At 68.4% G+C, this 42,332-nt stretch carries 45 protein-coding genes and 1 tRNA gene (1 of these 46 running past the window's edge); 29 read left to right on the top strand and 17 right to left on the bottom strand.

From position 1 onward, the window contains the following. The first annotated feature begins 331 nt into the window (after nt 1-331). The 10 genes from ACF8ME_RS08780 (at nt 332) to ACF8ME_RS08735 (ending at nt 8,878) form a co-directional block, all read left to right on the top strand. Nucleotides 332-1,063, top strand: a complete 732-nt coding sequence (locus ACF8ME_RS08780) for a TorF family putative porin (RefSeq protein WP_016448601.1) — start codon at nt 332-334, stop codon at nt 1,061-1,063. A 23-nt stretch (nt 1,064-1,086) separates the two neighbouring features. Further along, on the top strand, nt 1,087-1,425 hold the full coding sequence (locus ACF8ME_RS08775) for a P-II family nitrogen regulator (protein ID WP_012202241.1): 339 nt from the start codon (nt 1,087-1,089) through the stop codon (nt 1,423-1,425). 31 nt (nt 1,426-1,456) lie between these two features. Further along, nucleotides 1,457-2,830: an ammonium transporter gene (gene amt / locus ACF8ME_RS08770; protein ID WP_026062912.1), complete on the top strand. Its 1,374-nt coding sequence runs from the start codon at nt 1,457-1,459 to the stop codon at nt 2,828-2,830. Between the two features lie 197 nt (nt 2,831-3,027). Further along, nucleotides 3,028-3,399: a type II toxin-antitoxin system RelE/ParE family toxin gene (locus ACF8ME_RS08765; protein WP_043792857.1), complete on the top strand. Its 372-nt coding sequence runs from the start codon at nt 3,028-3,030 to the stop codon at nt 3,397-3,399. Next, nucleotides 3,392-3,703, top strand: a complete 312-nt coding sequence (locus ACF8ME_RS08760) for an XRE family transcriptional regulator (protein ID WP_016448598.1) — start codon at nt 3,392-3,394, stop codon at nt 3,701-3,703. Before ACF8ME_RS08765 ends, ACF8ME_RS08760 begins: the two co-directional genes overlap by 8 nt. A gap of 136 nt (nt 3,704-3,839) precedes the next feature. Beyond that, nucleotides 3,840-4,979, top strand: a complete 1,140-nt coding sequence (glcE, locus tag ACF8ME_RS08755) for a glycolate oxidase subunit GlcE (protein ID WP_392416079.1) — start codon at nt 3,840-3,842, stop codon at nt 4,977-4,979. A gap of 25 nt (nt 4,980-5,004) precedes the next feature. After that, on the top strand, nt 5,005-5,787 hold the full coding sequence (locus ACF8ME_RS08750; protein WP_012202244.1) for a YoaK family protein: 783 nt from the start codon (nt 5,005-5,007) through the stop codon (nt 5,785-5,787). Nucleotides 5,788-5,848: 61 nt separating this feature from the next. Continuing rightward, entirely contained in the window at nt 5,849-7,099 is a 1,251-nt protein-coding gene (gene glcF / locus ACF8ME_RS08745; protein ID WP_209672766.1) for a glycolate oxidase subunit GlcF, read from the top strand. 84 nt (nt 7,100-7,183) lie between these two features. Continuing rightward, nucleotides 7,184-8,050, top strand: a complete 867-nt coding sequence (locus ACF8ME_RS08740) for a ProQ/FinO family protein (protein ID WP_392416076.1) — start codon at nt 7,184-7,186, stop codon at nt 8,048-8,050. A gap of 309 nt (nt 8,051-8,359) precedes the next feature. Further along, nucleotides 8,360-8,878, top strand: a complete 519-nt coding sequence (locus ACF8ME_RS08735) for an AmiS/UreI family transporter (RefSeq protein ID WP_016448593.1) — start codon at nt 8,360-8,362, stop codon at nt 8,876-8,878. Nucleotides 8,879-8,905: 27 nt separating this feature from the next. Here ACF8ME_RS08735 and ACF8ME_RS08730 read toward each other — a convergent pair whose 3' ends face one another. Next, nucleotides 8,906-9,805 (bottom strand): DMT family transporter, encoded by a 900-nt coding sequence (locus ACF8ME_RS08730; RefSeq protein ID WP_016448592.1) that lies wholly within the window; start codon nt 9,803-9,805, stop codon nt 8,906-8,908. Between the two features lie 198 nt (nt 9,806-10,003). Continuing rightward, on the bottom strand, nt 10,004-11,305 hold the full coding sequence (lplT, locus tag ACF8ME_RS08725) for a lysophospholipid transporter LplT (protein WP_016448591.1): 1,302 nt from the start codon (nt 11,303-11,305) through the stop codon (nt 10,004-10,006). Nucleotides 11,306-11,439: 134 nt separating this feature from the next. Between lplT and alr the strand changes: the two genes are divergently transcribed. Next, entirely contained in the window at nt 11,440-12,543 is a 1,104-nt protein-coding gene (gene alr / locus ACF8ME_RS08720) for an alanine racemase (protein WP_047218852.1), read from the top strand. Here alr and ACF8ME_RS08715 read toward each other — a convergent pair whose 3' ends face one another. Then, nucleotides 12,544-12,984: a MarR family winged helix-turn-helix transcriptional regulator gene (locus ACF8ME_RS08715; RefSeq protein ID WP_016448589.1), complete on the bottom strand. Its 441-nt coding sequence runs from the start codon at nt 12,982-12,984 to the stop codon at nt 12,544-12,546. Nucleotides 12,985-13,080: 96 nt separating this feature from the next. Between ACF8ME_RS08715 and ACF8ME_RS08710 the strand changes: the two genes are divergently transcribed. Beyond that, complete coding sequence (locus tag ACF8ME_RS08710) at nt 13,081-13,896, top strand: siderophore-interacting protein (RefSeq protein ID WP_392416074.1); 816 nt, start codon at nt 13,081-13,083, stop codon at nt 13,894-13,896. Nucleotides 13,897-13,964: 68 nt separating this feature from the next. Here ACF8ME_RS08710 and ACF8ME_RS08705 read toward each other — a convergent pair. Next, nucleotides 13,965-14,041, bottom strand: a tRNA-Met gene (locus tag ACF8ME_RS08705). A 142-nt stretch (nt 14,042-14,183) separates the two neighbouring features. Here ACF8ME_RS08705 and radA point away from each other — a divergent pair. The 4 genes from radA to ACF8ME_RS08685 all read left to right on the top strand — a co-directional run bounded on the left by radA (nt 14,184) and on the right by ACF8ME_RS08685 (nt 17,413). Further along, a complete protein-coding gene (gene radA / locus ACF8ME_RS08700) occupies nt 14,184-15,569 on the top strand; it encodes a DNA repair protein RadA (protein ID WP_016448587.1) in 1,386 nt (461 codons plus the stop codon). An 83-nt stretch (nt 15,570-15,652) separates the two neighbouring features. Continuing rightward, nucleotides 15,653-16,099, top strand: a complete 447-nt coding sequence (locus ACF8ME_RS08695) for a hypothetical protein (RefSeq protein ID WP_046239701.1) — start codon at nt 15,653-15,655, stop codon at nt 16,097-16,099. A gap of 44 nt (nt 16,100-16,143) precedes the next feature. Continuing rightward, nucleotides 16,144-17,082 (top strand): branched-chain amino acid transaminase, encoded by a 939-nt coding sequence (locus tag ACF8ME_RS08690; RefSeq protein WP_016453623.1) that lies wholly within the window; start codon nt 16,144-16,146, stop codon nt 17,080-17,082. Nucleotides 17,083-17,203: 121 nt separating this feature from the next. After that, nucleotides 17,204-17,413, top strand: coding sequence for a zinc-finger domain-containing protein (locus tag ACF8ME_RS08685; protein WP_012202256.1), 210 nt, complete (start codon nt 17,204-17,206; stop codon nt 17,411-17,413). Nucleotides 17,414-17,444: 31 nt separating this feature from the next. Here the strand turns inward: ACF8ME_RS08685 and ACF8ME_RS08680 are convergent, their stop codons facing one another. After that, a complete protein-coding gene (locus ACF8ME_RS08680) occupies nt 17,445-18,305 on the bottom strand; it encodes a glycosyltransferase family 32 protein (protein ID WP_392416072.1) in 861 nt (286 codons plus the stop codon). A gap of 130 nt (nt 18,306-18,435) precedes the next feature. Here ACF8ME_RS08680 and ACF8ME_RS08675 point away from each other — a divergent pair, with 130 nt between their 5' ends. The 4 genes from ACF8ME_RS08675 to ACF8ME_RS08660 are packed head-to-tail and all read left to right on the top strand — an operon-like array spanning nt 18,436 to nt 22,806. Next, entirely contained in the window at nt 18,436-19,704 is a 1,269-nt protein-coding gene (locus ACF8ME_RS08675) for an O-antigen ligase family protein (protein WP_392416071.1), read from the top strand. Beyond that, nucleotides 19,701-20,822 (top strand): glycosyltransferase, encoded by a 1,122-nt coding sequence (locus tag ACF8ME_RS08670; RefSeq protein WP_047326934.1) that lies wholly within the window; start codon nt 19,701-19,703, stop codon nt 20,820-20,822. The genes ACF8ME_RS08675 and ACF8ME_RS08670 overlap by 4 nt, the downstream gene beginning before the upstream one ends. Further along, nucleotides 20,819-21,856 (top strand): glycosyltransferase family 2 protein, encoded by a 1,038-nt coding sequence (locus tag ACF8ME_RS08665; protein ID WP_047326935.1) that lies wholly within the window; start codon nt 20,819-20,821, stop codon nt 21,854-21,856. Before ACF8ME_RS08670 ends, ACF8ME_RS08665 begins: the two co-directional genes overlap by 4 nt. After that, entirely contained in the window at nt 21,853-22,806 is a 954-nt protein-coding gene (locus tag ACF8ME_RS08660; RefSeq protein WP_198820257.1) for a glycosyltransferase family 32 protein, read from the top strand. Before ACF8ME_RS08665 ends, ACF8ME_RS08660 begins: the two co-directional genes overlap by 4 nt. 22 nt (nt 22,807-22,828) lie before the next feature. Here the strand turns inward: ACF8ME_RS08660 and ACF8ME_RS08655 are convergent, their stop codons facing one another. Together ACF8ME_RS08655 and ACF8ME_RS08650 are read right to left on the bottom strand one after the other, a co-directional pair. Next, complete coding sequence (locus tag ACF8ME_RS08655) at nt 22,829-23,248, bottom strand: DUF4440 domain-containing protein (protein ID WP_392416068.1); 420 nt, start codon at nt 23,246-23,248, stop codon at nt 22,829-22,831. Beyond that, nucleotides 23,220-24,608: an MFS transporter gene (locus ACF8ME_RS08650; protein WP_392416066.1), complete on the bottom strand. Its 1,389-nt coding sequence runs from the start codon at nt 24,606-24,608 to the stop codon at nt 23,220-23,222. The genes ACF8ME_RS08655 and ACF8ME_RS08650 overlap by 29 nt, the downstream gene beginning before the upstream one ends. Before the next feature lie 110 nt (nt 24,609-24,718). Here ACF8ME_RS08650 and ACF8ME_RS08645 point away from each other — a divergent pair, with 110 nt between their 5' ends. Both ACF8ME_RS08645 and ACF8ME_RS08640 read left to right on the top strand, forming a co-directional pair. Further along, entirely contained in the window at nt 24,719-25,609 is an 891-nt protein-coding gene (locus ACF8ME_RS08645) for a LysR family transcriptional regulator (protein ID WP_312840907.1), read from the top strand. 374 nt (nt 25,610-25,983) lie between these two features. Beyond that, on the top strand, nt 25,984-26,421 hold the full coding sequence (locus tag ACF8ME_RS08640; protein ID WP_392416064.1) for a hypothetical protein: 438 nt from the start codon (nt 25,984-25,986) through the stop codon (nt 26,419-26,421). Between the two features lie 15 nt (nt 26,422-26,436). Here the strand turns inward: ACF8ME_RS08640 and ACF8ME_RS08635 are convergent, their stop codons facing one another. The 3 genes from ACF8ME_RS08635 to ACF8ME_RS08625 all read right to left on the bottom strand — a co-directional run bounded on the left by ACF8ME_RS08635 (nt 26,437) and on the right by ACF8ME_RS08625 (nt 29,908). Further along, nucleotides 26,437-27,663 carry an ATP-binding protein gene (locus tag ACF8ME_RS08635; RefSeq protein ID WP_016453614.1) on the bottom strand — a complete coding sequence of 409 codons (1,227 nt, stop codon included), beginning with the start codon at nt 27,661-27,663 and terminating at the stop codon, nt 26,437-26,439. Nucleotides 27,664-27,671: 8 nt separating this feature from the next. After that, a complete protein-coding gene (locus ACF8ME_RS08630; protein ID WP_016453613.1) occupies nt 27,672-28,433 on the bottom strand; it encodes a response regulator transcription factor in 762 nt (253 codons plus the stop codon). Nucleotides 28,434-28,537: 104 nt separating this feature from the next. Further along, a complete protein-coding gene (locus ACF8ME_RS08625) occupies nt 28,538-29,908 on the bottom strand; it encodes an AmpG family muropeptide MFS transporter (RefSeq protein ID WP_392416062.1) in 1,371 nt (456 codons plus the stop codon). Between the two features lie 86 nt (nt 29,909-29,994). On the opposite strand from ACF8ME_RS08625, the gene ACF8ME_RS08620 reads away from it, so the two are divergent. From ACF8ME_RS08620 to ACF8ME_RS08610, 3 genes are all read left to right on the top strand, one after another. After that, nucleotides 29,995-30,723 (top strand): helix-turn-helix domain-containing protein, encoded by a 729-nt coding sequence (locus tag ACF8ME_RS08620; RefSeq protein WP_047326943.1) that lies wholly within the window; start codon nt 29,995-29,997, stop codon nt 30,721-30,723. A gap of 72 nt (nt 30,724-30,795) precedes the next feature. Further along, nucleotides 30,796-31,767 (top strand): DMT family transporter, encoded by a 972-nt coding sequence (locus ACF8ME_RS08615; protein ID WP_288897674.1) that lies wholly within the window; start codon nt 30,796-30,798, stop codon nt 31,765-31,767. 60 nt (nt 31,768-31,827) lie between these two features. Next, on the top strand, nt 31,828-32,730 hold the full coding sequence (locus ACF8ME_RS08610) for a M48 family metallopeptidase (RefSeq protein WP_252652806.1): 903 nt from the start codon (nt 31,828-31,830) through the stop codon (nt 32,728-32,730). A gap of 10 nt (nt 32,731-32,740) precedes the next feature. Here ACF8ME_RS08610 and ACF8ME_RS08605 read toward each other — a convergent pair whose 3' ends face one another. The 5 genes from ACF8ME_RS08605 to ACF8ME_RS08585 form a co-directional block, all read right to left on the bottom strand. Next, nucleotides 32,741-34,198, bottom strand: a complete 1,458-nt coding sequence (locus tag ACF8ME_RS08605; protein WP_046988067.1) for an aldehyde dehydrogenase family protein — start codon at nt 34,196-34,198, stop codon at nt 32,741-32,743. Nucleotides 34,199-34,221: 23 nt separating this feature from the next. After that, complete coding sequence (locus ACF8ME_RS08600; protein ID WP_016448570.1) at nt 34,222-35,097, bottom strand: TauD/TfdA family dioxygenase; 876 nt, start codon at nt 35,095-35,097, stop codon at nt 34,222-34,224. Between the two features lie 69 nt (nt 35,098-35,166). Then, entirely contained in the window at nt 35,167-35,922 is a 756-nt protein-coding gene (locus ACF8ME_RS08595) for an ABC transporter permease (protein ID WP_392416059.1), read from the bottom strand. Beyond that, on the bottom strand, nt 35,912-36,709 hold the full coding sequence (locus tag ACF8ME_RS08590) for an ABC transporter ATP-binding protein (RefSeq protein ID WP_016448569.1): 798 nt from the start codon (nt 36,707-36,709) through the stop codon (nt 35,912-35,914). Before ACF8ME_RS08590 ends, ACF8ME_RS08595 begins: the two co-directional genes overlap by 11 nt. Nucleotides 36,710-36,723: 14 nt before the next feature. Beyond that, nucleotides 36,724-37,719 (bottom strand): ABC transporter substrate-binding protein, encoded by a 996-nt coding sequence (locus ACF8ME_RS08585; protein WP_046241079.1) that lies wholly within the window; start codon nt 37,717-37,719, stop codon nt 36,724-36,726. Nucleotides 37,720-37,803: 84 nt separating this feature from the next. Between ACF8ME_RS08585 and ACF8ME_RS08580 the strand changes: the two genes are divergently transcribed. Then, nucleotides 37,804-38,490 carry a Crp/Fnr family transcriptional regulator gene (locus tag ACF8ME_RS08580; protein ID WP_013800207.1) on the top strand — a complete coding sequence of 229 codons (687 nt, stop codon included), beginning with the start codon at nt 37,804-37,806 and terminating at the stop codon, nt 38,488-38,490. Between the two features lie 13 nt (nt 38,491-38,503). Here ACF8ME_RS08580 and ACF8ME_RS08575 read toward each other — a convergent pair whose 3' ends face one another. Continuing rightward, entirely contained in the window at nt 38,504-39,142 is a 639-nt protein-coding gene (locus ACF8ME_RS08575) for an MBL fold metallo-hydrolase (RefSeq protein ID WP_392416057.1), read from the bottom strand. A gap of 86 nt (nt 39,143-39,228) precedes the next feature. Next, nucleotides 39,229-39,516, bottom strand: a complete 288-nt coding sequence (locus ACF8ME_RS08570) for a zinc ribbon domain-containing protein (protein ID WP_126311653.1) — start codon at nt 39,514-39,516, stop codon at nt 39,229-39,231. 325 nt (nt 39,517-39,841) lie between these two features. On the opposite strand from ACF8ME_RS08570, the gene ACF8ME_RS08565 reads away from it, so the two are divergent. The 3 genes in view from ACF8ME_RS08565 to ACF8ME_RS08555 are tightly spaced (at most 1 nt apart) and all read left to right on the top strand, a layout consistent with a single transcriptional unit that may run on beyond the window. After that, nucleotides 39,842-40,966, top strand: coding sequence for a Re/Si-specific NAD(P)(+) transhydrogenase subunit alpha (locus tag ACF8ME_RS08565; RefSeq protein WP_074922590.1), 1,125 nt, complete (start codon nt 39,842-39,844; stop codon nt 40,964-40,966). A gap of 1 nt (nt 40,967) precedes the next feature. Continuing rightward, nucleotides 40,968-41,312 (top strand): NAD(P) transhydrogenase subunit alpha, encoded by a 345-nt coding sequence (locus ACF8ME_RS08560; RefSeq protein WP_016453601.1) that lies wholly within the window; start codon nt 40,968-40,970, stop codon nt 41,310-41,312. Then, a protein-coding gene (locus ACF8ME_RS08555) for an NAD(P)(+) transhydrogenase (Re/Si-specific) subunit beta (protein ID WP_012202277.1) crosses the window boundary here: on the top strand, nt 41,309-42,332 show its 5' portion. Its footprint extends 401 nt past the window's final position; 1,024 of the gene's 1,425 nt are visible here — the first part of the coding sequence; the start codon lies at nt 41,309-41,311; the stop codon falls past the right edge of the window. The genes ACF8ME_RS08560 and ACF8ME_RS08555 overlap by 4 nt, the downstream gene beginning before the upstream one ends.

Below are 42,332 nucleotides of genomic sequence, written 5' to 3'. Positions count from 1 at the left end.
CAGGCATGTATTTGAATGGCATGCTATCCAATCAGGCATGTTCCAAAATCAGGTAATCCAGACTTGGCTGATCATGTGCTGTGGCAGGCGACCTGGGAATGTGCTGTACTGGGCATGAAAGCATTTGCACTTTTTTGGTGCATTTTTGGTGAGATGCCATGTGAGCGACCGCTATCACCGTAACGGTGCAGAACTTCTGCACAAAGCCGGTGCATGGGAGGATGCTGCGGTGCTGCATTGGTGGGCCGGAAGGCGCCCCTCCCGGCAGAAAAGACTGGCACGGTCCGTGCTTAACCCGGTTGTCACGAAATTTTTCAAACCGGAGGATCCCATGTCCCGTGCCAGCCTCAAGTCGCTCGCCATCGCCTGTGTCGCCATCGCTCCGCTCTGGGCCCACGCTCAGCTCACGGCCAATGTGTCCCTGACGACGAACTACAAGTTCCGCGGACAGGACCAGGACACGGGACGCAACAAGGCCGTCAAGCCTGCCCTGCAAGGCGGCTTCGACTACACCTTCGGCGACAGCGGCTGGTACATCGGCAACTGGAACTCCAGCGTGGACTGGCTGCCGGGCAACTCCCTGGAAACCGACTTCTACGGTGGCTACAAGTTCAAGGCCGGCGAGGTGGACCTGGACTTCGGGGCCCTGCAATACCTGTACTCGGGCAACTCCAGCGGCAACACCACCGAGCTGTATGGCGCGGCCACGTACGGCCCGTTCACGGCCAAGTATTCGCACACCGTATCCAAGGACTACTTCGGCTGGGCGGGCGAGAAAGCCGGCTCGGGCCTGTCGGGCCGCAATACCGGCTACCTGTGGCTGGGCTTCAGCAAGGAAGTCATGCCCAAGGTGACCGTGAAGGCCTCGCTGGGCTTCACGCGCTTTGCCAGCGACATCAAGGGCCTGGGCGTGCCCAACTATATGGACTACAGCGTGGGCGGTGCCTACGATTTCGGCGACGGCGTGTCGCTGGGCGCGGCCGTCACGGGTGCGAACAAGAAGTCTTACTTTGGTGACGTCAACAAGGCCCGCCTGATCGTGACGCTGACCAAGACCCTGTAACCGGACCTGAGGAGCTAAGCATCATGAAACTGGTGACCGCCATCATCAAGCCCTTCAAGCTGGACGAGGTGCGCGAGGCGCTCTCCGACATCGGCGTGCAGGGCATCACCGTGACCGAAGTCAAGGGCTTCGGCCGCCAAAAGGGCCATACCGAGCTGTACCGCGGCGCGGAATACGTGGTCGATTTCCTGCCCAAGCTGCGCCTGGAGGCCGCCGTGCCCGACGCACTGGTGGACCAGGTGATCGATGCCATCGAGGCCGCTGCGCGCACCGGCAAGATCGGTGACGGCAAGATCTTCGTGCTGCCCATCGAGCAGGCCGTCCGCATCCGTACCGGCGAGACCGGCGACAGCGCACTGTGAGTTTCAACCCCACGTTTCCCGAAAGACTGCCATGACCAAACGACTTCTTTCCATGGGCCTGGGGCTGGGCCTGCTGGCCGCAGGCGCCGCTGCCCTGGCACAGGAGCCCGCCGCCGCTGCAGCCGTTGCCGATGCGGCCGCTGCGGCAGCCCCCGCCGCCGCGGCCGCAGCCGAGGCGCCGGCCCCCGCACTCAGCGCCGGTGACACGGCCTGGATGCTGACCTCGACCATGCTGGTGATCCTGATGGTGATCCCGGGCCTGGCACTGTTCTACGGCGGCCTGGTGCGCACCAAGAACATGCTGTCCGTGCTGTGCCAGGTGTTCGTGATCTTCTCGCTGATCACGCTGCTGTGGGCCGTCTACGGCTACTCGCTGACCTTTGCGGGCGAAGGCAACTTCTTCGGCGGCTTCGGCAAGATCTTCCTCAAGGGCATTGCGCCCGACACGCTGGCCGGCGCACTGCCGACCATTCCCGAGTACGTGTTCGTGGCCTTCCAGTCCACGTTCGCCGCCATCACCGTGGCCCTGATCGTCGGCGCCTTCGCCGAGCGCATCAAGTTCTCTGCCGTGATCCTGTTCTCGGTGCTGTGGTTCACCTTCAGCTACATCCCCATGGCCCACATGGTCTGGGGTGGCGGCCTGCTGGGCAAGGACGGCGCGCTGGACTTCGCAGGCGGCACCGTGGTGCACATCAACGCCGGTATCGCCGGACTGGTGGGTTCCTACATGCTGGGCAAGCGCATCGGCTTCGGCCGTGAGGCCCTGCCTCCGCACAGCCTGACGCTGACCATGGTCGGTGCCTCGCTGCTGTGGGTGGGCTGGTTCGGCTTCAACGCCGGCTCGGCAGGTGCTGCCAACGGCATCGCCGGCCTGGCCTTCATCAACACCATCGTCGCCACGGGCGCCGCCACCATCTCCTGGCTGGCCGCCGAAGCCCTGCACAAGGGCAAGGCCTCCATGCTGGGCGCCGCCTCGGGCGCCGTGGGCGGCCTGGTGGTCATCACCCCGGCGGCCGGCCTCGTGGGCCCCATGGGCGCCATCGTCATGGGCCTGATCGCCGGTCCCGTCTGCCTGTGGGGTGTGTCCGGCCTCAAGAAGCTGCTCAAGGTCGATGACGTCTGCGACGTGTTCGGCGTGCACGGCGTGGGCGGCATCCTGGGTGCCATCCTGACCGGCGTGTTCTGCGCCTCCAGCCTGGGCGGCATCGAGCCGGCAAACTTCAACATGGGCCATCAAGTGTGGGTGCAGGTCAAGAGCGTGCTGCTGACCATCGTCTGGTCCGGCGTGGTGGCTGGCATCTCCTACAAGATCTGCGACCTGGTCGTCGGCCTGCGCGTCAGCGAAGAGTCCGAGCGCCAGGGCCTGGACATCACCACGCACGGCGAGGTGGCGTACTACCGCTGATCGGTTTCCAGGGAGTTCATTGCGGATTGGCCTCGGTGCTTGCACCGGGGCCTTTTTTCATTGCCGCGCCGCAAACGCCCTTCAGCGGCTGAGGAAATCAGGAGGCCTACTGCACGCCAACCGCCTTATGGTGAGTTCCGTTATAAGACGGATCTTTGGCCTATATGCCATTGACGGAATATATTCTGGAGGGAATAATGACCCAGCCCTGGGAGGTGGAGTACACCGACGAGCTTGGCGACTGGTGGGCCGATCTGACGCAGGCCGAGCAGGAGTCCATCGATGCATCGGTTCGATTGCTGGAGGCAAGAGGGCCGAATCTCGGATATCCCCATACGTCCGGCATCGAGCGTTCAAGGCACCCGCACATGCGCGAGCTTCGCGTGCAGCACGAAGGCCGGCCCTATCGGCTGCTGTACGCATTTGATCCGCGCCGCTGTGCCATCTTGCTGATCGGCGGCGACAAGACGGGCGATGGCCGCTGGTATGAGGTGCATGTACCCATCGCCGACCGCTTGTACGACACGCACATCGAGACCCTGAAAAGAGAAGGACGGATCCATGGCTAGGAAATTCAACGAACTGCGCGCCGGCATGTCGCCCGAGGCACAGTCCCGTGCTGCGGCACGGGCCGAGGCCATGCTTGTGGAAATGCAGTTGCAGGAGCTGCGCAAGGCCCGCAACGTGACCCAGGTCGAAGTGGCCAGGGCCATGAGCGTGGAGCAGGCTGCCGTCTCCAAGCTGGAGCGCCGCGAGGACATGTACGTGAGCACGCTGCGCGAGTACGTCAAGGCCCTGGGCGGCGAGCTGAAGCTGGTGGCCTCCTTTCCCGACGCCGACATCCAGGTCCATCCTTTCGAGCCGGCACGATGAAGGCCGCAGGCGGCTGATTCGACTTGCGCCTTTGCCTTTTCGTCCCTGCTGTTTTGCGCCGCCCGCAGAACTTCAAGCGCGCCGTTCAAAAAATTCACGGGTCCGCACCGAGGCGCAAAAGGGCCCAGCCGCTACCATGCAGGCCATGGATTCAGCCCAAAGCCAACTCATCCAGATCGCCGAGCGCGTGCGCGCCGCGGCGGCCGACGCCACGCCGCTGCGCATACGCGGCGGCGGCACCAAGGATTTCCACGGACTGGCCCTGCAGGGCGAACTGCTGGACACGCGGACGCTGGCCGGCGTGGTCAGCTATGAGCCCAGCGAGCTGGTCGTGACCGTACGCGCCGGCACGCCGCTGGCCGAGGTCGAGGCCCTGCTGGCCGCACAGGGCCAGTGCCTGGCCTTCGAGCCTCCGCATTTCGAGGGAGCGGATGGCCGCGCCACCGTGGGCGGCATGGTGGCCTCCGGCCTGTCGGGCCCCTCGCGCGCCAGCGTGGGTGCCGTGCGCGACTTCATGCTGGGGCTGGAGATGATCAACGGCCAGGGCGAGCTGCTGCGCTATGGCGGCCAAGTCATGAAGAACGTGGCGGGCTACGACGTCTCGCGGCTGATGGCTGGCTCCTGGGGCACGCTGGGCCTGATCACCGAGGTCAGCCTCAAGGTGCTGCCCGTGGCGCCGGCCGAGGCCACGCTGCGCTTCGAATGCACGCAGCAGCAGGCGTTGGACTGGCTCAATGCCTGGGGCGGACAGCCGCTGCCGCTCAATGCCAGTTGCTGGCTGCAGGAAGACAGCGCGGCCCAGGGCGTGCTGTACCTGCGCCTGCGCGGTGCGCGTGCCGCCGTGCAGGCGGCCTGCGGGCGCCTGGGGGGCGAGCGCATGCACAGCGCTGCGGCCGACTGGCAGGCCTGCCGGGAGCACCAGCTGCCCTGGTTCACCGCACGCGCACCGGGCCATGCGCTGTGGCGCCTGTCCGTGCCGCAGACGGCGCCGGTGCTTGCGCTGCCTGACGGCTGCACGGGGCCCCTGATCGAATGGCACGGCGCATTGCGCTGGGTACAGGCGCCGCGTGCGCTGGGCCATGCGCTGCGCACGCTGGCAAAAGCAGCGGGCGGATCGGCCACCTTGTTCCGCGCCGAGGCCGCAGACCAGCCCGGCGCCGAACCCGATTTCGACGCCCAGGCGGCCGATGCCACGGCCGCGCTGCATGCACGGCTCAAGCAGGCCTTCGATCCTGCGGGCATCTTCAACCGCGGCCGGCTGGCCGCCGCCTGGTAGGCCGGGCCAACGCCTGGCTCCGCCCATGCGCATGCGCCACCACCTGCACCTGCTCACGGACCGGCACCGCACGGTGGCCAGCAACCGCACGCTGGGCCTGCTGCTGGCCTTCAATGCGGGTGCGGTGAATGCGGGCGGCTTTTTGCTGGTGCACTCCTATACCTCGCACATGACGGGCTTTGTCTCGCTGCTGGCCGACAACCTCGTGCTGGGCAATACGGCGCTGGTGCTCAGTGCCTGCGGCGCGCTGCTGGCCTTTCTGTGCGGCGCGGCCGCGACGTCGCTGCTGGTCAACTGGGCGCGCCACCACCGGCTGCGCAGCAGCTATGCGCTGCCGCTGCTGCTGGAAGCCGCGCTGATGCTGCTCTTCGGCGTGCTGGGCGCGGCCATGCTGGCCTGGCCCACGCCGTTCGCCGTGCCGCTGGCCGTGCTGCTGCTGTCCTTCATCATGGGATTGCAGAACGCCACGGTGACCAAGATGTCGTCCTCGCAGATCCGCACCACGCACATGACGGGCGTGATCACCGACCTGGGCATGGAGCTGGGTCGAGCCCTCTACTGGAACCGCCATGGCAGCCCGCCCGAGCACCGGGTCCACGCCAACCATGTGCGGCTGCGGCTGTTCGCAGGGCTGCTGTCCATGTTCCTGCTGGGCGGCATTGCGGGCGCGCTGGGTTTCAGGCACCTGGGCTTCGTCTTCGTCGTGCCGCTGGCCGTGGTGCTGTGCCTGCTGTCCCTGCCGCCGCTGTGGGCCGACCGTGCGCGGTTGCCCCTGCTGCTGGGCCGGCGGGCCGCGCCTCGCGCATGACCGCCGTGTCCGGCTGCCGTGCCTGACCGTTCCCCGATACCCGTACAACAAGAGCCCCACCATGCAGACCCAACTCGCACCCCAGTACCGCGCCACGCCCGAGGGCCAGGAGGCCGAAGCCATTTTGCGCAAGTGCGTGCACTGCGGCTTTTGCACGGCCACCTGCCCGACCTACCAATTGCTGGGCGACGAGCTGGACGGGCCGCGTGGCCGCATCTACCTGATCAAGCAGGTGCTGGAGGGCGAGACCCCCACGCGCGCCACCCAGCAGCATCTGGACCGCTGCCTGACCTGCCGCAACTGCGAAAGTACCTGCCCCAGCGGCGTGCAGTACGGCCACCTGGTGGACATAGGCCGCAAGATCGTCGAGGAACAGGTGCCGCGCCCCTTCGGCGAGCGCGCCAGGCGCTGGGCGCTCAAGGAGGGACTGAACTCGCCGCTGTTCGCCCCGGCCCTGAAGCTGGGACAGGCCGTGCGCGGCCTGCTGCCCGAAGTCCTGGCCGAGAAAGTGCCCCAGCCGCAGGACGCGGGCCGCTGGCCCGTGCGCGAGCATGCGCGCAAGGTGCTGCTGCTGGCCGGCTGCGTGCAGCCTGCGATGATGCCGCGCATCAACTACGCCACGGCGCGCGTGCTGGATGCGGCCGGCATACAGACCGTGATCGCTCCCAACGCCGGCTGCTGCGGTGCCGTGAAATTCCACCTCAACGACCAGGAAGGCGGCAAGGCGCAGATGCGCGCCAACATCGACGCCTGGTGGCCCCAGGTGGACAGCGGCGCGGTGGAGGCCATCGTCATGAACGCCTCGGGCTGCGGAGTCACCGTCAAGGAATACGGCCACCTGCTCAAGGACGATGCGCAGTACGCGGACAAGGCCGCGCGCATCAGCGCCCTCACGCGCGACCTGAGCGAGCTGCTGCCTGAGCTCCTGCCCGAGCTGGCCGAGCGCCTGCACGGCAGGGTGCGCGCGCCGGCCGCGCCCATGGCCTACCACCCGCCCTGCACGCTGCAGCACGGGCAAAAGCTGCGCGGCGGCGTGGAAACCCATCTGGCCAGGCTGGGCTTCGAGCTGCGCGTGGCGCGCACCGAGTCGCACCTGTGCTGCGGCTCGGCGGGAACCTACTCGGTGCTGCAGCCCGAACTCTCGCACCAGCTGCGCGACCGCAAGATCGGCGCACTGACCGAAGGCTTCGATGCCCGGCGGCCTGCAGCCATCCTCTCGGCCAACATGGGCTGCATCGTCCATCTGCAAAACGGAACGGACGTGCCGGTGCGCCACTGGATCGAGGTGCTGGACGAGGCCCTGCCGGCCTGATGCCACCCGGGCAACACCCGCGCATCTGTGCCGCATGCGCGACGCCGTGGGGACTATGCCCGCGCAAGCCTTTGCAATGCTGGCATGATGCGGGGTTTCGTTTTCTCCAAGCCCATGTGCTCCGCCATGACTGAATCCGTGTCTGAACCGCAAGAACAGAACGCCGCGCTGCCGGCGGACGCCGCTGCCGGCACCGTGCCGCAGGCTGCCGCCAGCGCCGATGGCCAGGGCCGCAAGCGCTCGCGCCGCGGCGGACGTGGCCGCAACAAGGGCAAGGCCTCCGAGCCCGCCGCCGACGCCACAACCGGCGCGGCCGGCAGTGCCGAGGCTCCCGCATCCAGGCCTGTGCGCACCCAGCACCCGCTGCTGGCGCAACTGGCCCAATGGCATCCGAACCTGTTCGGCGAGCAGCCCCTGCCGCTCAAGCGCGGCATCTTCGAGGACCTGCTGGCCGCCCATCCCGAAGCCATCGACCGCGACCAGCTCAAGCTGGCCCTGTCCCAGCACACACGTTCCAGCCGCTACCTCACCGTGGTGGCCAGCGGCCAGGCGCGCCATGACCTGCAGGGCCAATCGGTCGAGCCCATGGCGCCCGAGCATGTGCACCATGCGCTGATCGAGGTCTTTCGCCGCCGCCAGCACCGCTCGCCCGAGGACCTGGCGCCCAAGCTGCGCAACCGCATCATCGCCGCCTACGAGGCCTCGGGCCTGTCCCGCGACGACTATGCGGCGCGCGTGCAGGGCCGTGACGAGGCCACCAACGCCCTGGTGGCCGAGGCCCTGGCCGAAGCCGATGCGCGTTCTGCACGAGACGAAGCTCTGCTGCGCGCCTTCGAGGCCAGCGGCCAGACCACCGAAGCCGGCTTTGCCGACATGTACGGCATGAACCCGCGCCAGGTGGCGCAGCAGCTGGAACGCGCCCGCCGCCGCCTGCAGACGCAGGCGGCCTGAGGTACCAAGGACCGGCACCAAGGACCGACGCCAAAGACCGGTAGCACCGCCTGCCGGCACACTCCACCGCCGCATGCCTGGCAAGGGCCGCGCCGGTGCACCTGCCCTGGATCACAGGCGGCATCTCTGCAGCGGACCCTTTCGCCAGCACGCAGATGCCCACCAGGGGCGGGCCCGGGGATGAACTGTTTCACGGACGCCGCTGCACCCGGCCACGGGGCGGCGGCGCCTTGCCGTGCGCGCTCGTTCCCGTGGTCTGGCAAGGGCGCGCAAGGCACTTCAAAGCAAAAAAGCAAAAGGAGACTTGCGATGTGGCTGGGTTTGTCGTTGTTCTACGTGGGCGCCGTGCTGTGCCTGAATGGCCTGTGGATGCTGGGGCGCATTGCCGACCGGGAGATCTGGGTCATCAACGTGTTCGCGGGCCTGGTCTCGCTGATCATCGGCCTGGCCTCGGCCTTCGGGCCCGAGCCTGATGCGGCCTCTGTCAAGACCGGCGCGCTCACCCTGCTGTTCGCCTTCACCTACCTGTGGGTGGCCATCAACCGCTTCACGGGGGCCGATGGCCGGGGCCTGGGCTGGTTCAGCCTCTTCGTGGCGATCACGGCCGTGCCGGTGGCCATCGATTCGCTGATCGGCGCCCGCACTGCCATCGACTGGTGGATGGCCGCCAACTGGGCGGCCTGGGCCGTGCTGTGGGCCATGTTCTTCATGCTGCTGGCCCTGGGCCGCAACATCGGCCGCATGACGGGCACGCTGTGCATTGCGCAGGGCGTGCTCACGGGCTGGCTGCCGGGCTACCTGCTGCTGGCCGGGCAGCTCACGGGCTGATTGCGCAGCGTTGGTGCGGGCAGGGCGTCAAGCCCCACGCCGTCGTGCATGCGCCAGCGCAGACAGCAGCGCGGCCGCGATGATGCAGGCGCCGCCCAGCAGCGTGCGAGGCGTCAGCACCTCGCCTGCAATCAGCACCGAGGAGACGCTGGCGAACACCACTTCGGCCAGCATGACCACGGCCGTCACGCCGGCCGGCAGGCGCGCGGCGCCGAACTGCAGCGCCCAGTTGCCCAGCATCAGCAGCACGGCCAGGCCGGCGGCGATCAGCATCCAGCCGGCCTGCGGAGCCGGCAGCGGCGGCACCAGGCCCACGCTGCTGCCTGCAAAGGCGCTGAACAGGCCCATGGCCATGCAGCCGCTGAACATGGCCAGCATGCGCGCCTGCGCCGGCACGGCCTGCAGGCGGCGCAGCAGCACGTTGGTCAGCGCGAAGGTGAAGCCGCCGAACAGTGCCAGGCCGTCGGCCAGCGACAGGCCGCGCAGCAGCCCGGGCGAGCCGCCGCTGAATGTGCCCTCGGGCACCAGCACCAGCGCCACCCCGCCAAAGGCCAGCAGCAGCCGCGTCAGCGCAGCAGGCGTGGGCCGCTCGCCCAGGAGCCTCCAGGCCAGCAGCACCGACCATGCGGGCATCAGATAGAACAGCAGCACCACGCGCACCACGTCGCCAATGGTCACGGCCCAGTTGAAGGCGATGTTGTTGCTGCCCGCGCATGCGCCCAGCAGGATCAGGGCCGGGTACTGCAGCGCCTGGCGCAGGCTGGCCGGGCGCAGCGCCACCAGCCCCGCCAGCACCAGGGCATACATCAGCGCCGTGGCCCACAGCGGATGCAGGCCAGCCTCGTGCATGGCGCGGAACGGCCACCAGGCCAGGCCCCAGACCAGGGTGTTGAACAGCAGGGCGAGAACGGGCAGCGGGCTATGCATAAAACCACGAAAAAGTGCCCGGTCAGGCAAAGCCCGCACCGAACACAATACGAGAAGACCATTTAGACCAGGCCTATCAATCGATAGCGCCCTATGGAACTGGCGAGGCCCAAAGCGAGAGACACCGAGCCAGGGCCGCCCCGCCGCGAGGGTGTCGTCCCCCCTGGGGGAAGGCGCGAAGCGCCTCAGGGGGTAGTCTCAATGACAATCCTTGCGGGCAATCGCCAGCAGGCGCTCGACTTCCTCGGGATGCTGGCGCAGGTTGTTCCTGTGCCAGCGTCCGATCAGCCACATGATGCCGGCCACCACCAGGCCGAACACCGTGATGGCACCAAAGGCCGACAGCCCGAACTTGGTGGACAGCGCATAGAAGGCGCCCAGCGCCAGGATGCAGGCCTGCTCGTTGAAGTTCTGCACGGCAATCGAGCGGCCCGCGCCCATGAGGTTGTGGCCGCGGTGCTGCAGCAGCGCATTCATGGGCACGACCAGGAAGCCGCCCAGGCCGCCCAGCAGGATCAGGAAGGGAATGGCCACCCACACGCTGTGGATGAAGATCATGGCGATCACCAGCAGGCCCATGGTGATGCCCAGCGGAATGACGCGCGTGGCGTTGTCCAGCCGCATGCGCATGGATGCGAGGATGGCGCCTGCCGCCGTGCCGATGGCCACCACGCCCACCAGGGCCGATGCCTGGGAGGTGCCGTAGCCCAGGGCCGCCGCGCCCCAGGCCAGCACGATGTAGCGCAGATTGCCCGACACGCCCCAGAACAGCGTGGTCGTGGACAGCGAGATCTGGCCCAGCTTGTCCCCCCACAGCCGCTGGCTGCAGGTCCAGAAGTCGGGCAGCAGGGCCAGGGTGTTGGCCAGCAGGCTCTTGCTGGGGTCCTGGCGCAGCGGGCGCAGGATGGTGTCGGTCAGCGGAATGCGCAGGTTGAACCAGGCGGCCAGCGCATAGACGCCGACAAGCACGGCAATCGCCGCCTCGGCCGCAGTGTCCACGCCCGTGTCCAGCAGCGGCAGGTCGAAGTCCAGCAGATGGGTCGAGATGCCCGGGCTCAGCAACTGCCCGCCCACGAGCACGCCCAGGATGATGGAGGTGATGGTCAGCCCCTCGATCCAGCCATTGGCCTTGACCAGCTGGGAGGCGGGCAGCAGCTCGGTGAGGATGCCGTACTTGGCGGGCGAGTAGGCCGCGGCGCCCAGGCCGACCACGGCGTAGGCGATCAGCGGATGGTTGCCGAACAGCATCATCAGGCAGCCCACGATCTTGATCGCATTGCTGATGAACATCACCCGCCCCTTGGGCAGGGCGTCGGCAAAGGCGCCGACGAAGGGGGCCAGGATCACGTAGAACAGCGCGAACATGGGCACCAGGGCGGCGCGCTGCCACTCGGGGGCGCCATTGGTGCGCAGCAGTTCCACGGCGGTCACGAACAGGGCGTTGTCTGCCAGCGAGCTGAAGAACTGCGCTGACATGATGGTGTAGAAACCGCGCTTCATGGATAGGCAGATGGGGTCAGCCGCAGGGCTGCTGACCGGTTAAATAAGGGCCCCGTGGCAAGTGACTGGCGGTTATATCACGCGGCCTTTGGCCGGCAGTGCCAGAATCCCAAGCTTCTGACTGAGTGAAAACCATGCCGCGTCCCATTCTTGCCACCATCCATTCCGCCGCGCTTCGCCACAATCTGGAGCGGGTGCGGCAAGCGGTCCCCGATGCCAAATTGTGGGCCGTGGTCAAAGCCAACGCCTATGGCCACGGTATCGAAAACGTGTTCGAGGCCCTGCGCGGCGCCGACGGCTTCGCCATGCTGGACCTGGCCGAGGCCGAGCGCGTGCGCCAGCTGGGCTGGCGCGGCCCCATCCTGCTGCTGGAGGGCGTGTTCGAGCCGCGCGACCTGGAGCTTTGCTCGCGCCTGTCCATCTGGCATGCCGTGCATTGCGACGCCCAGATCGACTGGCTGGCCGCGCACAAGACGCAGAACGGCCACCGCGTCTTCCTCAAGATGAACTCCGGCATGAACCGCCTGGGCTTCACGCCCGAGCGCTTTCGCGCGGCCTGGGCCCGGCTCAATGCCTTGCCCCAGGTGGAGGAAATCTCGTTCATGACCCACTTCAGCGATGCCGACGCAGGCGCTGGCCAGTCGGGCATCTCCGCGCAGCTGCAGCGCTTTCACGACGCCACGTGCGACCTGCCCGGCGAGCGCAGCGTGGGCAACAGTGCCGCCACGCTGCGCCATGGCGACGATGCCCAGGTGCGCTGCGACTGGGTGCGGCCCGGCATCGTGCTGTACGGCAGCTCGCCCGACTATCCGCAGCACACGGCGGCCCATTGGGGCCTGCAGCCCACGCAGACCCTGAGCTCGCGCATCATCGGCGTGCAGCAGCTGGCTGCGGGGCAGAGCGTGGGCTATGGATCACGCTTCACGGCCGAAGCTCCCGTGCGCCTGGGCACCGTGGCCTGCGGCTATGCCGACGGCTATCCGCGCCACTGCGGCACCGGCACGCCCGTGCTGGTCGACGGCGTGCGCACCCGCACCCTGGGCCGCGTGAGCATGGACATGCTGGCCGTGGACCTGACGCCCGTGCCCGATGCCGGCATGGGCAGCGAAGTCACGCTGTGGGGCCGCGCCGGCAACGGCGCCGTGCTGCCCATCGACGAGGTGGCCGAGGCGGCCGGCACGCTGGGCTATGAACTCATGTGCGCCGTCGCGCCGCGCGTGAACAAGGCCGTCGATTGATCAGGGCGCGGCCTGGACGCTGTCCCTGGCCCGCTCCAGCAGCGCCATCATCTGCTGTTGCGCGGCAGGCTCCCAATCCTTGAGCAGCCGCGCCGCCAGCGCCTGGCGCGACTGGCGCAGCCGGTCGAACAGGGCCTGGCCCTGGGGGCTGAGGCTCAGGCAGCGCACGCGGCGGTCGCGGGCGTCCGGTTCGCGGTCCAGCCATCCCTGCTCCTGCAGCTGCGCCAGCATGCGCGCGAGCTGGGCCTTGTCCATGTGGCTGTGGTCGACCAGATCCCTTTGCGTGCGGCCCGGGTGCCGGCCCACGTACATCAGCACGCGCACCTCGTTGGGCGTCAGCCCGGGCTCCATGGACTCCATGTCCTCGCGCATGCGCGAGCGGAACAGGTGCAGCAGCTCGTGCATGGCCTCGAAGATATCGGCGGGCAGGGAGGCATTCATGGCAGGGTCTTGTGGAAATATGTTGACAAAGTCAACGGATGACAGAGAATTGGTGGACTAAATCAACATTCTAGGCCGTCACAGGCCGTTTCGCCAATGAACTTGCCCAATCCAGCCAACTCTGCCGTGGCGCCTGCCCCCGTCGTCCACCGTGTCCGCCATCCCTTCCGCGCCCGCCATGTGCAATTGCTCTCGCGCGAGCAGCCCAGCCCCGGCTTTGTGCGCCTGACCCTGGGCGGACCCGAACTGGAGGACTTCGTCAGCTCGGGCTTTGACGACCACATCAAGCTCATCCTGCCCCAGGCCGGGCGCGAACTGCCCGCGCTTCCCGTGCTGCTCGATGGCCGCCCCACCTTCGTGGAGGACGAGCGCCCCACCTTGCGCGACTACACGCCGCTGCGCTACGACGCTGCGCGCCAGAACCTCATCATGGATTTCGCACTGCACGATGCAGGCCCCGCCACTGAATGGGCGCTGACCGCGCCCCTGGGACAGTGGGTGGGCCTGGCCGGGCCGCGCGGCAGCCTGGTGATCTCGGCCAACCTGCCATGGCATTGGCTGTTCGGCGACGAGACCGCCATGCCCGCCATCGAGCGGCGCCTGGCCGAGCTGCCCGCCGGCAGCCGCGCCGTGGTGCGCGTGCAGCTGCGCAACCCTGCCGACCGCCGCCAGTGGAAGAGCACGGCCCAGCTGGACTGTGCCTGGGTCGAATCGCTGGCCGACGCCGTGCAGGCGCTGGAGTTTCCCCAGGACGACGACGGATATATCTGGGCGGCGGGCGAGCACAGCGCCATGGCCGAGCTGCGGCGCCTGCTGCTGGCCAAGGGCGCCGCGCCCAAGCGCATGCGCGTGGCCTCGTACTGGAAGCAGGGCCAGGCAGACCACCATGAAGACCTGAACGATCCCAGCTGACCTGCGTGGAGAAAAGCAAGAAAGGCACAGACGAAAAAAAGCCCACCGAAGTGGGCTTTTTTTCGTGGTGGTTGCGCGAGAAGGATTTGAACCTCCGACCTTTGGGTTATGAGCCCAACGAGCTACCAGACTGCTCCATCGCGCGGTAATTCCGCAGTAATTTCGTTTCACCGCATTTTGTGCAGCGAAGAAAGCAACTATAACCGATATCTCTTTGTCACGCAACTGCGTTAGACAACAGGCAGGCGGGCGGGGCGGCAGCCACCGCTCGGTATAGTGCCCAACCCATGGCCAAAGACAAAACCACGTTCATCTGCAATGCCTGCGGCGGCTCCAGCCCGCGCTGGCTGGGCAAGTGCCCGGCCTGCGGGGCCTGGAATTCGCTGATCGAGGCCGTTGCCGAGCCTGCGGGCGCGGGCAAGAACCGGCTCAGCCAGCCGCAGGGCTATGCGGGCCTGGCCAACGCCCAGGCCGTGATGCCGCTGTCGGCCATCGAGGCCCAGGACGTGGCGCGCACGCCCAGCGGCATCGAGGAGCTGGACCGCGTGCTGGGCGGCGGCATTGTCGAAGGCGGCGTGGTGCTGATTGGTGGCGACCCCGGCATCGGCAAGTCCACCCTGCTGCTGCAGGCCATGGATGCGCTGCACCGCGTCGGCCTGCCCACGCTGTATGTCACGGGCGAGGAAAGCGGTGCCCAGGTCGCGCTGCGCTCGCGCCGCCTGGGGCTGGAGGCCAGCCAGGTCAATGTGCTGGCCGAGATCCAGCTGGAGAAGATCCTCGCCACCATGGAGGCCACGCAGCCGGCCGTGGTCGTCATCGACTCCATTCAGACCGTGTACTCGGACCAGCTGTCCTCGGCGCCGGGCTCGGTGGCCCAGGTGCGCGAATGCGCGGCCCACCTCACGCGCGCGGCCAAGACCACGGGCATCACCGTGATCCTGGTCGGCCATGTGACCAAGGAAGGCGCCCTGGCCGGCCCGCGCGTGCTGGAGCACATGGTGGACACCGTGCTCTACTTCGAGGGCGACACGCACAGCAACTTCCGCCTGGTGCGCGCCATCAAGAACCGCTTTGGCGCCGTCAACGAGATCGGCGTCTTCGCCATGACGGAGAAGGGCCTCAAGGGCGTCACCAACCCCAGCGCCATCTTCCTGTCCCAGCACAGCGAGCCCGTGCCGGGCTCCTGCGTGCTGGTCACGCTGGAGGGCACGCGGCCCATGCTGGTGGAAATACAGGCCCTGGTCGACCAGGGCGGCCCCGCGCCCCGGCGCCTGTCCGTGGGCCTGGACCGGGACCGGCTGGCCATGCTGCTGGCCGTGCTCAGCCGCCATGCGGGCGTGGCCTGCGCGGACCAGGATGTGTTCGTCAACGCCGTGGGCGGCGTGCGCATCAGCGAGCCTGCGGCCGACCTGGCCGTGATGCTGTCCATCACCTCCAGCCTGCGCGGCCGCGCCCTGCCCAAGGGATTCCTGGCCTTTGGCGAAGTGGGCCTGGCCGGCGAAGTGCGCCCCGCGCCGCGCGGCCAGGAGCGCCTGAAGGAAGCCGCCAAGCTCGGCTTCACCATGGCCGTGGTGCCCAAGGCCAATGCGCCCAAGAAAGCCATCCCCGGCCTGACCGTGCATGCCGTGGAGCGCGTGGACGAAGCCATGAACATCGTCCGAGGGATGGGCTGAGGCACTGCCTTGCCGAGCGCATTGCGGGGGCATACGCACTGTCCGCAGCGGTCCTGCGGCGCCTCCATAAGACAATCGGCGCCATGAATTTGCGCAATATCCTGATTCCCCTGGGTCTGCTCGTACTGCTGGTGGCTGCGCACCAGTCCTATGGCTGGATGGGCGTGGTTGCCGTGGGCGGCGGCATCATGATGTGGCTGCTGCTGCATTTCACGCGGCTGATGTCCATCATGAAGAAGGCCTCGGACCGTCCCATGGGCTATGTGGGCAGCGCCGTGATGCTCAACGTCAAGCTCAAGCCCAAGGTCTCGCTGATGCACGTGGTGGCCATGACGCGCTCCCTGGGCGAGCGCCTGTCCGAAGACGGCCAGCATCCCGAGATCTACCGCTGGACCGACGGCACGCAATCCCATGTGACCTGCGAGTTCATGCATGGCCGGCTCGTGAAGTGGACCCTGGTGCGCCCCACGCCCGAACCCGAACCGCAACCCGAGACGGCGGCGGCCCCCGAGGCAGCCCCCGCGCCCTAAAATAGCGGGTTGGTGTTCTGTTCAATACCCCCAAGGATGTTCCTATGAGCCCCGTTGTTCCCTCGATGGCCGATCGTGACGGCAAGATCTGGATGGATGGACAGCTGGTGGACTGGCGCGATGCCAAGATCCACGTGCTGACCCACACGCTGCACTACGGCTGCGGCGCATTCGAGGGCGTTCGGGCCTACAAGACCGAACAGGGGCCGGCCATCTTCCGCCTGGAAGACCACACCAAGCGACTGTTCAACAGCGCCAAGATCCTGCGCATGCAGATCCCGTTCACCCAGGAAGCGGTGAACCAGGCCCAGGTGGAGGTCGTGCGTGCCAACAAGCTGGAATCGTGCTACCTGCGCCCGCTGACCTGGATCGGCGACCGCAAGCTGGGCGTCTCGCCCAAGGGCAACACCATCCACCTGATGGTGGCTGCCTGGGCCTGGGGCGCCTACCTGGGCGAGGAAGGCATGCAGCGCGGCATCCGCGTGAAGATCTCCAGCTTCACGCGCCACCACGTGAACATCACCATGAGCCAGGCCAAGGCGGTGAGCAACTACACCAACTCCATCCTGGCCAACACCGAGGCGCTGGACGACGGCTACGACGAGGCCATCCTGCTGGACGCCTCGGGCTTCGTCTCCGAGGGCTCGGGCGAGAACATCTTCGTCATCAAGGACGGCGTGGTCTACACGCCCGACCTGTCGGCCGGCGCGCTCAACGGCATCACGCGCAATACCGTGATGCACATCTGCAAGGACCTCGGCCTGGAGGTGGTGCAAAAGCGCATCACGCGCGACGAGCTGTACATCGCCGATGAAGTCTTCTTCACCGGCACGGCCGCCGAAGTCACGCCCATCCGCGAGGTGGACCGCATCGAGATCGGCGCGGGCAGCCGCGGCCCCCTGACCGAAAAGATCCAGCAGGCCTTCTTTGACATCGTCAACGGCCGCAACCCCAAGTACGCCCATTGGCTGACTCGGGTCTGAGAAAAATGACCCCCACGCTACCCTTGCTTTGCAAGGTCCACTGCCCCCCGAGGGGGTGCTTTTCATCTTGGGGCGGCCCGACGATGAAAATGACAGATACCCACGAAAGAGATAAGCAAGCATGACAACGAATGCCACCGTCGAACTGGCGGCCAAGGACCTCAACGCCCAGGGCGGCGTGTTCTGCCCCAGCCCCAAGGCCGACATGAAGCTGTGGAACAGCCATCCCAAGGTCTACCTGGACGTGGCCCACACCGGCGAGGCCAAGTGCCCCTACTGCGGCACGCTGTACCGCCTGAAGGCCGGCGAAGTCTTCGCAGGCGGGCATTGAGCAAAGCGGGCCTCGGCCCGCTTTGCGTGTCTCAGCGCGCCGAAAGCGCGCGGCTCCAGATGCTGCCGGGCGCAGCATCTCCGTGCAAGGCCAGCATGTCCGTGAAATGGCGCCGTTCCCCGCCGCGCAACTTGACGATGGGCGCCGCCACCTGCGGCGCCTTCGCCAGGCACAGCTGGGGGTAGAGCAGGTACCACTTCCAGCGCAGGGCGCGGTGGTAGAAGAAGGCGGTGTCCTCGGCCTTGAACAGCGTGAGCCGGGCATCGGGCAGCCGGCGCATCACCTGCTGGGCCGTCACATGGATCAGAAGGTAATTTGGATCGGGGATGCCCTGCAGCACCTCGGCGGCGTCGGGCCGCGACTGCAGGCGCTGCAGGTAGGCCGCAGGGCCCTCCACGATCAGCGCCTGGTGAAACTCCTTTTGCCATTCCGATACAAAGCGCGAGCCGGCCGGAGCGCAGAATGACCAGCTTTCGATCACGGGGTAGCGCCTGTCCCTGGTGAAGCCCTCAAGGTAGAAGCCGGCCAGCTCGGCAGCGCCTGCGCCGGCGCCCATCCAGTCCAGCGGCGCGGTCAGCAGCGTGGTGGCATCGAACCAGTAGCCGCCATGGTGCGCCACCAGATACAGGCGCAGCCAGTCCGATTGCTTGGTGGGGTGGAGTTCGGCAAACGCCGCAGGAAGGTCGCCGCAGGCCACGTACTGGCCCAGGCTCTCTGGTGTCACGACGATGACCTGGTGATCCGGGCATTGCCGCCGCCAGCTGTCCACGCACTGCTGGACGAAAGGGTCCAGGCCGGACTGGTTCCAGTACGTCCAGATCGTCTTCGGGATGTCCGCTGCAAGACCATCGGCTGCCGGGGGCGATGGGGGCAGCTGCAAGGGCGCGGGCATGGTGTAATCTGCGCCGATTTTGGAAGGGGCTGCCCAGCGATGGAGCAGCCTGAATAAGACCGCAGGAATTTTTTTCATAGCGGATGGAAAGCGGAATGCCCGCATTTTGGGGCAGAAAGTCGCGGTCTTGATGAGATTTGACAAGTCGAAGCTGCCAGGGCTCCTCACGACCCTGGCCGCTGTTCTGGTGCCCGGACTGGCCTTGTGGCTGCGTTCGGGCTATTCCTATGGCGCGGGCCTCATGGCCCTGGGCGCCCTGTGTTTTCTGCCCCGCTGGGTCCGGTACAGGCAGTCGCCTGGCACCTGGCTGCTGGTGGCACTGTTCATGGGCATGGCGGTGATGTGGTACCACCTGTCCGTGCTGGACGGGGGCACCGGTCAGTTCGACCGCCCCGTGAAATTCATCCTGGGCGCGGTCAGCCTGCTGTTCGCCATGTGCTACCCGCCCACGGCGCGGATCTTCCTGTGGGGCATACCGCTGGGCAGCGCAGGCGCGGGCTTCATGGCCCTGTGGCAGGTCTGCGTGCTGGGCATGGAGCGGGCCACGGGCTACACCAATGCCATCCAGTGGGGCAACATGGCCTTGCTGCTGGGCTGCTTCTCCTGCATCTATGCCATGTCCTTCTGGCACCAGCGCTCCCTGCTGTGGCGCCTGCTGGTGCTGGCGGCCGCTGCAATGGGTGCGCTGGCTTCGCTGCTGTCGGGCTCGCGGGGGGGCTGGCTGGCGCTGCTGCCGATGTTCCTCATGCTGATGGTGCTGGTGCGCATGTACCGCCCGCAGTACTTCGGGCGCCTGTTGCTGGGCTGCGCTGCAATCGTGGTGGCGCTGGCCACCGTGATGGCCTTCATACCCCGCGTCAGCGAGCGCGTCGACGAGGTCTACCTGGATGTGAGCAACTACCTGCATTCCGGCAACTCCGACACCTCGCTGGGCACCCGGCTGGAGCAGTACCGGCTGGCCGTGCAGATGATCGGCGAGAAGCCCCTGCTGGGCTGGGGCATGCAGGGCTATGTGGACGAGATGCACCGGCGCGTGGACGCCGGCAGCTATGGCCAGTCCATCCGCGAATACAACTTCATCCACAACGACTTCCTGGACATCTGGGTCAAGCTCGGCGTGCCGGGCGTGCTGCTGCAGGCAGCGCTGTTCATCTCGCTGCTGTGGCTGTTCTGGCCCTCGCGGCGGCGCATGGCGCTGTGGCCTGCGGACAGCACCCCCTGGCGCGAGGCCCTGCTGCTGCGTATCCTGGGCAGCCTGATGCCAGCCATGTACCTGGCGTTCGGCATGTCACAGCAATTTTTCGTGCACAACAGCGGCATCGTCTTCTTCGTCTTCCTCGTGGTGGCCCTGTGGTCATCGCTGCATGGCCTGGAAAGGGCCAGCGGAGCCGTGCGGTGAGGGAGCGCGCCGCCACCACCCGGCCCCGGGTGCTGCACTTCGTGACGGGCGGCTTCTCGGGTGCCACCCAGGTGGCGGTGGATCTGGTGTCGGCGCACCGCGCGTCGGGCCGCTTCGACGCCCGGCTGGTGCTGCGGCGCAAGCGCAATACCTCCGATGAACGCGTGCAGAAGCTGCGCGACGGCGGCATCGATGTCGACGTGGTGGCCGGCTGGTCCCATGCCGCCACCGTCTGGCAGCTGCGCCGCATCTGCCTGGACTTCCGGCCGGACATCGTGGTCGCCCATGGGTTCAGCGACCACCTCTGGGGCCGCTTTGCCGCGCTGTGGGCCGGCGTGCCCTGCCTGGTGCATGTGGAACACAACTCGCGCGAGCGCTACACGCGCTGGCGGCTGGCGCAGGCCCTGTGGCTGACCGAGCGCACGGCCGCCATCGTCGGCTGCTCCGAAGGCGTGCGCCAGAGCCTGCAGGACCGCGGCTTTCCTGCAGACAAGCTCTTGGCCATCAGCAACGGCATCCGGCCCGAGCCCTATCTGCAGGAGCCGCCCCCCTTGCTGCAGCGCCGCCCGGACATCGTCATGGCCGCGCGCTTTGCGCGGCAAAAGGACCATGCCACCTTGCTGCGCGCGCTGGCCGTGCTGCGCCAGCGCGGCCTCAAGCCCACGCTGACCCTGGCCGGCGGCGGCAAGGCGCGCGCCCAGCAGGCGGCGCAGCGGCTCAGCGCCGAACTGGGCCTGCAGGACCAGGTGCAATTCATCGGCATGTGCAACGACGTGCCCGGCCTGCTGCGCGCGCACCGCGTCTGCGTGCTGTCCACGCACTACGAAGGCATGCCCCTGTCCCTGCTGGAAGGCATGGCGGCGGGCTGCGTGGTGGTGGGCAGCCGCGTGGTGGGCGTGCAGGAAGTGGTGCGGCCCGGCGACAACGGCCTGCTGGCCGCGCACGCCGACCCTGAATCGCTGGCCGACGCCCTGCAGCAGGCGCTGCAGGATGACGAGGCCGCCGTGCGCATGGCCGCCACCGCGCGGCAGGAAGCCCTGTCGCACTACAGCCTGCAGCGCATGACCGGCCAGTACGAAGACCTGTTCGCCCGCCTGCTGCAGGGGGAGCGTCCGTGACCTGGCTCAGCATCCTGGTGCCCGTCTATAACGTGGTGCCCTACCTGGAGGAATGCCTGCAGTCCGTCATGGACCAGGCCGATGCCGGCGTGCAGGTGCTGGTGCTGGATGACTGCTCCACCGATGGCTCCTGGGCCCTGATGCAGCAGCTGGACCAGCGCTGGCCCGGCCGCCTGCAGCTCATGCAGCACGAGCGCAACGCCGGCCTGAGCGCGGCGCGCAACACCATGATCGATGCGGCCACGGGCGACTACCTGTGGTTTTTGGACTCCGACGACAAGCTGCTGCCCGGCGCGATTGCCGGGCTGTCGGCCATCGTGAAACAACATGCGCCCGATGCCGTGCTCTGCGACTTCTCCGTCTGGCGCGAGGCCCCGCGCCTCAAGCACCGCCTGCGCGGCGAGGCGCACCGGCACAGCTTCCAGGGCCCCACGCTGCAGCGCTCGCAGGACCGGGGCGCCCTGCTGGCCGGCCTGCTGCGCACGGGCCAGCTGCATGCCTGGTCCAAGATCTCGCGCCGCAGCCTGTGGGATGCCGGCCTGCGCTTTCCTGCAGGCCGCTATTTCGAAGACATGATGACCATGCCGCAGATGGCGCTGCGCTGCGCCAGCTTCTACTACCAGCCCCAGCCCTGGGTGGCCTACCGGCAGCGTGCCAACTCCATCCTTGCGTCCATGACGCCTGCCAAGGCAGCAGACCAGTCCGCCGCCCTGTGGCCGCTGGCGCAGGCCGTGCAAGCCCTGCAGGACGATGCGCTGCGCAATGACGGGCGCCTGCACTTCGCCTGGGCGCACCAGGCCGCGCGCAACCTCATCGGCGCCCTGCGCTTTCTCGACCGGCAACGGGACATGCCGCCCGCGCAGCGGCAGGCGCTGGCGCAGCAGTTCCTGGCGGACTTCGGCCGCATCTCCCCGCTGTCCCTGCCCGCCCTGCGCCAGGCCTATCTGCGGCGCGGCTGGTGGCTGCGCGCATGGAAGCTGCGCAGGTGGGAGCGCCGCGCGCAGCAGCTGGGAACACCGGGAGCCCCTGCATGAGCGGCCTGAAACTGAAAACCCGGGGCGAGCTGTGGCTGGCGGCGGGCATGCGCCGCTTCTACGCCACCTTCGCACGCCGCCTGGAGCAGGGCCCCGCGCCCGACTTCCGCAGCCATGACATCGGGCCTGCGGCGCCCGTGCCCGTCTCCACGCCCATTCCCCGCATCATCTGGGCCTACTGGAATGGCGACTCGGTGCCGCTGCTGATACAGCGCTGCTTTGACAATTGGGCCCGCCTGAACCCCGGCTACAGCCTGCGCATCCTCAACGACGCGCAACTGCCGCAATACGTGCCGCAGCTGCCCGGCAACCTGCAGCAGCTGCCCGTGGCCAAGCGCTCGGACTGGCTGCGCCTGGAATTGCTGCACCGCCACGGCGGCATCTGGCTGGACGCCAGCACCATCCTCACCGAGCCGCTGGACTGGCTGCTGGAGCAGCAGCAGCGCAGCGGCGCCGACCTCGTCGCCTACTACCTGGAGCGCTACACCCGCGACCCGCAGGTGCCAGTGGTCGAGAACTGGCTCATGGCCGCGCCCCCGGGCAGCGCCTTCATCGCGGCCCTGCACAAGGAATACGTGGAGCAGGTCCTGCCGCAGACGGGCGAGGCCTATATCGCCCAGCTCCAGCAGGCCGGCGAATACGAGCAACTGCGCCAGGGCATCGACATGCCCGCCTACCTGAGCATGCACCTGGCCATGCAGCGCGTGCTGCGCGCCGGTGGCAGCTACCGCCTGCGGCTGGCCAAGGCCGAGGACGGCCCCTTCTTCCTGCACGTGCAGGGTAACTGGGGCCGCACCCCGCTCAAGATCCGCCTGATGTTCTCGCGCACCGAACAGGCGCCCGTGCCGCTGATCAAGCTGCGCGCGCCCGACCGCAAGAAGCTGGACTTCTACCTGGAGCGCGGCCTCTACGTGCCCGGCAGCATCGCCGACCGCTACCTGCGGGGCTGAGCGGCGAGCGCGCGCTGGGCCATCAGCCCAGGGCCGTCTCATGCAGGTAATGCCACAGCACCCCTTGGCCCGCACGTTTGAGGATCACGACCGATCGGCGCGAGGTCTCCACGCCGTCCAGGCGATGGGTTTCCAGATAGCGCATGGCCAGGCCGGCCGTGTCCCGCCATACGGGCTGCATGTCGCAGACGCATATCTCCAGCCCTGGCCGCTGGCCGGCCGCGCGCCGGAACATCTGTTCCACATCGTCCAGGCCGACAAGTCTGCCTGCGGTGGTCACCATGCTGAACTCCGGGCTGAACTGCGGCATCAGCGCCTGCAGCGCGGCCTGTGTGCCCGCTGTTTGGGTGAAGACGGTGTGGATCAGCTCGTGCACCCGGTGGATGCTGCGTTCGGCGATGCCGATGTCAATGTCACGGTCGATGGGCTTGTTGTCTTGCATGGTGGTCCTCGGGGGTGCGCAGCGATCGCAGGTGCAGCAGGGGCACAAGCCCTGCCAGCGATGCGATCAGAAACGTCATGTGATAGGCCCGGCCTGCGTCCAGGCGGGTGGCGAGCATGTTGAAAACCATCAGGAAAAACGCAGCGCCCACGCTGAAGGCCATCTGCCGGTTGAGGTTCCAGATCACGCTGGCCTGCTGCGTCTGCCGGCCATCGAAGTCCAGCAGGGCCGTCGTCTGCGCGGTATTGGCACCCAGGCCGCCGCCCAGGCCCATCAGGCCGTAGGCGGCCGCCAGCAGCCAGGTGTCGGCAGGGGCCGCCACGGCGGCCAGCGCCGCAATGCCCAGGCTGTGCAGCACCATGCTGGCGATGAACAAGGGCCGTGCGCCCGCGCGGTTGTACAGCCGGCCGCCCACCAGCATGGACACCAGGGCGCCGCCTGCGTAGACCATCATGAATCGGCCTGTGGCCTGCGCGCTCAGGTGCAGCATGTCCTGCAGGTAGAAGATGTTGAGCAGGTTCACGCCCGTGAACACGCCGGGAATGGCGTGGTAGACGGCCACCGACATGCGCAGGCGCGGGCTTTTGAGCAGTTGCAGTTCCACAATGGGGTGGGCCGTCTTGCGGGCATGGATGGCATACAGCACCGTGAAGGCCAGGCCCGCCGCCATGCCCAGCCAGGCCAGCGCCAGGCCCTGGCCCGAACCTTGGCCTGCGCCATAGAGCGACATGCCCAGCAGCCAGGCGGCCAGCGCGGCGCTGACCAGCACCAGGCCTTTGAGGTCCGGCCGCTGCCGGGCCGTGGCCGGTGCATCGCGCACCCACAGCCAGGCCAGGCCTGCGGCGGCCAGGGCCAGCGCAATATTGGAATGGAACACCCAGCGCCAGGAGCCGTGGTCCACGATCAGCCCGCCCAGCCAGGGCGAGAGGGCCGGTGCAATCAGCGCCACGGCCATGACCAGCGTGGAGACACGCGCGCGCTCCGGTCCCTGGAACCGATTGAAGGCCAGGGCCTGGCCCACTGGGATCACCAGCCCGCCCGCCATACCCTGGATGAAGCGCCAGCCCACCAGCTGGCCGAAGCTGCCCGCCTCGCCGCAGGCCCAGGCGGCCAGGGCGAAGGCCAGCATGGAGCCCGCCATCAGCCCGCGCGCGCCCCAGCGGTCGGCCAGCCAGGGGGCGAGGGGAATGGCCAGCGTCAATCCCAGCATGTAGGCATTGGCCACCCAGGCCCCGGCCGAGATGCCCACATGGAACTCGGCCGCAATCGTGGGCAGCGCGACGGCGGGCATGAAGATGTTGATGCAGTCGACGAAGAAACCCATCAGGAAAACGGTGGCCAGGCGGTATCGGTATGTCATCTTGCGCTTTCAGGAGGGGCAAGACTAAAGAGCGCGGGCGGCCACGTCGATGGGGCTATGCTGGACTCTTTGTTTGACTGGATTGAACAATGACCCCCGCAAGCCCGGCCATGCACACACTGCTCCACCGCGCGCAGACGTTTCTGGCCGTGGTGGATTTCGGCTCCTACACCAGGGCGGCGGACTTCCTGGGCATCAGCAAGGCCATGGCCAGCCTGCACGTGAAATCGCTGGAAGAGGCGCTGTCGGTGGCCCTGCTGGTGCGCAACACCCGCAGCATCGCCCTGACGGAAACCGGGCGGGAGTTCTACGACGAGTTCAAGGGCATCGTCCGCGACGTGGGCAGCGCCTTCGACAACGCCATGCACAGCGGCAACCGCATCGCGGGCCGGCTGCGCATCAGCACCACCAGCGAATACGGGGAGAAGTACATTCTTCCGCTGATCCCGGCCTTCCTGGAGCGCTACCCGGGCATCTCGGTGGCCTATGACGTCAACTCTTCACTGAGCGACCTGGTGGCCGAAAAGCTGGACCTGGTCGTGCGCCTGGGCCACTTGGCGGACTCCAGCTTCAAAAGCCGCAGGCTGGCCGGCTACGACATCGTGCTGGTGGCCTCGGCCGCCTTCCTGCGCAGCCATCCCGTGCGCAGGCCCGAAGACCTGGCAGACCTGCCCTGGATTGCCAACAGCAACCTCACCCACCCCACGGCCTGGACGCTGCGCACTGCCGGCGGCCAGGGTGTGGACGTGGTGGGCCGGGCGGCCCACCAATCCAACTCCTCCACCGCCATCCGCGCCCTGGCCCGGTCCTCGCTGGGTGTGGCGGTGCTGCCTGCGTGGTTTGTGGAGGACGACCTGGCCGGCGGCGTGCTGCAGCGCGTGCTGCCGGACCACGCCCTGCCGCCCCAGCCCATCAGCGTGGTCTTTCCCGACAGCAGCCACCTGCCGCGCAAGACCCGCGTGTTCATCGACTTCCTGTGCGAGCACCTGGGCCGGGATTGAGGGCTCGGCTGGCCGGCCCGCCCTGGCCCCGTTAAACTGCCCGCAAGCCGAAAGGCCCGGTGCGTAGAAACACCTTCCGTGAGGTTGCAGCCCCCACCTTAAAGCGGGGCTTTGTCATGCCTTATCTCGTCGGATTGGCGCATTTGCTTGCGCCTGTCCGCATGGTTTCGGGCGTGGTGGGGGCTATCCGCAAGGACGCCCGCACGGCTACGGACGTGTTTCTAACCACCACGCCCACCTGTTGTGCGTAGAAACTCAACCGGTGGTTTTCTGTGATCTCGTAGGAAAACAGACCATGACCCTCCCCATCCTTGCCAGCCCCAGCGCTGCGCTTGCCCCTTCCAGCCCTCTTCTCTATCAGGAGGGCTGACCCCATGACATCCCGCAAAAACACTGCCGGCGCGGCAGTGCAGGCGCAGCCTTTGCCCAAGCGGTCGCAAGCCGCAAGGCCTTCCGACTGGCCCAGCGCCTGGCAGGCCATGCATGTCTGTCTGGTCGTCATCGAGGGGCGGCTGGTCACCCTGGCCGAGGTCTGTGGCAAAAAGCCCGACCGCAAGGCCCGCCAGTTCGACGTGGAATGCGCGGTGGAGCTGGCGCTGGCGCACATACGCCGCATGCGCGCCGACCCGCCGGACAGCCACCAGGCGTTCGAGCAGCAGTGGCACCTGGCGTCCTGCGCCATCGAACTGGCCGATGGAGCCTACCGCTTCCCCCACTCTCGCTACGGCCGCCTGCTCAAGCGCACCCGCTGGCATTTCGAACTGCTCAGGGATCTGGTGGAACGTGTGGAGTGGCAGCACCGGCGCGGCTGAGCCGCAGGCGGCAGCTCAGGCCAGCGGCAGCCGCAGCACGAAGCAGGCGCCCGGCTGGCCGTCGGCGCGGCCTTCGCAGTGCACGCTGCCGCCGTGGCGCTGGGCGATGGAGCGCACCAGGGCCAGGCCCAGGCCCACGCCGCCCGAGCGCTCGCTGGCGCCGGGCAGGCGGAAGAACTTCTCGAAGATGCGCTCGCGGTGGGCCGGCGCCACGCCGGGGCCGTGGTCGCAGACGCGGATCTCGGCCATGGCGTCCTGGCGCGCCAGCTCCAGCGTGATGGCGCCCTGGCTGTAGCGGCGCGCGTTCTCCAGCAGGTTGCGCACGGCACGGCGCAGCAGCTTGGAGATGCCGGGCACTTCCAGCGCGTCGGTGGACTGCAGGTCCAGGTCGGCATCCACGCGCGCGCATTCCTCGGCGGCCAGGCCGATCAGGTCCACGGGCTCGATCGTGCCCACGTCGCCTTCATAGGTCTCCAGCCGGCTGGCCAGCAGGATCTCGTCCACCAACTGGTCCAGCTCGCTGATGTTGCGCTGGATCTCGGCGCGCGCGCGGGCGCTGGCCGGGTCGTCGCCCATGAATTCCAGGCCCATGCGGATGCGCGTCAGCGGCGAGCGCAGCTCGTGCGAGGCATTGGCCAGCAGCGATTTGTGCGAGGTCACCAGGGTCTCGATGCGCGCGGCGGCGGCGTTGAACTGGTGGGCCAGGTCGGCCACCTCGTCGCTGCCGTGCTCGGGCACGCGCACCGACAGGTCGCCCTCGCCAAAGCGCTTGACGCCGCGCTGCAGGTTCTCCAGCCGCTTGAGCAGGCGGCGGATGATGGGGAACACGCCCACGGCCACGGCCACGCCCACCAGTCCCAGCAGCCAAAGGAAGCCGAAGGGCGGGCGCAGCCAGAAGGCGGCTGCACCGTCGTGCGGCGGGCGGTCGCCGCGCGGCGGGCGCGGCGCCATGTGCAGCATGTAGGTCTGGCCGTCCGTGCCTTCGATCTCGAAGCGCAGCCCCTCCTCGGGCGGGCCGGGCAGGCGCCGCGCACGGCCCTGGGCGATGACCTTGCCGTCCGCATCGCGCATGGCCACGTCGCGCGAGGGCGGCGAGCTGGCGCTTTGCACGTTCTGCGCGTTCTGCTCGGCCGCGATCTGCCAGGCCCAGGCCACCGTCAGCGTGAGCACGGCCACGCCGCCCACCACGGCCAGCCAGATGCGCAGGTACAGGCGCTGGGAGAAGAGGGACAGCAGCTTCATTCGCTTGGCTAGTCTTGTTGTTTGGCGAAGACGTAGCCCACGCCGCGCACGGTCAGGATGCGCTTGGGCGCCTTGGGGTCGGCCTCGATGGCGGCGCGGATGCGGCCCATGTGCACGTCGATGGAGCGGTCGAAGGCCTCCAGCTCGCGGCCTCGCACGGCCTCCATGATCTGGTCGCGCGTGAGCACGCGGCCCGCGCGCTCGGCCAGCGTGACCAGCAGGTCGAACTGGTAGGAGGTCAGCTCGCAGGGCTGGCCCGCCACGGTGACGCTGCGCGCGTCGCGGTCGATCTCCAGGCTGCCGAAGCGCAGCGCCGTGGCCGGCTGGCCTGCGGCCGAGCCCTCGCCGCCGCCGCCGCGCCGGCGCAGGATGGCGCGGATGCGCGCCAGCAGCTCGCGCGGCTCGAAGGGCTTGGGCAGGTAGTCGTCGGCGCCGATCTCCAGGCCGATGATGCGGTCCATGGGGTCGCCCTTGGCCGTGAGCATCAGCACCGGCACCTGGGCTGCGGGGCCGGGCAGGGCGCGGATGCGCCGGCAGACCTCCAGGCCGTCCATGTCGGGCAGCATGAGGTCGAGGATGACGAGGTCGGGCAGGTCGGCGCCGGCCACGCCGTCGGCGGGCTGCAGCTGCTCCAGGCCGCTGCGGGCATCGCCCATATGCGTGACCTGCAGGCCGTTGTTGCCCAGGTAGTCACCCACCATCTGCGCGAGGCGGGTGTCGTCTTCGATCATCAGAAGATGGTGCGTACTCATGGAGGGCAGTGTATTCATGCTGGGGCCTGGCGTCGTGTTGCGACGATGCTCGCAGCCCCCCGTCAGCCGCGCTTGTCGCTTGCGTAAAGTTCGGTAAAACAGCGCAGCCTGCGGCCAGCCGCTCAACTGCCGCGTTGCGCGGGCCGCACCGCATGCACGCGCGAGGCCAGCGCGATCAGCACCAGCACGGGCAGGCCCAGCAGGGCCGTGGCCTGGAAGAAGCTCACGTAGCCATGCGCATCGACAAAGGCGCCCGAGAAGCCGGCCAGCCACTTGGGCGCCAGCAGCATCATGGAGCTGAACAGCGCGTACTGCGTGGCCGAGTACTGCACATTGGTCAGCCCCGACAGGTAGGCGATGAAGGCCGCCGAGGCGATGCCGCCGGCCAGGTTGTCCGCGCTCACCACCCAGACCAGCGCGTTCACGTCATGGCCGCGCGTGGCCAGCCAGGCGAACAGCAGGTTGGTGGCGGCCGACAGCGCGGCGCCCAGCATCAGCACGCGCATCACGCCCCAGCGCATGGCCAGCGCCCCGCCCAGGAAGGCGCCCGCCAGCGTCATGATCACGCCGTACACCTTGGTCACGGCGGCCACTTCGTCCTTGGTGAAGCCCATGTCCACGTAGAAGGGGTTGGCCATGATGCCCATGACCACGTCGCTGATGCGGTAGATGGCGATCAGGCCCAGCACCAGCAGCGCCTGCCAGCGGTAGCGGCCCAGGAAGTCGGCAAAGGGCTCGACCAGCGCGCTGTGCAGCCACTCGGCCGCATTGCGGGCAGGCGCCAGCGGGCGCGGCACCGGTTCCGGCGAGAGCAGCACGGTCAGCATGCCCACGGCCATGGAGGCGGCCATGGCCAGGTAGGCCACCTGCCAGGCACCGCTCTGGTAGCCCGCCGTACCCGCCACCTCGGCGCGGGCGGCCAGCCACAGCACGCCGGCGCCGGCCCAGATCATGGCCAGCCGGTAGCCGGTCTGGTAGGTGGCGGCCAGCGCGGCCTGGCGCTCGGTGTCGGCCGATTCGATGCGGTAGGCATCCAGCGCAATGTCCTGCGTGGCCGAGCCGAAGGCCACGGCCAGCGCGCACCACACCAGCGGCGTGAGCGAGACGCGCGGATCATTGAACGCCATGCCGCACAGCCCGGCGACGATGAGCATCTGCGCGAACAGCAGCCAGCCGCGCCGCCGCCCCAGCCAGCGCGTGAGCAGCGGCAGCGGCATGCGGTCCACCAGCGGCGACCAGACCCACTTGAAGGCATAGGCCAGGCCCACCCAGCTCAGGTAGCCGATGGTGGTGCGGTCCACGCCGGCCTCGCGCAGCCAGAACGACAGCGTGCCCAGCACCAGCAGCAGCGGAAGGCCTGCCGAAAAACCCAGGGCCAGCATGCGCAGGCTGGCCGGCTCGGCATAGACGCGCAGGGTCTGGGCCCAACTGCGGCGGGGCGCTTCAGTGGGGGTGGAAGGGGCGGAGGAGGTGGTGGTGGACGGCTCGGTCATGTTGGGCTGCGGCAGGCTGCGGCCATTATCGGGCCCATGGTGGCGCGGACTGGCGCGCGCTACCATCGCGGGCACAGGATGCCGCCATGGCCTACACCCTCTCTTCCCTCCACAGCGATGCCGCCGCGCAAGACGGCGCGGCCGATGCCACCGATACCGCCTTCGCGCCGCACAGCTCGGTGCGCAGCTACAGCGGCGAGCACCAGGCCCATGCCCACGGCCATGCGCAAATCCTCTATGCGCTGCAGGGCCGCATGGAGCTGGAAGTGGGCGGGCGCAGCGCCTTTGTGGACGCCGTCAGCGGCATGCTCATCCCCGCCGGCGTGGACCACGGCTACCTGGCGGCGCCGCGCTCGCGCGTGTTCGTCATCGATGCGCCCAGCGGCCCGGGGCTGGACCGGATGCGGCGCTTTTCCGTGCCGCCCGCCCTGCGCGGCCGGGAGTCGGAAGGCCCGGCCACAGAGCAGCTGGCCCAGGTGCTGCAGGCGCCCGGCCTGCTGGCGCGCCGGGGGCTGGACCTGCAGCAACTGACCACGAGCGTACAGGCCGCATTGCACGAGGACTGGCCCACGGCCCGGCTGGCCGCCCTGTGCCATATGAGCGCCCAGCGCTTTCACGCGCGCTTCGTGGAGCTGGCGGGCCAGCCGCCCCAGGCCTGGCTGCGCGGCCTGCGCCTGGATGCGGCCGAGCGCGGGCTGGCGCGGGGCCTGCCCCTGGAGGCCACGGCGCTGCGCTGCGGCTATGCCTCGGCCAGCGCGCTGGCCTATGCGCTGCGGCGCGACCGGGGCGTGACGGCGCGGCAGCTGCGCGGCTAGCCCGTTCACAGTCTTGCGGACTACGAGCGTTTCTCGACAAATGCCCGGCCGCGCCAGGCGCAACATGGCGCCATGGTTCGCAATTCTTCCGCTTCTTCCTCTGCCGTCGGCATCGCCTTCGTTTCGGTGGCTGCCGTGCTCTGGGGCACGACGGGCACGGCGCAAAGCCTGGGCGCAGGCGGGCTGTCGCCGTTCTGGGTGGGCGCCGCGCAGCTGGCGGTTTCCAGCCTGTTCCTGGGCGCGCTGCTGGCGGTTTCCCATTGGAGGCTGCGCGGGCGGGCCGGGCAGGGCGGGGCACCCGTCCAGCCGCTGCTGCCCAACCCGGTGCACCTGGGACTGCGCCCGGCCTGGTTCCTGCTGGCTTCCATGGGAATCGGCGGCTACAGCATCTTCTTCTACGAGGGCGTGACGCTCACGGGCGTGGCCGTGGGCACGGCCGTGGCCATTGGCAGCGGCCCCATCTGGGCCGGGCTGATGCAGGCGCTGGTGCTGCGCGCGCCCCTGTCGGCCCTGTGGTGGGCCGGCACGCTGGTGAGCGTGGCGGGAGGCGCGGCCATGGTGGTGGCCCGGGGCGGCGCCACGCTGTCCTGGAGCGGCCTGGCCCTGTGCCTGCTGGCGGGGCTGTCGTACGCGGGCTATGCGCTGATCAACAAGCGCCTGGTCACCCACATGTCGCCGCGCGTGGTGAATTTCTATGTCTTCACCGGGGCGGCCTGCATGGCGGTGCCGATTGCGCTGGTGCAAAGCGGCCTGCCGCAGTGGAGCCTGGCGGCCGTGCTGGTGGTGGTCTACCTGGGCGTGGTGGTGTCGGGCCTGGCGCACATGCTGTTTTCCATCGGGCTGCGCAGCATCTCCGGCCCCACGGGCGTGACGCTGAGCCTGATCGAGCCCGTGGCGGCCTTCGTGCTGGCGGTGTGGGTCGTGGGCGAGCGGCAGCCGCTGCAATCGTGGCTGGGGCTGCTGGCCGTGCTGGCGGGGCTGATGCTGGTGATCGGCGCCGAGATGCGCTCGCAGCGGGCCGTGATGGCCGCGCAGATGGCGTGACTCTTTGTAGGCCGGCGCCGCTCTTCACGATGCGCTGTTCTCCGCATGTTGCAGGCATGCATGGCCGCTAGACTTGGCGGCATGCAGCAGCCAACCCATCTCTCCTCCGAGCCCTGTGCCCCGTCCGCCTGGGGCTGTGCCTGCGCGCCCTGGCGCGCGCGTCGCGGTTTCTTGCTGGCCGGCAGCGCGGCGGCCATGGGCCTGGCCACGGCGCCGGTGGCGGCCCAGGTGCAGGTGGGCGGTGCCTCGGGCCTGCGCAAGCTGGTGCCGGCCGAGACGCTGGAAGGCGCCGCCACCGACCAGTACCAGCAACTGCTGGCCAAGGCCCGCGCCCAGGGCGCACTGGCCGGCGACAGCAACCCGCAGCTGCAGCGGCTGCGCGCCATTGCCCGGCGGCTGATCCCCTACACCGCCCAATGGAACCCGCGTGCCAATGCCTGGCGCTGGGAGGTGAACCTGATCGGCAGCAAGGAGATCAATGCCTTTTGCATGCCGGGCGGCAAGATCGCCTTCTACACGGGCATCATCGACCAACTGCAGCTGACCGACGACGAGATCGCCATGATCATGGGCCACGAAATGGCCCATGCGCTGCGCGAGCACTCGCGCGAGCAGCTGGCCAAGAACCAGGCCACCAGCATCGGCATCTCGCTGGGCGCCCAATTGCTGGGCCTGGGCGACCTGGGCAATGCGGCGGCCCGCCTGGGCGGCCAGTTGCTGTCGCTGAAATTCAGCCGGGGCGATGAGAGCGAGGCCGATCTCGTGGGCCTGGAACTGGCCGCGCGCGCCGGCTACAACCCCCAGGCCTCGGTCTCGCTGTGGCGCAAGATGGGCCAGGCCACGGGCGACCGTGGCGGCCTGGAATTCCTGTCCACCCACCCCGCAGGCCCCGAGCGCATCCGCGAGCTGGAGCGCAACATCCCGCGCGTGGAAGGCCTCTACGAGGCCGCACGGCGCGGGTAGGCAGCCGCCTTCAGGCGGCGGCTTTTTGCTTGGGTTGGTAGCCCATCACGGCTTTCACTTCAAGGTACTCCTTGAAGCCGTGCTCGCCCCATTCCCGGCCCGTGCCCGACTGCTTGTAGCCACCGAACGGCGCGCCGAAGTCCGGCCCCGCGCCGTTGAGGTGGACCATGCCCGTGCGCAGGCGCGAGGCCACGCGGCGTGCCCGCTCCAGGCTGCCTGACTGCACATAGCCCGACAGGCCGTAGGGCGTGTCGTTGGCCTGGGCGATGGCCTCCTCCTCCGTGTCGTAGGGCAGGATGACCAGCACGGGGCCGAAGATTTCCTCGCGCGCAATGGTCATGTCGTTGCGCACGTCGGCGAACACCGTGGGCCGCACGAAGTAGCCGCGCGCAAGGCCCTCGGGGCGGCCCGTGCCGCCGGCCACCAGGGTGGCGCCTTCGGCGATGCCGGCTTCGATCAGGCCCTGGATCTTGCGGAACTGCGCCTCGCTGACCACGGGGCCCATGTGCATGGCGCCGGTGTCGGCCAGTGCATCGCCCACCTTCATGCCTTCGGCAGCGGCCTTGGCGGCCGCCACGGCGCGCGCATGCAGGGCGCGCGGCACGAACATGCGCGTGGGTGCGTTGCAGCTCTGGCCGGAGTTGGTGAAGCAGGCGTTCACGCCCTGGGTCACGGCCTTTTCAATGTCTGCGTCGTCCAGCACGATGTTGGCCGACTTGCCGCCCAGCTCCTGCGTCACGCGCTTGACGGTATCGGCCGAGGCCTTGGCCACGGCAATGCCCGCGCGCGTGGAGCCGGTGAAGGTCATCATGTCGATGCCGGGGTGCACGGACATGGCCTCGCCCACCGAGGGGCCGTCGCCGTTGACCAGGTTGAACACGCCGGCCGGCACGCCCGCTTCGTGCAGGATCTCGGCCACCAGGATGGCGTTCAGCGGCGCGATCTCCGAGGGCTTGAGCACCATGGTGCAGCCCGCCGCCAGGGCCGGTGCCACCTTGCACATGATCTGGTTGATGGGCCAGTTCCAGGGCGTGATCATGCCCACCACGCCCACGGGCTCATGCACGATGCCGGTGGTGCCGCGCACGCTCTCGAACTCGAATTCCTTGAGCACCTGCAGGGTCTGCTTCAGATGCCCCGCGCCCACGGTGGCCTGGGCCGCGCGCGACAGCCACAGCGGCGCGCCCATCTCCAGCGAGATGGTCTGAGCCACCTCGTCGATGCGGCGCATGTAGACCGCCAGCACCTTGTCCAGCAGGGCCAGCCGCTCGTCGCGCGTGGTCTGCGAGAAGCCGTCGAACGCTCGGCGTGCGGCGGCCACGGCTGCATCGACATCGGCGGCCGAGCCCATGCTGATGCGGGCCGCCACCTCCTCGGTGGACGGATTGATCACATCCAGCGTGCGCGGCACGGCCGGGGGAACCCATTGGCCGTCGATATAGAACTGCAGGTGCTCTTGCGTGCTCATGAAGCTGTCTCCGTGTCTCGTTGTCATTGGGTGGAAGGGGTGTCGAAGGTGACGCGCTGGTTCACGCGGTAGTGGGGCCAGTAGTCGGCCACAGCATAGTGCTGCGTGCTGCGGTTGTCCCAGATGGCGATGCCGCCCGCGTCCCATTGATGATGCACCATGAACTCCGGCTTCTTCAGCCAGTCCAGCAGGAAGGCGAGCACGCCGCGCGCCTCGTGCCGGTCCACGCCCGTGATGTGGCGCGTGAAATCGGCATTGACGAAGATGCACTTGCGGCCTGAATCGGGGTTGGTGCGCACCACGGGATGCGTCACGGGCTTGAACTGGCGCAGCGCCTCGAACAGCGCCTCCTCGCCCTTGCGGCCCAGGTATTCCCGGAAGCCCGATTCCTCCCAGGTATGGACCGCCTGCAGGCCTTCCAGGTACTGCTGCATGCCGGGCGAGAGCCAGTCATAGGCCTTGCTGGTGCTGGTCCAGCAGGTGTTGCCGCCGGCCGGCGGCGTGGTCACGATCTGGATCACGGTGCCCAGCGGCGGCTGCTGCTTCCAGCTGATGTCGGTGTGCCAGTTGTCTATGGCGGGCGGGCGGTCCTTGTCGGAGATGATCATCTCCACGTCGGGCATGCCGCTCTTGCGCTCGAAGTACGAGCCCTTGGACAGCGGGCCGAACACCTGCGCCAGCGCCACATGCTGCTCGGCCGTGATGGCCTGGGGCCGGAAGAAGATGACCTCGAAGTCGTACAGGGCCTGTCGCAGTTCCGCCTGCACCTCGGGGGACAGGGGGCGGGTCAGGTCCACGCCCTCGATCCAGGCCGCGAAGTTGGGCATGCGCGGCACGGGGCGGATGTGGTGGTAGCGGGCGTCGATGTCGATCAGCTGCATGGGGGCGGCATTGGCCATGGGGTACTCCTTGAAGGAACGGATGGGAGGGGAGGAAGGGGGGAAGGTGGGGAGAGAGGGCTGGCGGGCTCACTGCCAGTGCAGCAGCCGCCTCTCGGCCCAGGACATGAAGCGCACCATGCCCACGCCCAGCAGGGCCAGCACCAGCAGCAGCGCCATGACGCCATTGATGTCGAAGGTGGAGCCCAGGTAGGCCAGGGCCTGGCCCAGGCCCTTTTCGCTGGCGATGATCTCGGTGCCCACCACGCCCAGCAGGGCATAGATCAATCCCAGGCGCAGGCCCGAGAAGATCACCGGGACGGCGCCGGGCAGCGTGACCTCGAAGAAGGTGGTGGCGGCGCTGGCGCCCAGGGTGCGGCACAGCGTGACGTGGTCCTGGCTGACGCCCCGCATGCCTGCCACCGTGGCCGACAGCACGATGAAGAAGGTCAGCGAGCAGCCCACGGCGATCTTGCTGCCCAGCCCCAGCCCGAACCACAGGATGAACAGCGGCGCCAGCGCGATGCGCGGCATCACGTTCAGCGCGTTGAAGTAGGGCTCCGCAAAGCGCTCGATGGCCGGCCAGCGCACGAAGGCCAGCCCCGTGGCGAAGGCGGCCACGCTGCCCAGCACGAAGGAGCAGCCCACGGCGGCCAGCGTCCAGCCCAGGTCGGACCAGAACCGGGCCGTGCCCGCATGGTTCCAGAGATAGGCGGCCACGCCGCTGGGCTGGCCGAAGAAGGTGGGGTCCAGCCAGCGGCGCGCGGCGGCCCATTCGGCCAGTCCCAGCACGAGACAGATGAACAGCGCATGCAGCGCCAGCCATTGCAGACGGTCAGCCTTCATGGTGCACCCATCCCGATTCAAGCTGCGACCACAGGGCCGCATAGAGTTCATGGAAGCGCGGCGACTTCTGCAGGTCGCGGATGGAGCGCGGGCGCGGCAGGTCTATGGGCAGGTCGGCGATGATGCGGCCCGGGCGCGAGGACATCACCACCACGCGGTCGGAGACGGCCACGGCCTCGGCCAGGTCGTGGGTCACGAACAGCACGCTGTGGCGGTGCTGCTGGCACAGGCGCAGCAGCAGGTCCTGCAGCTGCAGCTTGGTCTGCGCGTCCAGGGCGCCGAAGGGCTCGTCCATCAGCAGCAGCTGCGCGTCCAGCGCAAAGGTGCGCGCCAGTGCCGTGCGCTGGCGCATGCCGTGGGACAAGGCCTTGGGCAGGGCCTGCGCATGGTCGGCCAGGCCCACCTCCTGCAGCATGCGCAGTGCGCGCTCCGTGCTGTCGGCCGTGCCGACGCCGCGCACGCGCGCGCCGAAGGCGGCGTTCTCCAGCGCCGTGCACCAGGGCAGCAGGCTGTCGCGCGCCAGCATGTAGCCCACGCGGGAACTGCCCAGGCGCGGTGCCTCGCCCAGCACGCGCAGCGTGCCGGCGCCGGTGTGGGCCACCAGGCCCGCGCAGAGGTTGAGCAGGCTGGTCTTGCCGCAGCCGCTGGGCCCGACCAGCGAGACGAATTCGCCCTCGGCCACCTGCAGCGCAATGTTGTCCAGCACCTGCGTGCGGCCGTCGAAGCTCAGGTGCAGGCCGTCGGCGGCAATGGCCTGCGGCGGCAGTTGCGATCCATTGGAAGTCATGGCGCGCGCCCCCTTCACTGCGCCAGCAGGGGCGCGGTGTCGATCAGCCGGCTGATCTGCCCCGTGCGCTGCAGGTAGCGCGCGGCATGCTGCAGGGCCTTGGGGTCCACCGCAAACTGCATGGAAGGAATGGCGTTGCGCAGCGCCACTTCCAGGATCCGTTCGCCGCCGGTCGTGTTGATGCGGAAGCTGTCCTGCGCGACTTTGAGCAATGCATCGAAATGGGCCGGTTCGCGGGCATAGTCGGCCGCCTCGTTCATGGCGCGGCGCAAGCCCTCCACGGCCGGGGCGTTCTTGCGCAGGAAGTCGGCGCGCACCACCTGCAGCACGCCGGCGCCGTTGGTGTCCACCACATCGGCCGGACCCTGGCCCCTGCGCGGATCGACGACGATGCGGCAGGCCTGGCTGACCTCGCAAAAGCCGTCCATGGGCGAGAACAGCATCAGGCCATCGACCTGCCTTTGCGCAATCGCCGGAAAGGCGGTGTTGGGCGATCCCACGGCGACGATGGTGACGTCGTCCGCCTTCATGCCGGCGCCCTGCAGCAGGCTCACGAGCTGGAACTCGGCCGCGCTGCCGCGCGCCGTCACGCCGATGCGCCGGCCCTTGAAGTCCTGCATCACGGCGGGATAGCCCTGGGCGGCATGCGCCATGGGCAGGGCCGCCGAGGCCATGAGGAAGAACGTCGGCGCGCTGGCGCCGCTGCCGATCACCTTGAGGTCGGCGCCCTTGTTGACCGCCTGAAGCAGCACCTCGGGCGGCGTAAACGCCACTTCGAGGTCACCGGCCAGCAAGGTCTGCAGCGCCAGCGGCGCCTGCGGGATGGGGCGCAGTTCGCAGCGTATGCCGTGCTTCTCGCACAGTCCCCGCGCGTTGGCCACGCGCACCAGGAAATTGCCGATGCCGGGGTAGTCCTGGATGCGCAGCGTGGGCGTCTGTGCCAGGGCTGCCTGGGTCGAGAGCAGGGCGAACACGAAGGCGGATACCAGGGCGAGCGTGGTGCGGATCATGGGGCGGACTCCATACGTGTGGGTATGGGGCCGATTACAAGGACGGTGCTATGCGCCAATTGCCGCGAAAGGGACAATGATCGGGTGAACACCAAGCTCGGTTCCCCCAACACCTCTTTGGCGCAGGCGCGCAGCGAGCGCTATCGCGTGGACCTGCTGGCCGAATTGCCGGCCGCATCGGCACGCGGGCTGCGGGCCATAGGCTCCAGGCGCCGCTACCGCGATGGACAGTTCGTGCAAAAGCGCGGCGATGCGGCCGACCATGCGCTGGTGCTGCTGTCAGGGCGCTTTCGTGTCGTGGCCTTCACCGTGGGCGGCACCGAGCGCATGACGCGCTGGCTGGAGGCCGGGGAGATCACCGGCATCAGCTCGGTGCTGGGCAATGCGCCCGTGCCCGTGGACCTGGTGGCCGATGGAGATGTCGAGGTGCTGGTCCTGCCGCGCCAGCCGCTGCTGGACTTCCTGGAGCGCGATGCGCCCGCATGCCTGGCTGTGGCGCGCCTGCTGAGCCTGCGCGTGAACGGGCTGCTGGACACCATCTTCATCAGTTCGGAGGACACGCTGCATGCCCGGGTCTGGGCCACCTTGCAGGTTCTGGCGGCAGAGAACGGCCAGCCCCTGCCCGGTGGCCGCACCCTGCTGCGCATATCGCAGGGCGATCTGTCGCATGTGGTGGGCGCCTCGCGCCAGCGCGTGAACGAGGAGCTGCGCAAGCTGCAGGCGGGCGGCAGCGTGCGTCTGGGCTATCGGTGGATCGAGGTGCTGGGCTGAGGCAGCTGCAGGCTCAGGTCCCGCCCACGTAGGGGTTGCTCTTGCGCTCGCGGCCGAAGCTGCTTTCGGGGCCGTGGCCCGGGATGAACACGGTCTGGTCGCCCATGGGCCACAGGCGCTGGACGATGCTGTCGATCAGCTGCTGGTGGTTGCCCTGGGGAAAGTCGGTGCGGCCTATGCTGCCCGCGAACAGCACGTCGCCCACGAAGGCGCGGTCGACCTGCGGCGCATGGAACACCACGTGGCCGGGCGTATGGCCGGGGCAGTGGCGCACCTGCAGCGTCTCCTGGCCGATGCTCACCGTGTCGCCATCGTGCAGCCAGCGCGTGGGCGTGAAGGGGTCCGAATGCGGGAAGCCGAACATGGCACCCTGCTGGGGCAGGGCATCGATCCAGAACTGGTCTCCGGGATGGGGGCCGATGATGGGCAGCTGCTGTGCATCGGCCAGCTCGCGCGTGCCGCCCGCGTGGTCTATGTGGGCGTGCGTGAGCCAGATGGCCTTGAGCGCCAGGCCCAGGCGATCTATCTCCCAGCCGATCTGCTCCAGGTCGCCGCCCGGGTCGATGACGGCGGCTTCCATGGTCTGGTCGCACCAGACCAGCGAGCAGTTCTGCTGGAAGGCGGTGACGGGGATGGTGTGGTACTGGAGCATGGGCGGCGTGGGTGCTTCTGGCGAAAGCGCCCATTATTCCCGCTCCTTCCCCTGATGGCAGCGCAGGGCCTCCCCCGCTTGCGCCGTCAGGTGGTCGGCTGGCCGCATTGCCCGCAGAACCGCGCGCCGGCCGGATGGCTGGCGTTGCAGCTCCTGCAGGCCTGCGGCAGCACCGCGCCGCCGCACTGCGGGCAAAAGCGCGAGCTGGAGGCAATCGATGCATGGCAGCCGGGGCAGACCGCCGCCACGGCCGCAGGCGGGTATGCGCCGCCAGCGTGATGCCCGCCGATATGGACGCCGATATTGCCGCCGTGATGGCCGCCGTGATGGCCGCCGCGCGCGTGTTGTCCGAACAGTCTTTGCAAGAGTCCCATGGTGCCTTCCTTCGCACTGCGCGGCTGCGCCGCTGCAGTCGCTCAAAGGTGCATTGGGACACGGCAGCGGTGCGCCAGGTCGTGGATGGCGATCATTTAATGTGGCTGTCATTTCGCGGCAATCCGGCGTCTTGTGACGGACAGGCGACATCCTCGCGGGCAGACCCCGTGGCTGCCGCCACGCGGCCGTGATACAAGCTAGCCGTGCCGCCAAGCCAGCCTGCCGTCATGCAGGCGCGCAAGGATTTTTTCGAGGATGGGCCGGGCCGCCGCCTGCGCAATGCAGCGCAGGGCGGGTACCGGCATCACGCGAGGGAGAACCGGTATGTTGATTGGCGTGCCTGCCGAGACCATGGCAGGAGAAACCCGGGTGGCCGCGACCCCCGAGACCGTCAAGAAGCTGCGTGCGCAAGGCCATGTGCTGCGCGTGCAGTCGGGAGCGGGAGTGGCGGCCAGCGTGCCCGATGCCTTGTTCGAGGCAGCGGGCGCCGAGATCGTCGATGCGGCAGGCGCCCTGGGCGCCGATCTTGTGCTCAAGGTGCGCATTCCTTCGGAGGATGAGCTGCCCCTGGTCCGCAAGGGCGCAACGCTGGTCGGCATGCTGGACCCCTTCCAGCCCGCAGGCCTGCAGCGCCTGGCCGATGCGGGCATCACGGCCTATGCGCTGGAGGCGGCTCCGCGCACCACGCGTGCGCAGAGCATGGACGTGCTGTCCAGCCAGGCCAACATCGCCGGCTACAAGGCCGTGATGATCGCGGCCAACCAGTACCAGCGCTTCTTTCCCATGCTGATGACGGCGGCCGGCACGGTGAAGGCCGCGCGCGTCGTGGTGCTGGGCGTGGGCGTGGCCGGCCTGCAGGCCATTGCCACGGCCAAGCGCCTGGGCGCCGTGATCGAGGCCAGCGATGTGCGGCCCAGCGTGCGTGAGCAGGTCGAATCCCTGGGCGGCAAGTTCATCGACGTGCCCTACGAGACGGCCGAGGAAAAGGAGGCCGCCGAAGGCGTGGGCGGCTACGCCCGCCCCATGCCGCAAAGCTGGCTGGACCGGCAAAAGGCCGAGGTCGCCAAGCGCGTGGCCCAGGCCGACGTGGTCATCACCACGGCGCTGATCCCGGGCCGGCCCGCGCCCGTGCTGGTCACGGCCGAGATGGTGCAGGCCATGAAGCCAGGCGCCGTCATCGTGGACCTGGCGGCCGAGCGCGGCGGCAACTGCCCGCTGACCCAGGCCGGCATGACCGTGGTCACGCATGGCGTGACCATCGTGGGCCTGACCAACCTGGCGGCGCTGGTGGCGGCCGATGCCTCGGCCCTGTATGCACGCAACGTGCTCGATTTTCTCAAGCTCATCATCAACAAGGATGGCGCCCTGCATGTGGACATGGAGGACGACATCGTGGCCGCGTGCCTGATGGCCCATGAAGGCCAACTCGCAGCACAGCGGAGGAAATGACATGGAAGCCGTATCCCCCACCATCATCCATCTCATCATCTTCGTGCTGGCCATCTACGTGGGCTACCACGTGGTGTGGACCGTCACCCCCGCGCTGCACACGCCGCTGATGGCGGTGACCAATGCCATCTCGGCCATCGTCATCGTCGGCGCCATGCTGGCGGCGGCGCTCACGGAAACGGGCCTGGGCAAGACCATGGGCGTGCTGGCCGTGGCGCTGGCCGCGGTCAACGTGTTCGGCGGCTTCCTGGTCACGCGGCGCATGCTGGAGATGTTCCGCAAGAAAGAGCGCAAGAGCGCTCCGGCCAAGGACGGCAAGGATGCCAAGGCGGAGGGCCAGCCATGAGCATGAACCTCGTCACGTTGCTCTACCTGGTGGCCAGCGTCTGCTTCATCCAGGCGCTCAAGGGGCTGTCGCATCCCACCACGTCCATACGGGGCAACCTGTTCGGCATGGCCGGCATGGTGATCGCCGTGCTGACCACGGCGGCGCTCATCGTGCAGCTGGCCGGCGGCAATGCATTGGGGCTGGGCTGGGTGCTGCTGGGCCTGCTGGTCGGCGGCACGGCCGGTGCCGTCATGGCCCAGCGCGTGGAGATGACCAAGATGCCCGAGCTGGTGGCCTTCATGCACAGCATGATCGGCCTGGCGGCGGTGTTCATCGCCGTGGCCGCCGTGGCCGAGCCCTGGGCCTTTGCCATCACGGCCAAGGGCGGCGCCATCCCGGGCGGCAACCGCGTGGAGCTGGCGCTGGGCGCCTTCATCGGCGCCGTGACCTTCACGGGCTCGGTGATCGCCTTCGGCAAGCTCAGCGGCAAGTACAAGTTCCGCCTGTTCCAGGGCGCGCCCGTGCAGTTCAAGGGCCAGCATGCGCTCAACGCCGTGCTGGGGCTGGCAGCAGCCTTCTTCGTCTTCGGCTTCTGGCACAGCCAAAGCTGGATGGACATCGTGCTGGTCATCGCCCTGGGCCTGCTGCTGGGCGTGCTGCTGATCATTCCCATCGGCGGCGCGGACATGCCCGTGGTCGTGTCCATGCTCAACAGCTACTCGGGCTGGGCGGCGGCGGGCATCGGCTTCTCGCTGAACAACAGCATGCTGATCATTGCGGGTTCGCTGGTGGGCAGCTCGGGCGCCATCCTGAGCTACATCATGTGCAAGGCCATGAACCGCTCGTTCTTCAGCGTGATCCTGGGCGGCTTCGGCGGCGAGGCCACCAGCGCGGCGGCAGGCTCCCAGCAGCAGCGCAACGTGAAAAGCGGCAGCGCCGACGATGCGGCCTTCGTCCTGGGCAATGCCGAAACCGTGGTCATCGTGCCCGGCTACGGCCTGGCCGTGGCGCGTGCCCAGCACGCGGTCAAGGAGCTGG

The organism is Delftia sp. WSY_7, from assembly GCF_043104845.1.
GTDB lineage: Bacteria > Pseudomonadota > Gammaproteobacteria > Burkholderiales > Burkholderiaceae_C > Comamonas > Comamonas tsuruhatensis.
Note: the sequence above shows the minus strand (reverse complement) of the source record. Positions and strands in the feature narration are given on the sequence as shown.

What these genes read in the sequence shown, in the direction of transcription:
- ACF8ME_RS08780 (WP_016448601.1), top strand. Translation starts at nt 332, where the DNA reads ATGTCCCGTGCCAGCCTCAAGTCGCTCGCCATCGCCTGTGTCGCCATC.
- ACF8ME_RS08775 (WP_012202241.1), top strand. Translation starts at nt 1,087, where the DNA reads ATGAAACTGGTGACCGCCATCATCAAGCCCTTCAAGCTGGACGAGGTG.
- amt (WP_026062912.1), top strand. Translation starts at nt 1,457, where the DNA reads ATGACCAAACGACTTCTTTCCATGGGCCTGGGGCTGGGCCTGCTGGCC.
- ACF8ME_RS08765 (WP_043792857.1), top strand. Translation starts at nt 3,028, where the DNA reads ATGACCCAGCCCTGGGAGGTGGAGTACACCGACGAGCTTGGCGACTGG.
- ACF8ME_RS08760 (WP_016448598.1), top strand. Translation starts at nt 3,392, where the DNA reads ATGGCTAGGAAATTCAACGAACTGCGCGCCGGCATGTCGCCCGAGGCA.
- glcE (WP_392416079.1), top strand. Translation starts at nt 3,840, where the DNA reads ATGCAGGCCATGGATTCAGCCCAAAGCCAACTCATCCAGATCGCCGAG.
- ACF8ME_RS08750 (WP_012202244.1), top strand. Translation starts at nt 5,005, where the DNA reads ATGCGCATGCGCCACCACCTGCACCTGCTCACGGACCGGCACCGCACG.
- glcF (WP_209672766.1), top strand. Translation starts at nt 5,849, where the DNA reads ATGCAGACCCAACTCGCACCCCAGTACCGCGCCACGCCCGAGGGCCAG.
- ACF8ME_RS08740 (WP_392416076.1), top strand. Translation starts at nt 7,184, where the DNA reads ATGATGCGGGGTTTCGTTTTCTCCAAGCCCATGTGCTCCGCCATGACT.
- ACF8ME_RS08735 (WP_016448593.1), top strand. Translation starts at nt 8,360, where the DNA reads ATGTGGCTGGGTTTGTCGTTGTTCTACGTGGGCGCCGTGCTGTGCCTG.
- ACF8ME_RS08730 (WP_016448592.1), bottom strand. Translation starts at nt 9,805, where the DNA reads ATGCATAGCCCGCTGCCCGTTCTCGCCCTGCTGTTCAACACCCTGGTC.
- lplT (WP_016448591.1), bottom strand. Translation starts at nt 11,305, where the DNA reads ATGAAGCGCGGTTTCTACACCATCATGTCAGCGCAGTTCTTCAGCTCG.
- alr (WP_047218852.1), top strand. Translation starts at nt 11,440, where the DNA reads ATGCCGCGTCCCATTCTTGCCACCATCCATTCCGCCGCGCTTCGCCAC.
- ACF8ME_RS08715 (WP_016448589.1), bottom strand. Translation starts at nt 12,984, where the DNA reads ATGAATGCCTCCCTGCCCGCCGATATCTTCGAGGCCATGCACGAGCTG.
- ACF8ME_RS08710 (WP_392416074.1), top strand. Translation starts at nt 13,081, where the DNA reads ATGAACTTGCCCAATCCAGCCAACTCTGCCGTGGCGCCTGCCCCCGTC.
- radA (WP_016448587.1), top strand. Translation starts at nt 14,184, where the DNA reads ATGGCCAAAGACAAAACCACGTTCATCTGCAATGCCTGCGGCGGCTCC.
- ACF8ME_RS08695 (WP_046239701.1), top strand. Translation starts at nt 15,653, where the DNA reads ATGAATTTGCGCAATATCCTGATTCCCCTGGGTCTGCTCGTACTGCTG.
- ACF8ME_RS08690 (WP_016453623.1), top strand. Translation starts at nt 16,144, where the DNA reads ATGAGCCCCGTTGTTCCCTCGATGGCCGATCGTGACGGCAAGATCTGG.
- ACF8ME_RS08685 (WP_012202256.1), top strand. Translation starts at nt 17,204, where the DNA reads ATGACAACGAATGCCACCGTCGAACTGGCGGCCAAGGACCTCAACGCC.
- ACF8ME_RS08680 (WP_392416072.1), bottom strand. Translation starts at nt 18,305, where the DNA reads ATGCCCGCGCCCTTGCAGCTGCCCCCATCGCCCCCGGCAGCCGATGGT.
- ACF8ME_RS08675 (WP_392416071.1), top strand. Translation starts at nt 18,436, where the DNA reads ATGAGATTTGACAAGTCGAAGCTGCCAGGGCTCCTCACGACCCTGGCC.
- ACF8ME_RS08660 (WP_198820257.1), top strand. Translation starts at nt 21,853, where the DNA reads ATGAGCGGCCTGAAACTGAAAACCCGGGGCGAGCTGTGGCTGGCGGCG.
- ACF8ME_RS08655 (WP_392416068.1), bottom strand. Translation starts at nt 23,248, where the DNA reads ATGCAAGACAACAAGCCCATCGACCGTGACATTGACATCGGCATCGCC.
- ACF8ME_RS08650 (WP_392416066.1), bottom strand. Translation starts at nt 24,608, where the DNA reads ATGACATACCGATACCGCCTGGCCACCGTTTTCCTGATGGGTTTCTTC.
- ACF8ME_RS08645 (WP_312840907.1), top strand. Translation starts at nt 24,719, where the DNA reads ATGCACACACTGCTCCACCGCGCGCAGACGTTTCTGGCCGTGGTGGAT.
- ACF8ME_RS08640 (WP_392416064.1), top strand. Translation starts at nt 25,984, where the DNA reads ATGACATCCCGCAAAAACACTGCCGGCGCGGCAGTGCAGGCGCAGCCT.
- ACF8ME_RS08635 (WP_016453614.1), bottom strand. Translation starts at nt 27,663, where the DNA reads ATGAAGCTGCTGTCCCTCTTCTCCCAGCGCCTGTACCTGCGCATCTGG.
- ACF8ME_RS08630 (WP_016453613.1), bottom strand. Translation starts at nt 28,433, where the DNA reads ATGAATACACTGCCCTCCATGAGTACGCACCATCTTCTGATGATCGAA.
- ACF8ME_RS08625 (WP_392416062.1), bottom strand. Translation starts at nt 29,908, where the DNA reads ATGACCGAGCCGTCCACCACCACCTCCTCCGCCCCTTCCACCCCCACT.
- ACF8ME_RS08620 (WP_047326943.1), top strand. Translation starts at nt 29,995, where the DNA reads ATGGCCTACACCCTCTCTTCCCTCCACAGCGATGCCGCCGCGCAAGAC.
- ACF8ME_RS08615 (WP_288897674.1), top strand. Translation starts at nt 30,796, where the DNA reads ATGGTTCGCAATTCTTCCGCTTCTTCCTCTGCCGTCGGCATCGCCTTC.
- ACF8ME_RS08610 (WP_252652806.1), top strand. Translation starts at nt 31,828, where the DNA reads ATGGCCGCTAGACTTGGCGGCATGCAGCAGCCAACCCATCTCTCCTCC.
- ACF8ME_RS08605 (WP_046988067.1), bottom strand. Translation starts at nt 34,198, where the DNA reads ATGAGCACGCAAGAGCACCTGCAGTTCTATATCGACGGCCAATGGGTT.
- ACF8ME_RS08600 (WP_016448570.1), bottom strand. Translation starts at nt 35,097, where the DNA reads ATGGCCAATGCCGCCCCCATGCAGCTGATCGACATCGACGCCCGCTAC.
- ACF8ME_RS08595 (WP_392416059.1), bottom strand. Translation starts at nt 35,922, where the DNA reads ATGAAGGCTGACCGTCTGCAATGGCTGGCGCTGCATGCGCTGTTCATC.
- ACF8ME_RS08590 (WP_016448569.1), bottom strand. Translation starts at nt 36,709, where the DNA reads ATGACTTCCAATGGATCGCAACTGCCGCCGCAGGCCATTGCCGCCGAC.
- ACF8ME_RS08585 (WP_046241079.1), bottom strand. Translation starts at nt 37,719, where the DNA reads ATGATCCGCACCACGCTCGCCCTGGTATCCGCCTTCGTGTTCGCCCTG.
- ACF8ME_RS08575 (WP_392416057.1), bottom strand. Translation starts at nt 39,142, where the DNA reads ATGCTCCAGTACCACACCATCCCCGTCACCGCCTTCCAGCAGAACTGC.
- ACF8ME_RS08570 (WP_126311653.1), bottom strand. Translation starts at nt 39,516, where the DNA reads ATGGGACTCTTGCAAAGACTGTTCGGACAACACGCGCGCGGCGGCCAT.
- ACF8ME_RS08565 (WP_074922590.1), top strand. Translation starts at nt 39,842, where the DNA reads ATGTTGATTGGCGTGCCTGCCGAGACCATGGCAGGAGAAACCCGGGTG.
- ACF8ME_RS08560 (WP_016453601.1), top strand. Translation starts at nt 40,968, where the DNA reads ATGGAAGCCGTATCCCCCACCATCATCCATCTCATCATCTTCGTGCTG.